Below are 57,671 nucleotides of genomic sequence, written 5' to 3'. Positions count from 1 at the left end.
AGCACGCCACCAACAAGGGTTTGCGTTGTCGAGATAGGTAGACCTGAACCTGATGCAATAACAACAGTCGTTGCTGTTGCTAACTGAGCAGCAAAACCGCGACTTGGTGTTAATTCAGTAATGCCGGTACCAACAGTAGACATTACTTTGTGTCCCATTGTCGCTAGACCAATAACAATACCTAAACCACCCAGTGGTAAAATCCACCATGTCAGTTCTGCTTTCTCGGCAATTTCGCCACCGTGTTCAACAATCGATACAACCGCAGCTAGTGGACCGATCGCATTTGCTACGTCGTTCGAACCATGGGCAAATGCCATTGCACACGCTGTGATGATCATTAAGATACCGAATACTTTCTCTACGTTAGAGAAATGCATATCTTTGTCATCACTTGGGCTGTAGTTTTGTTTGCTGATATAAATTGAACCAATAATCGCAACAAGTAAGCTGATTGCAGCAGAAGCGATTAAACCTTCTGTTGTTGTAAGGTGTAAACCAACGTGTTTTAGACCTTTCTTAATTGTAACCATTGCGATAACAAACGTTGTTAAAGCCATATAGAAAGGCACATAACGTTTTGCATTAGACAGAGGATCTTTGGTGTCAAATATGAGTTTTTGAATACTCATAAAGGTGACATAGGCGATGAGTCCGGAGAGTATTGGGGTTACCACCCAGCTACCTACGATACCACCTGCTTTACCCCACTGAACAGCTTCAGGGCCTACACTAACAAGTGCAAAACCAACGATAGCACCAACAATAGAGTGCGTTGTTGATACTGGCCAGCCAAATATAGAGGCGATCATTAACCAAGTACCTGCAGCAAGCAATGCTGAGATCATACCAAATGCTAAGGCATCTGGACGGTTAGTTTCTTTAAAGACCGCAAGATCAACAATACCTTTACGTACTGTATCAGTCACTTCACCGCCAGCTAAGTAAGCCCCGGCAAATTCAAAAACCATCGCAATAAGAATTGCTTGTTTCACTGTTAATGATTTGGTACCAACTGATGTGCCCATTGCATTTGCAACGTCATTTGCACCAATACCCCATGCCATATAAAGGCCAAAGGCTGCCGCCATCATCAATAGATAAGGACCGTATGCTTGAATGATTTCCATTATTTATATACCTGTAGTGATCTTAATTACGCGCTAGCATTAGTTCGAGACGAGCGCCAACAGTTTCAGCTTGGTCAGCTAATCCGCCCACCCACTCTAAGATTTTGTAAAGGAACATAACATCAATTGGATTGTAGTTATTTTCAATTTTACGTAATTTCTGGCGTAGTACTATTTGCATTGCATCCGTATCATCTTCGATGCAATCCAGTTCGTTGATCATGTTTTCAACAAGATCTACTTCACGACCTTTAAAGCCAGTTTCAAGCAATTCATCTAGTTCATTAATGGCTTTCTTAGCCTGCGCCGTTGCGTCAATGCAACGTTTTAGATAAAGCGTGAAATCATCAGCAATTTCGACCGGGAGTTGCAGATTGCGACCGATTACTCGACCGGCAATATCTTTCGCACGATTGGCGATTTTATCTTGTTGCGTCAGTAGATCTAACATATCGGTACGATCGACAGGCATAAAGATACCGCGTGGTAGCTTTAGGCGAATTTCACGTTTTAATACATCAGCGTCTCTCTCACATTGTGAGATCTGCTGGCGGATAGTTTCCGCCTTATTCCAATCTTGCTGCGTTGTAGCAGCAAAAAATGGCACAAGTAATTCACAAGTCTCATGCACTTTCGTGATGTGTTCTTGTAGCGGGGTGATCGGAGACTTAGCAAAAAGTCCTAAAATAGTATTTACTGGCATAGCCATAATCCATGTATGTGACAATATGATGACACTTTTGAAGATGTCGGGAATGTTAAACAACTCTCAGGAGTTTGCAATATAAAAATTGCGTTATTAGTGATTGAATTAGACCAAAATCAATATATTTTTATTTTTAGTTGGTGATCTTATTCTTTAATTAAGTATTTAACCTTAGACAGCTTTTAAAATAATTGGTAAATTTTGTCTCTGAAAGTGCTGGGTATTTTGTTTTATCACAGCATTATTTTTATCGTTGATGAGTCTAGCGAGGCCAGATGAGTACGGAAGTTGAAATAAAATTTGTTGTTAAACCAGAGGTTAAACCACAATTAGCCATGCTATTAGCTGACTATGTGATAATCGAACAGGCTATTAAGCCTTTATCTAATACTTATTTTGATACAACGACATCCCAATTTCGTCAGTTTGATTTTGGTTTACGCACGCGCAAAAGTTTAAATTTTGCAGAGCAAACGATAAAAACAGCAGGTATTGTGCGAGGAGGCTTACATTCACGCCCTGAGTATAATTTACCGTTAGAGGGAGATTTACCTACATTAGCAGATTTCCCGGCTGAGATCTGGCCTGAAAATACCGATGTGGCACAGTTACAGTCTGATCTGGTGGATTTATTTACGACTGATTTTGAACGTACCATGTGGCAACTTAAGCTGGCGAACAATGCTGAAATTGAAGTGGTTTTTGATTTTGGTATGGCACGCAGCGGTGAGCACAGTTATCCAATTTGTGAAATTGAATTAGAGTTGGTTCACGGTGATGTGGATGACCTCTTTACTTTAGCGCAGAAAATTACGCAGTTAGGTAATGTGCGTTTAGGTAATGTCAGTAAAGCTAAACGTGGGTATCAACTTGCAGGTTTGTACACGCCAAAAATTAAACCGCTTACGTTAAAAATGCCTAAAGTAGAAACTGAAAGTTTGGGTGACATCTTTTTAGCGACATTAACGCAGAGCTATACGCATTGGCAGCACCATGAGCAATTTTATCTTGAAACAAAGGACATTAACGCGTTAGTTGAAGTTGTTTCAGCGGTAGAGCTTATTCAGCAAACATTGAAGGGGTATACCAATATACTGCCTGAGATCGAATTAAAACAAACAGAATTGGCGTGGTTGTTGGCGGAGTTATCTGCAGTTACTCAAGCATCACAATTGCAGCAAGTGATGACCGATAATAGTCAGTTTATTCGTAAATTTCCTGAACATAAGCGTATAACCAAAGAGTTGCAGGATCTACAAGCGAGTTATGTGGACTTTGCAGCAATCGACACCCTGTTTAATACACCGCGTTATGCCAGCCTGATGCTGTCTGTGAGTAAATTCTTAAGCCAAGGCCTGAGCAGTGTTAAGCTTGATAGTGTTAATGTCGCTTCATTTGCTAACATGCGTTTAGAGTCGAGTTGGCAGAGTGTGCTTGATTCTGCGTTGTCAGCTTCGACGCTTAATGCGGATGATTATTTAGCATTACATGAAAAATTAAAGCAAAACTTATTAATTGGCCGTTGTTTTAGTCATTACTATTCATCAGAAAAGCGAGATAAATTTCGTTTACCTTGGCAGGATATTTTGCAGGGGATTGATGACTTAACTGTATTGCAGGTACTAATGGCTGTTGCAAAGCAGCAACCAGATACAATTGCAGTGCAAATTGAGAAGGTATTAATGCGTAAGCAGCGATCATTACTGGATGCATTAGAGCAAACCCGTCATCAAGCGTTAACGATGCAGCCATATTGGTTAGCTGATTAAGCGTACGGTATATGAGTAGGGTATAGCAATCAGTGACATGAGTGTGTCACTGATTGTTCATTAGCGGTTTCTATTCTGAAAATCGAACAAGATCTTCAATTACTAATTTTTTAATTTCGAGTTGCTGTTCTGGCTGTAACCCGTATTTTTCAGCTAATTCAATATAGTCTTGGTTATTCAGTGATACCGTTAAACGTGGCCTTTTTGGTCGTTTGTTAACAGTTAAACCTAGAATATCCCGGATCTGCTCTGATGGGCTTAGGTTATGATCTAATGCTGCTTTTCGGATCTTGTATTGGATTTTTTCATCCATATCAAACGCTACCTGAACAGCCTTCATCGCTTTTTGTGATGATTGCCATTTTTCTGGTAATTCACGTGATTTAACCATCTTCAATCTGCCTTGTACTGTGTTTATGCTATTGGCCAGTATCCTGTAATACTGTCATTACCAAGCTGTACGGTCAAGTACACGTCAGTATCGCCATTATTAAGTACCATTATATCGATTAATTTGTTTTCTTTAGCATCATGTAAATGGTAAAAATCAAATTGTTGACCTGGGTTATCATCTGCATATTTTGAAGGCGCTGATGTTCTAAAATCAGTTCTGTGATGATAACCGACAGTCGCGATATCTTGTTGGAAATAGCGTTCTGCGTGCCAATCACCGAGTGAGACTGGTAGTTGACTTGGTAACTCTGTGAAGCCTTCTTCAAATACATCGCTGAATTGGTCTAAATCAAATAGCTGGGATACTTCTTCGCGGGTTATCTCAAGGCTAAGCTGGAAATTATTGTGGTCGTGACCGGGTAACGATAACCACACGTAGGTTTGTTGAGTACCTTGCAGTTTAAAACGTGGGTAATGTTGATGCTCAAATTCTAATGTCTCAACCGAAATCACTTCGAACTTTTGTTGGCGAATCTCACTTGGTAAAGTGAAGCTATCGCTAAATTCGATAATATCACCAAGAATCAATTTACTGACATGATTGAGGTCACGGACTGGCGTTGTTGGTTCTGATTTTTTAAATAAATTTTTGAAGAAGCTCATCATGGATCCTAAAGTATTAAGCTATTAGAACATTAGGGTATAGCAGAATGACAAATAGGAACAGTACGTGTTATCACGTATGCTGCTCCTATTGAATATTAACAGGCTTTTAATGGCGCTGTTAACCTTGTAGTTGTGTTGTCATCAGTTTGTACGATTAAGCTTAGCTATTTTGCTTGGCTTTTAAACGCTCTAGTACTGAGTTCGCATTACTTTGTTGCTGACCAATACCAGCTTCTGCTAGTTTTGCTTTTAACGACTGGTCGCTACCTTCAGCTTGTAGTTCATCAGCAGCAAGCATACGATCATCAAAATCTTGTTGTTTTTGCTTAATACGCTCTAATGAATCTTTTGCGCTAAGTAGTTTTGAGTTACTTGCACTGAAGTTATCTGTGATTGCTGATGTTGCTTTTTGAACACTATCAGTGGTTTTCACCATTGTTAATTGACGTTGGTGTTCAGCCAATTGACGTTCACTTTTCTTCACTAAATCTTTTAGCTTCGTTGCGCTATTAGTGAAATTATCTAGGTTTTGCTGTTGGTCGATAACTTCTTTCTCTAGCTGTGCAATTTTTTCTGCAACTTCAAGTGCAAGCGCTTCGTTACCTGCGTTTAATGCTTGTACTGCATAGCCTTCATGTTCGGTTAAATTAGCTTTAACACGTTCAAGTTCACGGCTTGATTGCATTTGCTTTGCCATTACGTCAGTTAAGTTACGTTTAGCATTGGTTAAGTGTGTTTCTGCGTCGCGAATTTCTTGTTCGAAAATACGCATTGAGTTTGCATCAACAATACCTTCACCTACTTCACGGGCGCCACCGCGGATAGCGGTCATAATCTTTTTAAAAATACTCATAAACTTCTCCTTAGAAGTAGGGACTAAATTAAATAATCTGATAATTCAGAGATAACTTCTAGGCTGTTATCGCTTAATACAACTAATTCATGCTCTACATCAGTGATTGCTGATTGCACTGATAATGCACCGTAAACTACATACATATCATCAATTTTTGCGAATGATGATAGCGGCATTGGGATGTTAAGCTCTAACATTGCTTCTAGCATCTCAACACGTTTTTCGGTTTTAACTTCGTTTTCGCCCCATAGATAAGCGATACATAGTATTTGCTCATCGGTGACAGAAACAAAAATTGGAATTTCTTCACGACCTTCAACGTCAACACGTAATACATCAACGTCACCTGAAATTGGTGTACAGTCAAATTTATAACCAGTGTCAGACTTGTCGCCAAGATCATTAAGATAATTTGCAATTTTATGAATGTTCATCTTGTTCCTTTTTTGACATATTATGTCTAAGTGAGATTAACTTTAAGCCTCGAGACATAATATGTCAAGCGACTTGCAACTTATTTATTATATTTTATATATTAGCGCTGTTTTATTTGTCCGGTAAATGAGACTAAAGTTCATTGTCGATAATAACTCAGTGTAGCTATAAAACTGGACATATTAAGTATCATCGATAACCTAAAGTAACACCCTTGCGGCAGCTTTAATGCATTAAATTAATAATGCAGAGAGGATGAGTGCAATCGATAGATTGATTGCCACATCCATTGTTGCCACACCAACGTTGTTCTGTAGGTCGACTTCTTTATTAATATTGACACCGTTAAGAATTATTTTTTTAGCGATGATGGCAAGCACTGTAAATGTCGTCAACATGATAAAACTAAATAGCATCCACGAACCTAATGTTGTCATCAGACTGTCGGTATCATAGTAAACATAGTTACTGCCCACTGTGACTGAGATCGCGACAGCAATAAGGTAACCACCATGGCGAACGGCAGCGGCAATATTATTATCTCTAAAGGCCTGCTGCATTGTAGTGCCAAGGTTACCACGTGAATAACGGTGTTCACGATAACGCATCATCAGTAGCATGATTGTTTGATAAATTAAGAAAGCGCTAAAAATAGCGACAAAGGTGATGACTTCTAGTCCGTCAGCCCAAATTAAGGTTGAACGAATAATAATGGCTGTCGCAATCGCAGCACTGGCATCGACAATCGCCACGGCGACATTACGCTGGGCTATTTCAATATTTTTGTCTAGATGGTTGAGGGATACATGGTCATGGATCCAGCGACCAAATTTGATTAATACCAATCCAGTTACACCATAGAGAGTGATGCTTAGTATCTCAAGTGGCAAGGTTGCCGCTTTTTCACCTGTAATTGCGCCAGATAATACGAGTCCTAAGCCAAAGATTGCACCGGCTAAACTGATACCAAAAGCAAAATTGTCTCGTTTGGCTAATTCATCGGTGGTATCTATGTTATCTACAGCACCAGTGAAAAAACGCATTGCGGAGAGCAGGATAAGTGCAATGACGAGATCGATAATTAAAAAAAGTAATAGATCCGAGGATAAGAGCGATTCAAAAACAGACATTAAAGGTGACCTTCTTTTACGATTTTAACTGCCATAATTTCCCTACTAATGATAAGTTTACTAGGTTAATTAATATCGGTAAGTAATAGCATGTAAGAGATAGTGTGTCTATATGTGCATTGTTGATATAAATTGTTGAATTAATTGGATCACAAGCTTTAATTATATGGATGTCGTTTATGAGTACAGAAAATAAAATTGTTGATGTATTAGCTGAGACTGGTGGTATTTATTGGCAGCGTTGGTGTGAACGTCACGAGAGCGATTTAGCGTTGTTGTCCGTAGAGCAAATTACCCAGAGCCAGCGCGTATTTTCGTTAAGTGATTTTATTGCTGAAAGCTGTATTAATAATATTGGCCTACTCACGGCTATTTGGCAGTCAGGCTTACTTTCTCAATCATCTCGAACAGCCCAAGTTGAAACGCAATTAGCCACTAAACTTGCCGCGTGTGATTCTGAGACGGCATTACTACGTACAGTGCGTCAGTTCCGCCGCTTTCATATGTGCATTATTGCTTGGCGTGAGTTACTTCAACAGGCTGACCTAAAAGAAAGTTTAACCCATACTTCACACCTTGCAGACAGTTTGATTGAAGGTGCATTGGAATGGTTATATCAATTGCAATGCAAAGAGCAAGGCACCCCGGTAAATGAAGCGGGGGTTAAACAGCAACTTGTTATCTTGGCAATGGGTAAATTGGGTGGTGGTGAACTTAATTTCTCTTCTGATATCGATCTTATATTTACGTATCCAGAAACAGGTGAAACTGTTGGTGCTGGGCGCACTGTATCAAATCAAAAGTTCTTCCAACGTCTTGGCCAACGTTTAATTGCGGCATTGCATCAACTTACTATGGATGGGTTTGCTTATCGTGTAGACATGCGTTTACGCCCATTTGGCGATTCAGGTCCATTGGTCATGAGCTTCAATGCTTTTGAAGAATATTACCAAAATCAAGGACGAGATTGGGAACGTTATGCCATGGTTAAGGCCCGAGCATTAGGTGGTAATGCTGAAACCAGAATTGAACTAGAAAAAATGCTACGCCCATTTATCTATCGTCGTTATGTTGATTTTAGTGCGATTGATGCTCTGCGTAATATGAAAGCCATGATTAAAGCAGAAGTTCGCCGTAAAGGATTAAAAGATAATATTAAATTGGGTAGCGGTGGTATTCGTGAAGTAGAGTTTGTCGCACAAACCTTCCAACTTATACGTGGTGGTCGCGAGCCCGTATTACAAATCAAGTCATTGTTAGTGACATTAAAAGAACTCGCGTCACTTGGCGAAATCTCGCCTGAAAGCTACACCGTATTAACTGAGAGTTACTGCTTTTTACGCCAAGTTGAAAATATTCTCCAGCAGATTAATGATTGCCAAACTCAGACATTACCGCAGTCAGAACTTGATCGCAGCCGTTTAATTAGCGTATTGGGTTTTGCTGATTGGGATAGCTTCTATGTTTATGTTAATCAAGTGATGGCAAACATCCACACCGAATTTAGTCATGTAATTGGTGGCGATGATGACGATCATGAAGAATCATTACCCGCGTTAGATTTATGGCATTTGGAGCTTTCAACCGACGAAGCGGTCACCTTGCTGGCTGAATATGGTTTAGCCGAACAAGAGGCACAAACTTTTGCTCGTGATTTAAATCATTTTAAAACGGATTACGCGCGTAAAACAGTTGGGCCTAGAGGTCGACAGACAATAGAAAAGTTATTACCTAAACTGTTATTTTCAGTCCTCAAAGCAGATGATCCAGTGGCTTTATTACCACGTATCATCGCCTTGTTATTAAAGATCTTAAATCGTACTGCTTATCTAGAATTGTTGGCTGAGAATGACCTTGCGCTAACCCAGTTATTGCGTTTATGCAGTGCCAGTTCGATGGTCGCGAAACAATTGTCGAGCCACCCAATTCTATTAGATGAACTACTTGTGCCATCGCACTTGTATCACCCGACGCCCTTGCATGAATATCGCAGTGAATTACGTCAGTTTATGTTACGTATACCTGAAGAAGACCAAGAGCAGCAACTAGAAGCTTTACGTCAATATAAACAGACTCAATTACTGCGTATTGCAGCCGCTGACATTGGCGGTGAATTAGCGTTAATGAAAGTGAGCGATCATCTTACTTGGTTAGCGGAAGCTGTGATTGATAATGTCGTGAATCTTGCTTGGCAACAATTAACAGAGAAACATGGCATACCTCACAATGTTGTTGAAAGTGGTGAAAAAGGCTTTGCTGTTGTCGCCTACGGTAAACTCGGCGGTATCGAATTAGGTTATGGTTCGGATCTCGATCTCGTGTTTATTCATAATTGTGAAACGGCAGGCATGACCAATGGCGATAAAGTGATTGATAGCCGTCAATTCTATCTGCGTTTAGCGCAACGTATTATTCATATATTTAGTACCCGAACGAGTACCGGTATTTTGTATGAGGTCGATATGCGTTTACGTCCATCGGGCAACTCGGGGGTTCTGGCATGTCCGGTATCAAGGTTCTTGGATTATCAATCTAAGGAAGCTTGGACTTGGGAGCATCAATCGCTGGTTCGCACGCGTTTAGTGTATGGCGATAAGCTTATTCAAGCGCGCTTTACAGACGTGAAACGCACTATTATTGCCAAACCTCGCGATACAGCAGAGTTAAAAAAGCAAGTTGTAGAAATGCGTTTGAAAATGCGTGGGCATCTGTTGAAAGCCCCCGCAGATAAATTTGATATTAAGCAATCTGCTGGTGGTATTACTGATATAGAGTTTATGATGCAGTTCATGGTATTAAGTTATGCTGCACAGATTCCTAAAATGCAGTTATGGCCTGATAACGTACGCATTATTAGTCGCTGTGTAGCAGAGGGATTAATTTCTGAAGCGTTAGGATTAAGCTTAACAAACAGTTATTGCCAAATGCGTGATGAGATCCATCGACTTAATTTATTAGGTAAAAAGGGGATTGTTGCGGACAGTGAATTTGTAGAACAGCGTAAGGTTGTTACAGACTACTGGCAGCAGCTTTTTGCCGTGTAGTTTTATAGAACCTATTGAAGAGTTTATTTAAGTACTTAAATAAGTTTAAGTACTGCTTAAACTAAAAATCCTATTGATGCGCACATGATTGTGTTTTATCAATAGGATTTTTTATTTTATGACTTATCGATAATGAGATTAGTCATTTAAACCGATTACTTATATAAGCTCGCTTCACCTTCTGGACGTGTTTTAAATCGACGATGTAACCACATATATTGTGGGATTTGCTCTAAAACAGATTTTTCGCATTCTTGATTACAGATAGTGGCATCTTCCACTTCACTACCTGTTGGGAAGTTTTCTAATGGTGCTCTAATTGTGAGTTTATAACGACCATCTGGTAGGCGACAAGAAGACGCTGGATAAGTTTTGGTGTTTTTACCTGAAGCAAACAGTGTTGTGCCTGTGATAGTACAAGCTTTTTCAACGGCGAAAAAGGGAACGAACACACTGCGGCGACGGCCGTAATCATGATCCGGTGCATACCATAATGGCTCACCCTCATCGAGTATACGTAACATACCTTTGATATCTCGGCGGTCAAACAAGCCTTTATTTGAAAGAGTACGTCCACGGCATTGCAGGTATTCCATCAATGGGTTTTTGTTGGGACGATAAATTGCATGGGCAGGTCGTAGTAAACCGAAAATACGTGCCGACATTTCTAGAGACAAAAAGTGGCCCCCTAGTATTAACATGCCATTACCATCAGCTTTTGCTTGTTCAATGTGTTCTTGGCCTTCGATAACCATATTTTTCTTGATGCGCCAATCAGGCCAAAACCAAGCGTTTGCAGTATCAATAACGGCTAAACCTGTATATTCAAAGTTCTCTTTTGCTAGCGCTTTAATTTCTGCATCCGATTTATCTGGAAAGCTTAAGGCTAGATTTTGTTGCGCTGTTTTTAAACGACCGGGTAATATTTTTCCCACTAAATGGCCTAAAGAGCGACCTATTACGTTTTGTACTGTATTAGGTAGTAAAGATATAAACCATAAGAAGCTTGCTGCAAGCAGTAGCAGGCAATTTTTAGGGTGTAGAAAACTGAGCTTAAATGTGGTGTTTTCTTGGGTAACCATGGGCTTATCAGCTTTAATATTGTTTGTCATGAAAATCTCATTAATACGAATCACTGTTTATTGTAGCTGTAAGTGACTGATAATCATATTTTAAATGGAAGTTTATTTAACTGGTAATGTTACTTTAGATATAAAAAAAGCGACACTGAAGGTCGCTTTTTATTCTGAATTACGCTTAGTCTAGTTAGTTGCTTTCTAATCCTGCATTAACTAAATTAATATCTTCAGCGTTCAAGGTACCAGCGGCTTGTTTTAACTGTAACATACTAATGATGTAGTTATAACGCGATGCTGATAATGATTGCTTAGATTGGTATAAGCTTTTCGTTGCATTCAACACGTCAATAATTGTACGTGTACCAACACCAAAACCAGCTTGTGTTGCTTCTAATGCACTTTCAGATGACTTAACCGTTTGTTCGTAAGCTTTGATAGAACTTAATGCTGCCGTTACGTTGTTATAATAAGTACGAATTTGTGTTTGTACTTCACGGCTTGCTCTTGTTAATTGCTCTTGGCTTGCAGTTACTTGGTAAACAGCTTGTTTCTCTACTGATGTTACCGCGCCACCTGTATAAAGCGGCATGCTAAATTCGATACCAACATTAGCTGAAGAAACAGTACTCTCGATACCATCGCCACCATTATTATAATTATCGCCATAACCAGTATACTGAGCGCCTGCATTTGCCACTAAATTTAGTGACATGTTATCAGCAGAACCTGCTAATTCCACATTACCTTCTGCGACTTGCTTAGCAATACGTTGGATTTGAATCGATAAATTTTGGTTGTTTGCTGTATCTAACCAGTTATCACGTTGGCCATTTGGCGCTGAAGGGCTAAAGCGAGCTGTATTCAATGGTGAAATATCGGTATGGATCAAACCAGTAATTTCAGTTAATGACTCGTAGCTATTTGCAAGCGTATTTTCAGCGTTAATCACTTCAGCAACAGATAGATCGAAGCTTGATTGCGCTTCTAGCACATCCGTTTTGTCGGTTAGACCTACATTATAACGTTGTGTTGTTTGTTCTAGTTGACGCTCTACCGCTTCTTTATTACGGTTAGAGAATTCTAGAGTATCGTTAGCACTTAGCACATTAAAGTAAGCGTTTGATACACGTAAGATTAGGCCTTGTAGTTCTGCTTGAACTGCAAGTTCACTTTGTTCAGCTTGTTTCGCTGCTTGGCTAACATTAATGAAATTACTTTCTTCATATAATGATTGCGTTAGACCAATACCAACGGTACCTGTAAGGGCATTACGGTTAGAGGTTGTATCTGCTGTTGTGGTGTCACTTGTAATGCCGTAACCCAAATCAGCACTTAAACCAATTTGTGGTAAGTTTGCTGCTTCTTGTTCAGTAATTTTCTCTAGTGCTGCGTCACGATTTGCTTGTGCTTCTAAATATTGTGGATCTTTGGTGAGGGCCTGTTCAAATATTTGTTGTAAATTGTCTGCACTTGCAGAGCTTGCAAAAAATGCTAAGCCGCAGGCTAGTAGAATTTTATTAAACTTCATTGGTGGTTACCTTAAGTGTAAATAGTTGCCGTTATGAATTCGCATAACAATAAGTAATGATAACTGCTTAGTCAAACTAATAATTATCCAAAAGGGATAGTTAGGAAGATAAGATTATTTTAATCTTATTCTAGGCGTTATCTCATAGCTCGAGTTTGAACCTTGAATCAATGTTGATATGGAATTATTAGTATATTTACTAGTTATTATCCCTAAACCCTAGCAGTCAACATGGTATTCACTGTAACTCGTTATTATCAGTATATTTTGAGAGATGTAAATGAAAAGTCGAAAGTTAGAAATACAATCAGAGTATGATATTACTGATATTGAGATCATAAACAAAGAACAAGTTTTTAATGGTTTCTTTAAAATTAATACATATACCTTTAAACATAGGTTGTTCTCGGGTGATTGGAGCAATGAAATTACCCGTGAAGTGTTTGAGCGTGGCCATGCCGCTGCGGTTATTCCTTATGACGCCGTAAGGGATGAGGTTGTTCTGATTGAACAGATCCGGATTCCTGCCATTGAGTCGAGCTCGCAACCTTGGCTATTAGAATTAGTTGCAGGCATGATCGATAAAAAGGGTGAGGATTCTGCCGAAGTAGTAAAACGAGAAGCGGTAGAAGAAGCCGGTTTAACGATTGGTCGTTGTGACTTTATTATGCAGTTTCTTGCGAGTCCTGGTGGTACGAGTGAGGCCATTGATTTGTATGTCGGCGAGGTAGATAGTAGTAAAGCAGAAGGGGTTCATGGTTTAGCGTGTGAAGGTGAAGATATTCGCGTACATGTGGTGAGTCGAGAAACTGCTTATAATATGGTGCAAACAGGGCGAATAAATAACGCTTCGACTATTATTGGTATCCAGTGGTTACAATTGAATTTTGAAATATTGCAAAAGTCTTGGCTCTAAGGATACAATGCTTTATACATTTTCAGGTTAAGTTGTTTGAATATTTAACGATGTTAGCGGTTTCTTATTCTAGGTTGTGGAATTGTGTGCTGGACAACAGATTTCTCAAGCGCTATTCGGTATGCTTATAATAGTCTTAAAGATCTTTTAATCAGGCTCGTTGATTTACTGTTACAATCAGTGTAGTTATTTATTATTCGGCATTAACTAGGCAACATATAAGGATAAGGGTTAAAGATTATTGTGGGCGCGGACATTTCTAAATCAACAGCAAAGCATAACGTCATTAATTTATTGCAGGTGACGGATACTCATTTGTTTGCAACTGCTGAGAAGGATCTTCTTGGTGTTAAAACACAATTGAGCTATCGACATGTCATCGATGCTATTCTACAGAATCAACAACCGTTTGATGCTGTACTTGCTACGGGCGACATTTCTCAAGATAATACCCTTGCTTCTTATCAATACTTTGCTCAGCATATTAAACGCTTAGACAAGCCGTGTTATTGGTTACCTGGTAATCATGACAATATTCCCTTAATGGTTGATGCATTAAAAGCCGAAGGCGTACTATCAGATAAACATAAAGTCGTTGGTGACTGGCAAATCATTCTGTTAGATTCACAATTATCCGGTTCTCCTTCAGGTTATTTATCGCCAGAACAGCTTGCGCTACTTGATAAGCAACTCAGTTTACACCCAGACAAGCATGCGTTAGTGGTATTGCATCACAATACGTATCCGGTTGGTTGTAAATGGTTAGATCAACATATCTTACGTAACCCTGATGCTTTTTTAGCGATATTAGCAAAGCACCCGCAAGCGAAACATGTATTATTTGGCCATGTTCACCAACAGGTGGATGAGGTGCATGATGGTATTCATTTTATGGCATCTCCATCGACGTGTTTCCAATTTAAACCTCATTGTGATGAGTTTACGCTAGACTCGCGCGCGCCGGGCTGGCGTTATTTACAGCTGCACAGTGACGGTAGTATTAACAGTCAGGTCTGGCGTTTGTCTAATAATGACTTTAATCCTGATCTCGAGTCTAAAGGCTACTAGCCATCACGCGAGTTACTCCTATATCTTCGGAGTAAAGCGTATTTAGGCTCTCAATAATTGAGGTAAATGAATAAATGGCTCCTATGCTACTGCTCTATTTACACGGTTTTAATAGCTCACCAAAATCGATTAAAGCACAACAAATGGCAGATTATATTGCCTTACACCATCCTGATATTACTATCGAAATCCCTAATTTATCTCCTTATCCTCATCAGGCGTGGCTACAGATAGAACAGCTTATCGCATGTTATCCAGAGCATCAGTTAGGCGTAGTAGGCAGTTCGCTTGGTGGCTATTATGCAACGAAGGTAAACCAACAGTTTAACTGTCCTGCTGTGATCATTAATCCTGCTGTAAAACCTTATGAGTTATTAGTTGATTACTTAGGTGAGAATACGAATCCTTATACGCAGGTTAAGTTTAATCTTGCAGAACAGCATATTGATGAGCTACGCGCTTTGGACTGTTTGTCTCTTGTGCATCCAGAAAAAATCTGGGCGCTGTTACAGACAGCCGATGAAGTGTTAGACTATAGACAAGCAACAACCAAATATGAAATGGCGAGATTGACGGTAGAGCAGGGCGGTAATCATGCCTTTATCGAATTTGAACGTTATCTTAGCGATATTTTAACCTTTCTTGCATTCAAATAGATGTAACGAACAGCATAAAGAAACTCATGACTCAAGAATATAATGCGGGCTCGATTGAAGTCCTAAATGGTCTCGAACCAGTACGCCGCAGACCCGGTATGTATACCGACACAGTACGCCCTAATCACCTTGGCCAAGAAGTTATCGATAACAGTGTCGATGAAGCGCTAGCTGGTCATGCACAAAATATCACGGTTACCTTACATGCCGACCAGTCGCTAGAAGTGACGGATGATGGTCGTGGTATGCCGGTAGATATTCACCCTGTTGAAGGTGTGAGTGGTGTTGAGCTTATTTTATGTAAGTTACATGCGGGTGGTAAATTCTCGAACGATAACTATCAGTTCTCGGGTGGTTTACACGGTGTAGGTATTTCAGTTGTAAATGCATTATCTAAACGCGTTGAAATTACGATTCGACGTGGTGGTCAAATTTATCAAATCGCGTTTGAAAATGGCGAGAAGGTGTCTGAGTTAGAAGTCATTGGTACGATCGGTATCCGTAATACCGGTACTAAAGTACATTTCTGGCCTGATGCGAGCTATTTTGATTCGGGTAATTTCTCGTCTAAACGTTTGATGCACAATTTACGCGCGAAAGCGGTACTTTGCCCAGGTTTAAGCATCAAGTTTGACGATAAAGTGAATAAAGAAAAACATGTTTGGTGCTTCGAAAAAGGCCTACAAGATTACTTAATGGAGTCATTGCAGGGGTGGACTACATTACCTGAAACACCTTTTGTTGGTAGTTTTTCTGCAAACAACGAAGCGGCTGATTGGGCGGTTATCTGGTTGCCAGAAGGTGGAGAGTCGGTTACTGAAAGCTATGTTAACTTGATCCCAACTGCACTTGGCGGTACCCATGTGAATGGTTTACGCCAAGGTTTGCTAGATGCCATGCGTGAGTTCTGTGAATTCCGTAATCTGCTGCCACGCGGTGTTAAATTAACGCCTGATGATATTTGGGACCGTTGCTCATATATTCTGTCCGTTAAGATGCAAGACCCGCAATTTGCAGGACAAACCAAAGAACGTTTATCATCACGCCAATGTGCCGCTTTTGTTTCTGGTGTGGTTAAAGATTCGTTCTCATTATGGTTAAACTCAAATACAGACCTTGCTGAACTGCTTGCTGATTTATGTATTAACAATGCGCAGAAACGTTTAAGAGCGAGTAAAAAAGTTGCACGTAAACGTATTACCAGTGGTCCAGCATTACCCGGCAAGCTAACGGATTGTTCTGGTCAAGATCCAATGCGTTCAGAATTATTTTTAGTGGAAGGTGATTCTGCTGGTGGTTCTGCAAAGCAAGCCCGTGACCGTGAATTCCAAGCGGTAATGCCACTGCGTGGTAAAATTTTGAATACATGGGAAGTTGATTCAACCCAAGTCTTAGCTTCACAAGAAGTGCATGATATTTCAGTAGCGCTGGGCATTGATCCTGATTCTGACGATATTTCGGGATTACGTTACGGTAAAATCTGTATCTTAGCCGACGCCGATTCGGATGGTTTGCATATCGCGACGTTACTTTGCGCACTATTTTATAAACACTTTAGAACCATGGTTGAAGCAGGACATGCGTTTGTTGCTATGCCACCGTTATATCGCATCGATATCGGTAAAGAAGTATTCTATGCATTAGATGAAGCCGAGAAAAATGGCATTATCGACCGTATTGAAGCGGAGAAAAAACGCGGTAAGATTAACGTACAGCGCTTCAAAGGACTGGGTGAAATGAACCCGTTACAACTACGTGAAACAACGATGGATCCAAACACCCGTCGCTTAGTCCGTCTAACTGTCGATAACGTAGAAGAAACATTAGCAATGATGGATATGTTACTTGCTAAGAAACGTTCTGCAGATCGACGAGCTTGGTTAGAAGACAAAGGTAATATGCTGAGCGATAGTTAATTACTGTCTCGCTGCTAACGCCCCACATAATAAAATTATAATCTAGATAATGGCTGCAGTTTTTGCGGCCATTTTTATTTTATAACGTCATATCAATAAATATACCCTCAGCTTGTTCATCTTTAATTCATATATACTTTTGTATGCTGTCAGTAATGAGCAAATAAAGTTTTTAATTTGCTCGACCAACTCTTTATTTATATGGATGTTCGAGGCAGACATGACAACTCATAACTTAGTTAAATATTTTACACTCTTGATGCTATCAGTAACGGTAACGAGCGTATTCGCTGAAAGCGCAATTCAACCTACACCTTTATCTGAACCATCAAGTTCTAAATTAGAGAATAACTATGTAACAGGGCAACTTGTTGCAGTTCGTCGTGTTCTCATTAGCAATGAAATAACGGGGATCGTTGATGAATTTAATAAAGATATTGGCGATAAAGTGAGTGCAGGTGAAGCGTTAGCTAAATTATCCATTGCAGATAATTTATTGAATGTACAACTGGCGGAAGCTGAGTTGGCGGTAAGCCTCAATGAACTCAAGATACAAGAAAAACAATTACAACGTTACCAAGCGTTATATAAAACCAAGGGTATTTCTGCGAGTGAGTTTGATGAGCAACGCCGCAAAACCAATACCAATAAAGCACAAGTCGAAGTCGATAAGATCAAACTTGCCATGGCTAAGCGTCAGCAAGATAAATCGGAAGTCAAAGCCCCATTCTCAGGTGTTATTTTGACGCGAAATTTAGAGTTGGGTCAGTTCATACCGACGGGTGAACCACTTTATACCTTGGTTGATATGAGCCAAGTGAAGGTACGTTTTTATCTACTTGAGTCAGATATCATCACTATTCATGTTGGTGATATTGTCAATGTCACTATTCCTGCTTTAGGCAATAAAACATTAACAGGTAGTGTTGTGATCCTCGCACCTGCTTTTCAGAGTAATGAACCCGGTTTTTTAGCGGAAGTATTACTAGACAATAGCCAAGGGAATTTAAAGCCAGGTATGCAAGCACGTGTTGAATTAGCTGAAGAAGGAGCATGATCATGCAATCTTTATTAACGTTGCTAAATCAACGCCGATTAGCGGCCAAAATACTCACTCTCGCACTCATCGTACTGGGATTATTTGCGTTAATGAAATTACCATTAGCCGAAAAACCGCGATTTGATATGGGTGATGGTTCGATTACGACAGTTTATCCTGGCGCATCGGCCTCTGATATTGAGAGTAATGTTACAAGTAAATTAGAAAAAGAGTTGTTATCTATTTCTGGGATTAAAGAATTCAACTCAACGTCTGAAGTGGGTGTGTCGACGATTGAATTTGCGTTAAACAGTGGCGTTGCAGATCCTAACATTGTTTATCAAGATATTCGTGATGCTATCTCTAGGGTATCGGATTTGCCGAGTGGCGTGACTGATGCACCGACTTTAGAGATTAAAAAATCTTACAGTTTGGATTTCATGGTTGTTGGTATTAGCAGTGACTTACCTTATGACCTATTAAGAGAGCGTGCAAAGACATTAGAACTTGCATTGCGTCGTGTGGACGGGATTGGTCAAGTTCATCCGATTGATTTACGCGATCCTGAATTTTTAATTGCACTAGAGCCTGCACAACTACAGCGTTATGGGCTAACCGTTGGAGAAATAGCCCAACTGATTGCCGAGCGAAATGTGTTGATCAGTGGTGGCCGTTTAGAATTATTAAAAGATAATCCAGAGCTTATTACCATTGCAGAACTCGATGATATTAATAAATTGGGTGATATGTTTATTGGCTTCATGCCGAATATTCAATTAAAAGATATTGCAGGTGATATCACTAATACCTTTAAGAAATCAGAAGCCTTTGGTTCACTGAATGGCCAAAAAAGTATTCTTTTTGATTTACGTACCGATGAAAGTGCGGATGTACTTGCCACTTCAGCACAAGTTCGTGATTTATTATCAATGATGGAACTGCAGTTTGGTGATGATTATAAGTTGGATGTTGGTTTTGATTTAGCGAATGAGATTGGTGCTAAATCAGAGATTGTACGCAACAATGGTTTGGTTGGTTTAGTGCTAGTGCTGGTGGTATTGGCATTATTTTTAGATAAGCGCATTGCGTTTTGGGTCGCTGTTTCAATCCCTGTTTGTTTATTAGGGACGCTGGCGGTATTACCTGCGTTAGGACAAATTTTAGATGCTTATACCTTATCTGCGCTGATTTTGATTATCGGTATTATTGTTGATGATGCCGTTGTTGTCAGTGATAAGATTATTTCCCTTGTTGAAGAAGGACAGCCAATTAAAAAGGCTGTCAGTAATGGTGTTAAAGCGGTATTACCGGCGATTACAGCCAGTATTTTAAGTACTATGATTGCTTTTATTCCTTTACTGTTCTTGCCGGGAAATAGCGGTCAAATGATGTATGTGATCCCGTTGACTGTGATCGTCGCATTATGTTTCTCCTTTATTGATGCACTGTTTTTTATTCCTGCGCATTTACAAAGTGTCTTAGAAAAACGCAAGTCATTAAAGCAAACGAATACCGAAGGCTTTCGCCACATCAATAATGTCATCGCTTGGGCATTAACAAAACGTAAATGGGTATTAAGCCTATCGTTAGTTATCTGCATTGGCCTCGGTAGTTTTTCTTATAAACAATTGAGCTTTTTATTCTTTCCTACTGACGGCGCATATTTAATTGAAGTGGGTGTCGAAACTGACCCTGAATTATCACTTGATGAAGTGTGGTTACGTACACAAAAACTAGAAGCATTATTTGAAAATACCGCTGAAGTGGCTTCTTGGTATGGTGAAATTGGTACGCCGAGTAGTTATTGGGTTATTTCACTAACGCCCGTCAATAGTCGAGAGCGAAATGCCGAGGCTATCGTTGCTGAATGGGAAGAAGCGGGTGAAAAAATTGCAGGGTTAGCACAAATTGAATTTGATATAGATGGTGGTGGCCCACCTGTCGGTCGTCCTGTCGATATTAAAGTGGTGGGTGGTAGTGACCTTGGACGTGACAAGTTAGCCAATGATTTAGTGTCATTTTTGGAACAGTTAGATGGCACCAGTCGTGTTAGCCGTGACTTGCATGATAGTCAGCCTCGTATTGAAGCGCAATTGCAGTATCAATGGCTTAATTATTACGGAATTAGTGCCCAGACGGTGGGTGATTTAATTAAATATGCGGTAGAAGGTGAGCGTATTTCACGTATCTTTAATGGTGAGGAAGAAGTATTTTTCCGTATTAGTTTAGAAGAAAATGATAAAACCCTCGCAGAGTTAAATAATCTGAATGTCAGAGCAAACGACGGTAGTTTAATTCCATTAAGCAAGCTGATTCGTTGGGTCGATACGACCTCTGCATCGCAGATTAGTCACTATAATGGGGAGCGAGTGATCCGTGTTTCATCAGGGGTAGATCCAAAAGTAACAGACCCTATTGCAGTGTTTGATGATGTAACATCTGCGTTTGCTGGTCAGGATTATGAGGGCGCGCGGTTAGTCGCAGCAGGACAAATATTAGAAACTGCTGAAGCGCAGAAAGGTTTTAGTGTTGCGATATTAATGGCGTTTGCTGGGATTAGTCTTTTGTTATTACTCTTGTTTGATCGTGCGACAGAAGCGGTGATGGTATTGACCGTAATTCCGTTTGGTGTCGCGGGTGCATTGTTTATTTTGTTTATTCATAATCAAGTGCTTAGTTTCTTTTCTATTATCGGGATCATCGCTTTAATCGGGATCATGGTAAACAATAGCCTTGTATTGATTTGGCATTTCCGCGCAAAGATGACAGACCTTGACCGCGATAATGTAATGGCATTTATTATTGCCGGAACCCAAAGCCGTGTTAGACCTATTTTGCTGACCACGATAACAACGGTGGTTGGTTTAGTGCCTTTGGCTTATGGTTTAGGTGGGTATGATAATTACATGTCGCCAATGGCTTTGGTTGTCGGTTGGGGTTGTATTATTTCGATGCTCGTTACATTAATCATTATTCCGGCATTATATGGGTATGTTTTAGAATGGAAAATACGCCATAACCGAGAACTGTAATCGCTATAGTAATCGTCATTTTCGTCATAACAGTCCGGTTTTTATTAGCACATAAAAACCGGACTTGCTTCTTGATCTAGATTAAATCTTTGTGATAATTGTTATCATTTAGACTTGTACTAGTTGCGTGATTCTTATAAACTCCATTCCATAATGTAAACAATTCGTATTTAGAGGTAAGGATGAAAAAGGGAATATTTGGTTTATCTGCTTTGGCATTAACAACGTCACTAATGAGCACAACTGCTTTTGCTGGTGAAGAAGTTAATATTTATTCAAATCGCCAAGCAAATCTGCTTAATCCGATCCTTGAACAATACACTAAAGATACTGGTGTGAAGGTGAACATTGTATTTGCGAAGAAAGGACTTGCAGATAGAATGGAACGTGAAGGTCGCTTATCAAAAGCTGATCTATTATTAACAACTGATATCAGCCGTTTAGTTGAAGCTGTTGATAGCGGTGTTACTCAACCTGTATCAAGCGACGTATTAGAAGATAACATTCCAGCGCAATACCGTGACCCAGATGGCGAATGGTTTGCACTAACAACACGTGTACGTAATATCTATACTTCACGTGAAGTTTATGGCGACGTTGCTAACATCACTTACGAAGAACTTGCAGACCCTAAATATAAAGGTCAAATCTGTACACGTTCAGGTAAACACCCATACAACGTAGCACTTATCTCATCAATGATCTCGCATCACGGTGAAGCTGAAGCTAAAGAATGGTTAGAAGGTGTTAAATCTAACCTAGCACGTAAGCCACAAGGTAACGATCGTGCACAAGTTAAAGCGATTAAAGAAGGTGTTTGTACTGTTGCACTAGGTAACAGCTACTACTTAGGTAAAATGTTAAAAGATCCAAAACAAGTTGCTTGGGCTGAATCAGTTAACATTAACTTCCCTAACCAAGAAAACCACGGCGCACACGTAAACGTGTCAGGTATGGTATTAGCTAAATATGCACCGAACAAAGGTAATGCAGTTAAGTTAATGGAATACCTTTCAGGCGCGAAAGCACAAGAAATGTATGCTGAAGTTAACATGGAATACCCAGTTAAAGCGGGTATCAAAGCATCTAAGTTAGTTTCATCTTGGGGTGAGTTCAATGCTGACTACATGCCTGTAGCTGAAATTGCAAAACATCGTAAAGCAGCACTTAGACTACTTGATGAAGTTAAATTCGACTTGTAGAATAGTGTATGCCCCTAAAATACTTAGGGTTAACAGTTGAAGTTGCAACTTAATTGAGTTGTTAACAGACTGCTTTAAAGGTTGGTATAGTTACTTTGTAACTAGCCAACCTTTTCGCGTATCTAGACAGGAGTTGTTTTTCCGTTCATGAATCATAAGTTAGCCTTTTCTTGGCATTCTAGTAGTTGGTTTATTGCGATCATGTTAGCGCTACCTATTGCCGCGTTGTTTTATCAGGCAATTGGCCCCAGTGCAGATGTATTTCAACACCTTGTTGATACCGTTCTTCTCGACTACGTTCAAAATACCCTTATCCTTGTTTTCCTTGTTTGTTTAATCTGTAGTGTTATCGCTTTACCAGCCGCTTGGTTGATAGCCATGTGTGACTTCCCCGGACGAAAAAGCTTACAATGGGCATTAATGTTACCTATGGCAATGCCTGCTTATATCGTTGCTTATATTTATACTGACATGTTTGATTATGCAGGACCTGTTCAAATCGCCTTACGTGGACTGTTTGGGTGGGAGAGTGCGAGTGACTATTGGTTCTTTGATATCCGCACCATTCCGGGTGCTGCCACAGTACTAGCCTTGGTGTTATACCCTTATCTTTACTTGCTAGCACGAACATCATTTCTTGAACAATCAACCAGCCTTATTCAAGCAAGCCGTATGCTAGGTAGCTCTGCATTGTCTAGCTGCATTCGAGTGTCTTTACCTTTGGCTCGTCCTGCTATTGCAGTGGGTTTATCATTAATTGCCATGGAAACGGTTGCAGACTTTGCGACGGTTAATTATTTTGCGGTAAATACCTTAACCACGGCTGTTTATGATACGTGGATTGGTCATGGCAGTTTAACTGCTGCGGCACAATTATCGGTCATGACGTTATCGGTAATTTTGTTATTTGTTGGTTTAGAACGCTTTGCACGTCGTAAGCAGCAAGTATTCCAAAAAAGCATGCTGCACGAGCAAGAAGTGCGTTACCAATTAACGGGTTGCGCTAAGTTGTTTGCAATGGCTTGGTGCTGGGCATTGGTATTTGCTGGTTTCTTATTACCGTTTGTTGTTCTCGTTAATTATGCATGGCATTACTTTGCTGAATCTTGGACTGAAGAGTTTTTTCAATACAGTGCAAATAGCTTAATTCTTGCGGTTGTTGTTGCTGGTTTAGCTGTGGTTTGTGCTGTATTACTCGGGTTATACCGTCGTTTAGTGGGTTCGAAGTACGCGACGATTCCATCGCGTATCAGTACCATGGGTTACGCATTACCTGGTACCGTATTGGCGATTGGTATTATTATTCCACTGACTTCGGCAGACTTTCTCTTAAATGACTTAACTGAATTGCTTTGGGATTGGACTCCTGGTCTTGTCTTTACTGGCACCACATTTGCACTTATTTTTGCTTATCTTATTCGTTTTTCAGCCATTGCAGTCGGCTCTGTTGAAAGCAGTATTGATAAAATATCACCGTCATTAGACATGGTTACTCGTACCTTAGGGCACAGTCCGAACAGTATGATCCGCAAAGTGCATATTCCGTTAATACGTAAAGGTATCTTAGCAGCGTTTTTGTTGGTATTTATTGAGTCAATGAAAGAGTTACCTACGGCCTTGTTGCTCCGTCCATTTAACTATGAAACATTGGCGACGTATGTATTTCAATTTGCCTCTGATGAAATGTTAGAACAAGCCGCATTAGCCGCCATTGTTATTGTATTAGTTGGGTTAATTCCACTTATTTTCTTGAACCGTTCTTTGGAGCAACAGCACTGATGACTACACTTTCTTCTTCTGCATTAACCATTTCAGATCTGCATTGTAGTTATGCTGGTGTCGATATTCTTACTGGACTTGATCTGACATTAGGCAAAAATGAAATACTTTGCTTATTAGGTCCGAGTGGTTGTGGTAAAACGACGACGTTAAAGTTGATTGCTGGGTTGTTACCACCAACACAAGGTAGCATCGAAATTAATGGCAATGTGGTTGATAATGCTAAGTTAAACCTTGCACCAGAAAAGCGTAATGTCGGTATGATCTTTCAGGATTACGCGTTATTTCCTCATTTAACTGTGACTGACAATATCTTGTTTAGCCTGCATAAACAGAGTCAATCTAAGCAAAAAGAAAAGCTCGATTATGTACTTAATTTGGTTAATTTAACCGAGTTTGCTGGTCGTTATCCGCATCAACTATCAGGTGGTCAGCAACAGCGTGTCGCGATTGCACGTGCCTTAGCATGTTCTCCTGAATTGTTATTACTTGATGAACCTTTCTCTAATATTGATAGCCAAGTGCGTCATCATTTGATTGAAGAGATGAGAGGCTTACTTAAGTCACATAACATGAGTGCTATTTTTGTTACGCACAGTAAGGAAGAGGCGTTTGCATTTGCTGATCGTTTGGCTGTCTTCCATCAAGGTAAGATTGAGCAATTAGGGACACCAACGGAGTTATATAATCAACCTGCAACACGCTTTGTGGCTGATTTCTTGGGTAAGGTTAATTATCTAGATGCAGTCGTTGTTGATGAATACAGTGTGGAAACGGCATTAGGTATCATCACTAGCAGTCAGGTGTTATCGCTTACTGTCGGTGAAGAGAAGTTATTAGCATTGCGACCACAGCAACTCAAACTAGCAGCTGTAGAGCAGGGAATTGCAACGATAACGCAACAACAATTCTTAGGCATGACAACCAATGCGACGATTACGTTGACCGATAGCAATACGCTATTATCGGTATCAATGCAGCAGCCGATGACAGTGGGTGATGCTGTGAGTGTGAGGGTTGAAGACCACGCACTTATTTTGTTTGATCGTGACTAATACCGGTCGTTTGTATTAACCGGTATTCTGTTTATATGTTTGGTGACATGAATGATGTCGCCAAACATATTGAATTTATTGCGTCGCTACTCGTTTCTGAACGCGATTAGATATATTCAAATAACTCTTTTACTGCACGATCTACGTCAGTAATTATCGTGGTACTTGTCGGTGTGATAAAGATAGTATCATCACCTGCAATCGTTCCGAGAATACCTTCTGTACGACCTAATGAATCTAATAAACGGGCAATTAACTGTGCCGAGCCTGGGCTGGTTTGGATCACAATCAAACTTTCGTTATGCGTAATATCTAAGACTAATGTTTTTAATTGGCTACTAATCGTCGGTACACCCAACTCTGCTGGCAAGCAATAAACCATTTCATCCTTGGCATTGCGTGTACGTACTGCACCAAATTTACTTAGCATTCGAGATACTTTAGATTGATTCACGCTGTCAAAACCTTGGTCTTTTAGCGCGTCGACAATATCACCTTGTGAGCCAAGGCGTTCTTCTTTCAATAATCCTTTAAATGCTTTTACTAACTGATCTTGTTTTTCGCTCATACTTTTTACCATGTCAGTTGATTCATCTATAATTCAAGCAGCTAATCTTAAATTCAATGTAACTTTATAATGAAACTGTAAGTAATTTTATAGCTTTTTTATAAAGTAAGTCACTAAGTCATTAATGCAATTAGTAAATGAATTAGGTTAGCAGTGAACTGAATAATTATTCATATGATACCAGCAGGGTATAAATTATCTAGCTAATTTGGTTAATTCGGAGTTTTTGCATAAAAACCGAATTAAAGTGAATATTTATGTTGATTTTGAAGTTTATTCGGTTATTATACTCGCATCTAGTGCAATTATATTCAGTTATCGTTATGAGCATCGAACTAAAAAACATCTGTAAATCTTGGGGTCAACTTGATGTATTACAAAACATCGACCTTAAATGTGCAAAAGGCGAGACCTTAGTACTGCTTGGTCCAAGTGGTGCAGGTAAGAGTTCGCTACTGCGTGTACTTAACTTACTTGATACACCTGATAATGGTTCTATCAATATCGCAGGTGAAACATTTGATTTTTCTGCCACACTTAGTGATAAAAAATTAGCTAAGCGTAGTCAGATGCTAAGACAGAAAGTAGGTATGGTATTTCAACAATACAACCTATGGCCACACATGTCTGTGATGGATAACTTAATTGAAGCACCAGTTAAAATTTTAAAGCAAACAAAACAACAAGCTCGTGAAGAGGCCATGAAGATCCTTGAGCAATTACAGCTAGCTGATAAAGCCGATGTATTTCCATTAGCGTTATCAGGTGGTCAGCAACAACGGGTAGCAATTGCACGTGCTTTAATGATGAAACCTGAAGTGTTGTTATTTGATGAACCGACTGCGGCGTTAGATCCAGAGGTAACCAATCAAGTAGCTGAGATTATTAAATCACTCTCAATGACAGGTATCACTCAAGTTGTTGTGACGCACGAAGTGGACTTCGCGCGTAAAGTCGCTAGTCAAGTTTGCTATCTTGAACGCGGTGAAATTGTTGAATTTGGTGGTGCTGAGCACTTCCTGCAGCCACAAACGCCACAATTTACAAATTACTTAAAGCATTAATTTACAAATAGTTTAAAACATTAAATTATTAAAAATATTAGGAATAGGACGACCCAAATGAAAAAATTACTCACTGCATTAATTCTAACTTCAGCTACGGCACAAGTAACAGCCGCAGAACAAATCAAATTTGTAACTGAAGCAACGTACCCTCCATTTGAAATGATGGATGAAAACAATGAATTCCAAGGCTTTGATATTGATATTGCCCGCGCGGTTTGTACTGAATTAAAAGCGGAATGTAGTTTTGCTAACCAATCATTTGATAGTTTGATCCCAAGTTTAAAATTCCGTCGCTATGATGCAGCTATTGCAGCGATGGACGTAACACCAGCACGTAAGAAACAAGTTGATTTCTCTGATATTTATTATGAGAATTCTGCAGTGCTAGTGGCTAAAAAAGGTAAGTATAACGTTGTTTCTGATTTATCAGGTAAAGCGGTTGGTGTACAAAATGGTACGTCTCACCAAGCTTATATGACAGATAACTATGCGGATGAAAAAGTATTATTACTTAACTTCCCATCATACCAAAAAGCGTTTTTAGACCTTAAAAATGGTCGTATTAACGGTGTATTTGCTGACTCAGCTGTTGCTCATGATTGGTTAACTAAACACAGCGGTGGTAACTACGAAACTGTGGGTAAAGCAGTAACGGATGAAAAATACTTTGGTAGTGGCTTTGCAATCGCAGTACGTAAAGATAATGCTGAGTTATTAACTAAATTGAACAAAGGTTTGCAAACGATTAAAGCAAACGGTACTTACGATAAGATTTACGCAAAATACTTTGCTAAATAAGAGATAACAGTGTTTAATCTCGACCTGATTTGTTCCGCTGTATCAGGGCTCAATAGCCAAGTTATTGTGGTCTCGAGATAATTCATTTAAAAGTGCCTCTTGGGGCACTTTTTGTTTTTACGTCCGGAGTTTTTATGGATCTTTTGCAGCTTCAATTATTATTGGATGCAACAAAAATCACCTTAGGCCTTGCACTGACTTCACTATTGGTTGGCTTGGTTCTCGCTATTTTGTTCTGTGTTGCTGAAATGCAAAAGAACCCACTGATTGCTAAACCGATTAGCTTGTTTGTCACGGTATTACGTGGCTTACCTGAGATCTTGATTGTTTTCTTCATCTTTTTCGGTGGCACCCATATTCTGTTTTTATTAACAGATGAGTTTTATGACATCAGTCCTTTCTGGAGTGGTGTTGTCGCACTGTCATTGATTTTTGCCTCTTATGCTTCGCAAACATTGCGTGCGGCAATTCAATCTGTGCCAAAAGGTCAGCAGCAAGCAGCACAAGCGCTTGGAATGGGGCCGGTTCGTTGCTTTATACGTGTAACCTTACCGCAAGCATGGCGTTTGGCTTTGCCGGGTTTAGGTAATCAATGGATGGTGTTATTAAAAGACACTGCATTAGTCTCGCTAATTGGTGTGACAGACTTAATGAAGCAAGCGGATTTATTATCTGGCAGTACTTATAAGCCCTTTACCTTCTTAGTGGCGGCTGCCGTGATTTATCTTATTATTACTTTGATTAGTCAATGGTTGCTAAAGTACCTTGATAATCACATTAACCGTTTTGATACCGGAGCAGAAAAATGACATTAGATCACTTCTGGTTATTATTTAACGGTTTGAGCACCACGCTTGAAATTACCTTCTTTAGCTTATTCTTTGGTTCTATCATTGCGGTGTTTTTAACGCTTGCGATGATAAATAAAATTCCAGGATTAAACTTATTATCACGCGGTATTATTTTAATTTTTACTGGTACGCCTTTATTAATACAAATATTTTTGGTTTACAGCGGACCGTCGCAGTTTGAAGTGATTAAAAATAGCTTCTTATGGGACTACCTTAGCCAAGCTAAAATTTGTGCCATTATTGCGTTAGCGTTTAATACTGCAGCTTATTCATCACTGTTATTTAAAGGTGCGATTGAATCAGTACCTCGTGGTGAATGGGATGCGTGTAAAGCCTTGGGGATGAGCCGAGGGCAAACGTTATCGGTTATCGTGCCACATGCGATACGTCGCGTATTACCCTCTTATTCTAATGAAGTGATTTTGGTACTTAAAGGCACATCATTAGCAAGCTCAATCACGATTATGGATGTGATGGGTTATGCAAATCAGATCAATGGCCAAACATATGATGCATTAATGGCATTTTCTGCCGCGGGCATTATCTACTTGGGTATGAACGGTATCTTGGTATTAATCTTTAAGCAATTAGAGAAGAAAGCGCTCGCGTTCCAGTCTTAATCTTAAGTACGCTCTCTACGTTATTTTAACGCATACGACTTATTCACTTATTCTCATGCTGCTAGCTTTAATGACGGCAATCCTGAGAATCAGTGGATAAATTAAATCATTTCATCTGAAAGCAAATATCTTCTAGATAGAACGCTACGTCATTAAAACTTATGTGTAATTCATTATTTACTCTGCATATCCGTGTTGTTAATTGTTTTTCAGTCAATGTTGCAGTAAGGTAGCAGTGATTAAAGGAATTTGTGAATATTGTATTCTACATAAACAATTAAGATAATGGAGACGTCTATGAAAGTTGCTGTATTAGGTGCTGCTGGTGGTATCGGTCAAGCTTTAGCCCTACTTTTGAAAACTCAACTACCTGCGGGTTCTGATCTGTCGCTATATGATATCGCGCCAGTTACACCGGGTGTTGCTGTTGATTTAAGCCATATCCCTACAGACGTTACTATTGCTGGTTTTGCTGGTACAGATCCGACTGATGCACTTGTTGGTGCTGACGTGGTACTTATCTCTGCGGGTGTTGCTCGTAAGCCAGGTATGGACCGTTCAGATTTATTCAATATCAATGCTGGAATCATCAAGAATCTAGCTGGTAAATGTGCTGAAGTATGCCCAAATGCATGTATCGGTATTATTACTAACCCAGTAAACACAACTGTGCCAATCGCTGCTGAAGTACTTAAGCAAGCGGGCGTTTACGACAAACGTAAACTATTCGGTATTACAACGCTGGATGTTATCCGTTCAGAAACTTTTGTTAGTGAGCTTAAAGGCATTTCACTTGCAGACGTTGAAGTACCAGTTATCGGTGGTCACTCAGGCGTAACAATTTTACCGCTACTTTCTCAAGTTAAAGGCGTTGAATTTACTGCTGAAGAAATCGCGACACTAACACCACGTATTCAAAACGCGGGTACTGAAGTTGTTGAAGCTAAAGCGGGTGGCGGTTCTGCGACACTTTCTATGGGTCAAGCAGCTGCACGTTTCGGTCTATCTCTTGTTCGCGCACTACAAGGTGAAGAAGGTATCGTTGAGTGTACTTATGTTGATGGCGGTTCTGAACACGCTACATTCTTCGCACAACCTGTATTACTAGGTAAAAACGGCGTTGAAGAAGTACTAGCATACGGTGAGTTAAGCGAGTTTGAAACAAACGCGCGCGATGCTATGTTAGAAGAACTAAAAGCGAACATCACGTTAGGTGAAGAGTTCGTTGCTGGTTAATCATGGCGCTTAACCTATTTGGTTAATCATGATGACAATCGAAACCCAAGTTATTTTAACTTGGGTTTTTTTATTTAAGAAAACGATATATTGGTCGATATAATAACTATTACGGCAGTAGTTATTATCAGAATAGTTATTATTACAGTAAATTTTCTCTTAGGTTGATTGATATGCGTATAACACCGACAGCTAAGTTAACGACAATTTGTCATTACGTGAAAGCCGCAACTTTTTATTATGTAAAAATGACCGTGTTAGTCACGATAACGAGTGCGTCTTTAGTTATTGTGAACAGTGCAAGTGCTGAGACAAATGATAATAAAACTATCTCAAGTAAGCCTGTGGGTGAAAAAGAGCAACGTATTACCGACAGTGGTAAACGTGCCGTCGCAGCAGAAAATGCAGGTAAGTCAGCATTAAGCTTTGGTGATTTTCCCAGTGCCATTGAGCTGTATACGGATGATGAACTGAATCAATTGATTGCAAAAAATACGCATTTAAAACGCGTTCGAGCAGATGCATGCCAGCTTGTCGCTGATATTAAAGCCCGTGCAGAATTAGTGAAACTACCGAGCTATCAATTCCTCTGGGGAGATATGCTTGCATGGGGGGTTTGTGTCGATAAGAACGCAGAGCTAGGCATTTATTTTATGCGAGCAGCTGCAAGACAAGGGCAACCTCGCGCGCTAGAGCAGCTTGGTCGTTATTACGTACAAGGTAAGTTTGTACAACAAGATACTGAGCGTGCATTACCGTTATTTGAACAGTCGGCTAAACTAGGTTTTCTGCCAGCAAAAATACAATGGGCGGAGTTATTAGTGCAAGGTTACGGTAGTCCTTATGATTATCAAACAGCTTACAGCTACCTGTATAGCACGGTAACGGATGATGCAAAGACACATGATCAGCTTGCCTTATTATTAGCACAATTAGAAAATTTAATGCCAGAGCGTGTTGTGACAGCTGCAAAAAATGCTGCTAAGTATCAATAGGCACAACCACTAAAAAGTCCATCAAGGCTAACTGAATAGTCAATTAGAGTTAGTTTTGATTCGATTCCCCGTACATTTAACACTATCCTTCTAGTATACCGAGTTAGTTATGGCACAAAACTGTATCCTGACGAAGTTTGGGTATATAATCCGAGCGATATTCCTACCAATTTGGACCTTCTATGAGTAAAGACCCTTTCCATACGCGTGAGCAGGAAAAATACAGCAATCCTATTCCTAGTCGAGAATTTATTCTTGATTATCTTCGTAGCCTAGAAAATGCGATTAATCGTGAGCAAATATTTGCAGGATTAAAATTAGCAGGTGATGAACACGAAGAAGCTTTACGTCGTCGCTTACGTGCGATGGAACGTGATGGGCAGTTGATTTTCGCTCGTAACAGAACTTATGAACTACCTGAACGCTTAGATCTGTTGGAAGGTCTGGTATTAGGTCATCGCGATGGTTTTGGCTTTTTCCGTCCAGACGATGGTGGTAAAGATTTATTTATCTCAATTCGTCAAATGTCGACGCTATTTCACGGTGATCGTATTCTTGCACAACCTGTTAAAGAAGAATTTAAAGGTCGTAAAGAAGCACGTTTCGTTCGTGTATTAGATGCTGAACCATTACAACTTGTTGGTCGTGTTTATCTGGATAAAGGCGTTGCTTTTGTACGTCCAGATGATAGCCGAATTAAGCAAGAGATCCGCATTAGTGACGAAGAACGTCTTGGTGCTCGCGCTGGCCAAATGGTTGTGACTGAAATTTTAAAACGTCCAACTTATAATTTACCAGCGTTAGGTAAAGTCGTTGAAATACTGGGCGAGAATATGGCGCCGGGTATGGAAATTCAAGTTGCTATCCGCACACATGATATCCCGCATGTATGGCCGGAACATATTCTTGATGACATGGCAAAACTGTCACCAGAAGTACCTGAAGAGTCAAAATTAGACCGTGTTGATTTACGTTATTTACCTTTACTAACTATTGATGGTGAAGATGCACGTGATTTCGATGATGCAGTATTCTGTGAACGTAAAAAAAGCGGTGGCTGGCGTTTATGGGTAGCGATTGCAGACGTAAGTTCATACGTTAAAACAAATTCAGATTTAGATTTAGAAGCACAAAGCCGTGGTAACTCTGTTTACTTCCCTGAGCAAGTTGTTCCTATGTTGCCTGAAGTATTATCTAACGGCCTGTGTTCATTGAACCCACACGTAGATCGTCTTTGTATGGTCTGTGAAATGACTATCTCTGATGCTGGTCGCTTATCTGGGTATAAGTTTTATGAAGCGGTGATGAATTCACATGCGCGTTTAACGTATACCAAGGTTGCCAATATTCTTGATGGTGATGCAGAACTACGTAATGAATACGACGCGGTAGTACCACATCTTCACGAACTACATAACATGTACAAAGTGTTGAAAACAGCACGTTCTGAACGTGGTGCGATTGAATTTGAAACACTAGAAACACGCTTTGTATTTAATGAACATCGTAAAATCGACAAGATTGTTCCTGTTGTTCGTAACGATGCACATAAGCTGATTGAAGAGTGCATGATCTTAGCGAACGTAGCATCTGCACGTTTCGTGAGTAAGCATAAAGCTGCTGCATTATTACGTGTGCATGATACTCCGGGTGAAGAAAAACTCGTTAACTTTAGAAATTTCTTAAGTGAAACTGGTCTAGAACTTGGCGGTGGTTTAAAACCTACACCACTCGATTACGCTGATTTGATTAGTCGTATTCAAGATCGTCCAGACAAAGAACTGATTCAGACAATGCTATTACGCTCGATGAAACAAGCGGTGTATCAAGCAGAAAACAACGGTCACTTTGGTTTAGCATTAACGGCATATGGTCACTTTACGTCACCAATTCGCCGTTATCCTGATCTTGTATTGCATCGTGCAATTAAGTTTGAACTAGCAAACCAAGCTGCTGTTAAAGCAGAAAAACCGTTAACAAAACGTTGGACTAGTACTGGCGGCTATTGCTACCTTGTTGAAGACGTTGAGAAATTAGGTGAGCATTGCTCATTAACAGAACGTCGTGCTGATGATGCAACACGTGATGTATCTGATTTCTTGAAATGTGAATACATGCAAGATCACTTAGGCGATACATTCGAAGGTGTTATTGCTGCGGTCACTAATTTTGGTTTCTTTGTTCGCATCAAAAATTTAAACATCGATGGCTTGGTACATGTATCTAGCTTACGCGGTGATTACTATAATTTTGATGGTGCGCGTCAAACATTACGTGGCGAGAAAAGCGGCGTTGAATATCGTATTGGCGATCAAGTTGAAGTTAAAGTATTAGCAATCAACATGAACGACAAGAAGATTGATCTTGAGATCGCAGGTGCAGTACAACACAGCCGTCGTAGCAAGCGTAAGCCAGCTGAATTTTCTGGGAAGCGCAAAGTAGCCAGTGCAGCGAAAGAAACAAGTGCAGATGGCAAAGCGAAAAAAAGAAATAAAGTAAAGCTAAAGGCCAATGATGATGTTGTCGTTAGCGCTGCTGATAAAGCGCGTGTGGCTGCAAAGTTGAAGCCTCAGACGGGCGATGCTGTTGAAAAAGGCACATCACCAGTGGATGCGGTTAAACCGAAAGGTAAAACCAAACCGGCGAAGAAAAAAGTAAAAGCGAAATCTAAATCGCGCCCGGGCAGAGCTGAACGTTCAAAGCAAAAAGCAAAAGCAAATAAATAGTAATAAGGTAGAGAGATACAATGAGCAGTGAACTAATTTTCGGTATTCATGCAGTTAAATCATTATTGGAGCATGAACCAGAACGCTTCATTGAAGTATATGCATTAAAAGGACGTGAAGATGATCGTCTAACACCATTAATCGCTGAATTAAATGATATTGGTATTTCAGTGCAATTGGTTAACCGTAACACACTGGACAAGAAGTGCGACGGCGGCCGTCATAACGGTGTATTAGCACGCGTTAAAGAAGGTAAGAAGTTAAACGAATCTGATCTAGATACGTTACTAAACCGTATTGAAGAAAAAGAAGAACATCCATTATTACTTATTCTTGATGGTGTTACTGATCCGCACAACCTAGGTGCTTGTTTACGTAGTGCTGATGCGGCTGGTGTTCACGCTGTTATCGTACCAAAAGATAAGTCAGTACAACTTACTTCAGTTGTACGTAAAGTTGCATGTGGTGCAGCTGAAACAGTACCACTGATCGCTGTTACAAATCTTGCGCGCACTATGCGTGAATTACAAGAACGTCGTATCTGGATCGTAGGTACTGCGGGCGAAGCAACACAAGACTTATACCAACCTAAACTAACGGGTCCATTAGCAATTGCGATGGGTGCGGAAGAAAAAGGTTTACGCCGTCTAACACGTGAACATTGTGATGAGCTAATTAGCATCCCAATGGCGGGTAGTGTTTCAAGCTTGAATGTATCAGTAGCTACTGGTATTTGCTTGTTTGAAGTTGTACGTCAACGCCAAGTTAAATAATCTTACGTTGTTGTTTAGCCAATCGGTTTAACTTATTGGCTTACAACAATACGTAGATATAAAAAAGCGTCCATCATGGACGCTTTTTTATTAACTTTATTTTATGCTCGAGCCATTCTTAGTTGCGGTTAAGCATCCATTACATCAGAGGCTTCGCTTTTACCTTCGCTATCGACATGCGCTTCGCTGCTGGCAATACGACGACCTTTCGGCATTTTCACGACTAGCGTTTTTGCTAAATCATCGTGTAAACAACGACGTTTATCACCTCTGAAAATAGCTAAAAAGTTACTGATCGTAATAACAAAACCAAAGATTGGTAAGTAAGCTGCTGCCCAAAATGGTAAATAACGCTTAAGAATGATTTCTTGTAAGCTTAAGCGTTGGCCATTCTCGCCAACGACTGCAATGCCGACAATACGTTTACCTAGGGTTTGCCCATATTCTTTTAGTAGGTAGCTGTTTAGGGCCATAAATAGCACGATTTCAAGTAAGGATACTTTTACTTGGGTAGCAAATGAAATGGTAAAGTTTTCATCGATACCTGCATTTAAATTAAGTAAATCAAAACCGAGAATAAACGGGACTAACATAACAGTCGGAAAAATGACTTTATCTAATATTGCGGCTTGAAAACGTTGAGCTAACGTAGCAAGTTCAACGTATTGACGAGATGATGACGGTTCAGGTTGCATATGACTTCTATAAATTAGTTAGTTAACAGGAGTTCAGACATAGATAATAATCAATCCTTAACATAACAATCAAGATTTACTCGCACTTAATTTGATTGAATCGAAGTTTTGATTCACAGAGTAAAGATTGTTGTTATTATGCTAGGTGATTTTAATTTTAGTATATGGGATTAATTATGACTTGGATGTGTTGTCGGTTTAGTGAGTTGTCGAGTGTACAACTCTATGATGTATTACAATTACGTAGTGCGATTTTTGTTGTCGAACAGAATTGTCCTTATCAAGACATTGATGGCTTAGACCTGCATCCTGAAACTCGCCATTTATTGCATTATAGTGCGACAGGAGAGTTACTTGCTTACCTGCGTATTTTAGCTGCAGGTGTCAGCTATCCTGATGTCGCGATTGGTCGTGTTGTTACCGCTGCATCTGCACGCGGGCAGGGGCTTGGTCATCAATTATTAGAGCGCGGTGTACAGGCTGCAAAATCAGCATGGCCCGGCCAAGATTTATATCTTTCTGCGCAAGCGCATTTACAGCATTATTATCAGCGCTATGAGTTTGTTACTGCGACGACAGAATACTTGGAAGATGGAATTCCCCACGTTGGTATGCGCTGGCAAGCGACTGGTTAGTATTTGAAAAGCTCATAACAAATAATACTAATAACAAGCACGATAGCATATAAGGTGATAGCGTTTTGATCATAACAACTCCTTAGGTTCGTCGATGTGCTTTAGTCACACAACATTGTTTACAGATATATGTCTTATTCAATATGGCACATAATATTCTCAATTCTTTACAGCTTGATGATAAGAATAAAAAACAGCATTTGTTATTAATACTTTGATTTGTTGACAGTTAAAAGATGATTTTGCACTCATACTTTTGAATTAATACTTTGGTTGTATTCGTAATCTTATAAATATTTACGATTATCTTCGTTGTCGAGTTGTATTGTTGAGGGTGACACTATATAATTCGCGGTCTCAAAATTAGTCAATTTTCTATACGTTCCTTGCCTCGATGGACCGACTAAGCCAGAGCCGAGGCTGATTAAACCCGTGAGGAGCTTACGATGCGTCATTACGAAATCGTATTTATGGTTCACCCAGATCAAAGTGAACAAGTTTCAGGCATGATTGAGCGTTACAGCGCTGTAATCACTGAAGCAAATGGTACTATCCACCGTCTAGAAGACTGGGGTCGTCGCCAATTAGCATACCCAATCAACAAACTTCATAAAGCTCACTATGTTCTTATGAACATTGAAGCTGGCCAAGATGTTATTGATGAGCTAGAAAATAACTTCCGCTTTAACGACGCAGTGATCCGCAACATGATCCTACGTACTAAAGGTGTAGTTACTGAAGCTTCTCCAATGGCTAAAGCTAAAGAAGAACGCCGTGAAGCGCCTGCTGCTACTGAAGCACCAGCTGCTTAATAATAGCGTTTTAGCTATAGGTATTTGTTTTGTTGGATAGCATTTAGTTATCCAATTTTTGAGAAGATTTTAGGAGATTTTAATTATGGCACGTTTTTTCCGTCGTCGTAAATTCTGTCGTTTCACTTCTGAAGGTGTTACGGAGATTGATTATAAAGATATCGCTACGTTAAAAAACTACGTAACTGAAAGCGGTAAAATTGTACCAAGTCGTATTACTGGCACACGTGCTAAGTACCAACGTCAACTTGGTCGTGCGATTAAACGCGCACGTTACTTGTCTCTACTTCCATACACTGACTTACATAAGTAAGCTATTGTTTGGTCGTCAAGACTAACTCTACATTTCTGAGGAAAGGTAATGCAAGTAATTTTATTAGACAAGATCGCTAAGTTAGGTAACTTAGGCGAGACTGTTAACGTTAAAGCTGGTTATGCTCGTAACTTCCTTTTACCAAAAGGTAAAGCGGTTCTAGCAACTAAATCTAACGTTGAATCTTTCGAAGCACGTCGTGCTGAACTAGAAGCTAACGTAGCTGCTGTTAAAGCAACTGCTGAAGCTAAAGCTGCAACAATCAACGCTCTAGAAGCTGTTGTAATTGCAACTAAAGCTGGTGACGAAGGTAAGATTTTCGGTTCTATTGGTACTCGTGACATCGCTGATGCGATCGTTGCTGCTGGTGTTGAAGTTGCTAAAAGTGAAGTTCGTCTTCCTGAAGGCGCTCTACGTACTCTTGGTGAGTTCGAAGTTAGCATCCAAGTACACAGCGAAGTATTCGCTACAGTAAACTTAGAAATCGTAGCTGACGCTTAATTTAAAGTTTAACTTTAAATTAATTTCAGTATAAAGCCATGGTGTATGCCATGGCTTTTTTTATACCTGAAATTTGGCATGACGATTACTGCGCAGTTAGGAACCGTTCACTATTTTGGATAACCGGTAATCTCCCGAATAGATTTATAAAGCGGCTGTAATTGCTTATACATTTTCAAATAGACTTGGTTATAGAGAGCATCATAAGTCTCGACGACCTCTGGCTGTGGTTGAAATACGGTACTGACTCGTGTCATTGCTGCAATCGCCTGATCAAAATCAGTATAAATTCCCAAACCTACCGCTGTCACAATGGCTGCGCCTAATCCTGACGTTTCAAACGTATGTGGTCGTTCTGCTGGCATATTAAAAATATTTGCCGTTAGCTGCATTGCAACGTCACTTTGCGAACCCCCTCCTGATACGCGTAATGTGGTTATCTTGACCTTGTTCCGTTTACTGATCCGTTCTTTGCCTTCTCGTAATGCATAAGCCAACCCTTCTAATATTGCGCGATAAATATGGGTACGGGTATGCACATCACCAAAACCAATAATGCCGCCTTTAGCTTCTGGACCGGGATCCCGAGCGCCGGGTGTCCAATAGGGTTGTAGCATCAGACCCATTGAACCGGGTGGTATTTTTGCGACTAAGCGATCAAATAATACTTCAGGTGCAATGCCTTCTGCATCTGCAATATGTTGTTCACGTAAACCAAACTCTTTTTTAAACCAACTGATTAACCAGAAACCACGGTAAATCATGATTTCAGACGAGTAGTGTCTCGGAATTGCAGAAGGAAAAGGCGGGAGGTGTGGTGTCGCCTCGACGTATTTGTCTGTGGTGATATTAATCGTCGCCGTTGTACCATAACTTAAACAAGCAATATGTGGCCGATTACCACCGGAACCTATAATTTCACAGGCTTTGTCTGAAGCGGAGGCGATGACAGGTAATCCTGCTGGAATACCTGTATAAGCTGCAGCGTCGTCAGTGACATAACCGACAAGCTCACCGGGTTCAATTAATTTGGGTAGCATCTTCGGATCAATAGCTAGCATATCCCAACGCCAATCTGATTTTTTTAACCAGGTTAGTTTTTTGTAATCAAAGGGAATATAACCAACTTGGCTACCGATAGAATCAGTCATTTTATTGGTGAACTTATAATTTAGAAAACCTGATAGCAGTAAGTATTTAGCTGTATCACGCCATATTTCAGGTTGATTCTGACGGATCCAAATGGCTTGTGATTTTTCTTGAAAGCGTTGAATAATATCTTCTACGCGAGCGATTTTAAATAACCAGTTCCAAGGCCACTTTATTTCTTCTTGTTCGGCGTGGCGTTGATCTAACCAGATGATCGCAGGACGCAATGGTTCACCTGCACTGTCTAGGTTGATCACCGTGCCGCGCTGAGTGGTGATCGACATACCGGCAATATGCTGCTTTTCGATCGCAGGGTAGTGTTCAAGATCTTGCCAAAGTAAATCACAGGCTTTCTTTACTGCTAGCCAATAGTAGTCAGGATCTTGTTCGGCCCAGCCGGGATGTGCTGAAAAATAAGGACTGATCACATGCTGCCCTTTGGCGATCAAGTTACCTTCGGTATCATAAAGCAGTGCGCGTACGCTTTGAGTGCCATTATCAATGCTCAACAAATAGCGCTTTTGCGCAGAGGCTGGCGTTGATACTGTTGGAGTTCGACTATCCATGTTAATTGTCTCCGCCTTGATTAGTTTACAAGCTCGTTAGGTAAACCATTGCTCTCTTTGAGTAAGTTGCTATGGTTTGTAGATAAACGGTCCGTTTGTTTTGGCAAGCTATAATACTGCTGGATAATCGTTTGATAGCGGTTAACCTCTTGCTGCCATTGAGCGTCATCCCAGGCTAATGCTGTTTGGCACAGGGAGCGTAGTTGCGGCAATAAAGACTCTCCGCCATTTTCGAGTAATAGGCCAATACGCGTTCGACGTAGTAATAGATCATCAAGGTGTACGATCATCTCGTGTTGTAGTATCCACTTCAGTTCACCAAATAAGGTATTCGTTGTACCAATTTGCTTGAGCTCATTGTCTTTCATATCATTAATCAGATGTATGTAATGTTTACCATACTGACTTTTTAAACGCTGTATTTTCTGCGGATGTAACTGTGTATCTGCTGGTTTGTCGGTGACAGGTTTAAATAAAAGTGCGTTTTTTAATTGCTTGAGTTTGATATCGGATAAATAAGGTTGCGCAGCTTTTAAAACGTCGAGCGCAATTAACCGAAAGGTCGTTAGTTTTCCTCCGGCAACACTGATCATGCCTTGTTCATCCCAGATCGAATGTTCCCGCTTCTCATCCGATGGTTTGGTACTTTTTAAATTATCACTGTTACTCACCACGGGGCGGATCCCCGCATAGGTCGAAATGACATCTGCTTCGGTGATATCGGCTTGTGGAAATTGTTTATTGATCCCCGTAAGCAAGTAATCAACTTCGGCTTGGCTAATGCTGGGTTGTTGATCTAAATCGCAGTCATGATCAAGATCCGTGGTACCAATGACGCTGCTATTTTCCCAAGGAAAAGCAAAAATAGGGCGCTTATCTTGTGGATGAAAATAACTGACGGAATAGGCGAGGGGTAAGCGCCAGTTCGGTACAATTAAATGGCTACCACGTAAGGGCCTAATGGCTTTTTTAGCTTGCAGTTGCTGGCGTAATTTATCTGTCCATGGGCCTGTTGCATTAATCACTACTTTTGCAGTTAAGTTAAATTGCTGACCTAGCACCTGATCAGATACCTTGATGCCAGTGACTTTATCCGCGGTTTTAATGACTTGTTCTGCGCTAAGGTAATTAATGATACTGCCACCGAGTTCTTGCGCTTCTTGTAATACTCGCATGACTAATCGAGCATCGTCAGTGACCGCGTCTGCAAACTGAGTCGCACCTTGTAATTTACTTTGTTCAATACCCGGTACATGAAAATCACCAATAGCATGATTGATATAACGATGATTACGTTTACCGCCAATCCAGTCATATATGGTCAACAAACTATTAAATATAAAAGGCCCTGGAAATTGAAATTTATAATGACCCATCAAAAATTGTAGAGGACTGACTAAACCGGGTAACTCATTCAGCAGTTTTTCACGTTCGGTGACAGCGTCTTTCGTCATATTATATTGACCGCTACCCAAATAACGTAATCCACCGTGTACCATTTTTGATGACTTACTTGATGCTCCCCACGCAAAATCTTGTTGCTCGATTAATAATACCTTTAACCCTGCCTGACAAGCGGTGAGTAGTATGCCTGCACCAGTGATCCCGCCGCCAATGACGATCATATCCCACGTTGTCTTAGCGTTATTTTGTTGCAGCTGAGAAAGTTGTTGTGCACGACTTAAACTGGTTAATATATTGCTCATTCGCCCCCCCTAACTGATGACCTGTTCTTGGTTTGAGTCTTTATCTGCATTGCCGCTTGGTAATATATTAAGCGTAGCTACAGACGCTGGTTTAGATTCAATCAAGCAATGTGGGTTCATGATCTGTTGTGGATCAAATGTATCGCATAAAGACTGAATCGTTTTTATCGTCAAGTCGCCTTTTTCTGTAGGTAAGTAAGGTTGATGATCTTTACCTACACCATGTTGATGACTGATCGTGCCTTGGTTATTAACAATGATCTCTGATGTTGTGTGTTTTAATTTAGCCCATTGTGCGAGTGTCTGTTGGTAATTTTCACCGGCTTTAAAAATATAGGTCGTGTAAATACTAGAGCCTTGTTGATAAAAATGAGACAGGTGAGTAAATACATGTAATTGCGGCGAACCGTCTGTTGGATCTTGCGCGAGTATGGTGCGTAGATTGGTTTCTATTTTAGCTAATAGGTTATCGACATTGTGCCAGTCTGTTGCTGTTTCAAGCGTATCCACGACATAACCTTTTTGCCATAATGCTTCGCGGAAGTACGGCATGGTAAAGCGTTTTTCAGCCCACTTATTCCCCATGAATGAACCCGTATATAACCCTTGATACGCTTTGGTGATTTTCTTTAATTGCTTTAATGCACTACGGCATTGGAATTTTGTGCCTGTTAAGCCAAAGGTCATCATGCATTTACCGTCTTTTGCACCAAATACAGCGAGTGCTTTTTCGAGTAATGCGATCTGTTTTTCATGTCCTGCTAAGGCTAATTGTGTTTCGGTTTCAATGGCATTGCTTAAACGTAACATCGAAAGTTGAATATCAGATTGGACTAACGTTTTCGCTGCTTCTTTGGCTTGCTGCCAGCTTGGGAAGAAAGTGACATAGAAATTTTCTTGTGGTGCTAATTTACGTACGCGTACTTTTACTTCGGATAAGATGCCAATACGCCCTTCAGAACCCATTAATAGCGCTTTCATGTCGGGCCCTGCAGCGGATGCAGGAAAAGTGGGAATAGTTAAAGGCCCTACAGGGGTAATGACCTCACCTCCGGCAAACAGTTCTTCTATTCGTCCATAACGCAGCGATTGCTGGCCGCTAGAGCGAGTAACAACCCAACCACCAATCGTCGATAGTTCGAAAGATTGTGGGAAGTGACCGAGGGTGTAACCTTGTGCGCGTAATTGTGATTCGACTTGTGGTCCCGGTGTACCAGCGCCAAAAGTAGCGAGCTGGCTTTCTGTATCCAGCGCAATAAGGCGGTTCATACGCCCCATATCAACGGTTAAAATCGCTTGTTCAGAAGCAAAAGGATTGATGTGTCCTGCAACGCTGGTACCGCCACCATAAGGAATAACGAGAATATGCTGTTGCTTACAGATGCTGAGGATCTCGGTTAATTCGTCACTGTTTTGTGGAAAGGCGACGCCATCAGGAAAGAACTTAAAGTCCCCGCTACGCATTGCTAACCAGTCCGGTAAACTTTGGCCACGCGCATGACGAACTCGCACTTCAGGATCGAGGTTAAATAATCGGTGATGAGGTAACCGTGAGATAGGTACTTGTTTTATGACATCATCGAGTTGTGCATCGACAAGGGGAATTGTAGTGCCGACCTTCTTGAGCAGAAAGCTATCTGCAGTATCCGGTAAATCTAATTTATTGGCTTCATCGCCCCAACCATTCCAACGTTTCATACTCTCATCTCCATTTATAGTATTACGGTGTATCAAATAAGTTTAAGGGAGAATGTGGGTTGATAGCATTGTCGTATTAAGCCAACATAAGTATCAAATTAGGACTAACTCACAATACCTTAGGGTAAAGCTCGTTATACTCATTAATATATATTGGATAAGGATGATTCAGTGATGGTGGGATTAGGTTCGGTATCGGTACCAGTCGTAAAACAGTATCTACGCTATGTTGAAACGCTTAATCTTGACGTGCCAGCGTTATTGTCGAGTAGTAGTATCTCTGTTGCGACATTGGCTCAAGAAAATGAGCGTATTACAGGTGAAGAATTACAGGCATTTTTAGCTAATCTTATCATTGCGACGGATGATCCTTTGTTTGGATTGAAGAGTGGGGCGTTTGTTGAACCCGCATCGTACAGTGTACTCGGCTATATTTCGATGACGTGTGCAACCCTTGAAGAAGTGCTTGAGCGCATTCAGCCTTATGAGAAGCTAGTGGGTGATATGGGCGTGACATCCATTAACTACCAATCAGATCAATTATGTATTAATTGGCATTGTGCTTATACGTTTGAAGATGTGCGCGATCAGATGGTTGATAATGTGTTTGCGTCTTGGCTTGCTTATGCGCGTTGGTTGTCAGGGCAAGATTTAGGCCCGCTTGAGGTTCATCTACAGCGTGCAGAACCAATGCCAGAACTGATACATTATTATCAACAGGTTTTTGCTTGTCCGGTGTTATTTTCTCAGCCAAATAATAGCCTTATTTTACCGCGTAAATACCTTCGCATTCCATTACGACAACCCGATCATTGCTTATTACAAACGCTTGAATTACATGCTGCAGGACAAGTTTCAGCCCTTGGTGAGGCGCATAATTTTAGTGTTCAAGTTAAAGATATTATCCGTATTCTGCTATCAAAAGGGATCACGCGTAAAGATATGGTCGCTGCACAACTTAATATGAGTGAGAGAACATTACAGCGAAAGTTACAGCAAGAGCAAACCAGTTATCAGAAATTACTGGATGACGCGAGGCTCTCGTTAGCGCAACAATATTTAACGGAAACTCAAGTATCCGTTGATGATATAGCAATGCAATTAGGATTTAGTGAAACTCGCTCTTTCTTTCGTAGTTTTAAACGCTGGACAGGAAAAACACCGAGTGTGTACAGGGAATGTAGCTCACAAAAAATAAGTTAAATAAGCGGTTTATCATACTCAAACCTTTCATTTTTGGAGTATGAGGTCTAAAATTTGGCAAAAATAATAAGTTAATCCCTATACTGCTTCACAGCAGGATGCAATTAGTGAGTATATGATGAAAAAAATTACAACAACGATCGTTGCGTTAGCATGTTTAGTTCCTTCTTTAGCAATGGCTGCTGGTGGCGATGCCGCTGCTGGTAAAGCAAAAGCGGCTGTGTGTGCAGCTTGTCATGGTGCTGCAGGTATTTCTGCTATTCCTATGTACCCAAATCTAGCGGGCCAAAAAGAAATGTATTTAGTTAATGCATTAAAAGCATATAAAGCGGGTCAACGTACTGGTGGTATGGCACCTGTGATGGCTGGTCAAGCGATGGCTTTATCTGATGCTGACATTAACAATGTAGCTGCATACTTTTCAAGTTTGAAATAAGGTTGAGCGAGTCTCAACGTTGAAAGCAGCTAAAGCCTCATGATGAGGCTTTTTTATTAACCAAAAAACCAGCAAACGATTCCCCCATATAAATTTTTCTCACTTCTCAGGTTATTTCATTTCCCCTACAGGGATATTTTTAGGATAATGGTCAATCACACTAAATTTCGTGAGTGCTAGCATGGCCGACAAACGTCAAAACCAGTTTCAAAATCAGTTTTCAAAAGACAGAAATAAAAAAGACAGTGCCGTTGATGCACTAAAAGTGCCGCCGCATTCGTTTGAGGCTGAGCAATCAGTTTTAGGTGGCTTATTACTTGATAATGAAGCCTGGGATCGTGTCACCGAATTTATTGTAGCAAAGGACTTTTATAGTCGTCCGCATCAACTTGTCTTCGAAGCAATGGCAAAGTTGGTGGATCAACATATCCCACTCGATATTATTACTGTTTCAGAATGGTTAGATAACGAAGAACTGCTTGATGATGCGGGTGGTTTTGCCTATTTGGGTGAGATCGCAAAAAATACGCCAAGTGCGTCGAATATTACTGCTTATGCCAACATTGTGCGTGAGCGTGCCGTTGTTCGTGAGCTCATTGCAGTTGCGAGTGATATCAGTGAATCAGGTTATGAGCCGCAAGGGCGTAAAAGTACAGACCTGCTTGATTTAGCTGAAAGTAAAGTATTCCAAATTGCAGAGTCGAGACAGAGTGAAGGCCAAGGCCCTAAAAATCTTGAAAGTGTACTGCAAGAAACTGTCGATAAAATTGAAGAACTTTATCAAACACCCCATGATGGTGTCACTGGTGTTGCCTCGGGTTATAACGACCTTGATGGTATGACAACGGGTTTCCAACCGTCTGATTTAATTATTGTTGCGGCGCGTCCGTCGATGGGTAAAACAACGTTCGCGATGAACTTGTGTGAGCACGCAGCACTAAACGAAGATAAACCTGCGGTTATTTTCTCGCTGGAGATGCCTGCAGAACAGATTATGATGCGTATGCTGGCATCGCTCGGTAAAATTAACCAAACTAAAGTACGTACAGGCCAATTAGATGATGACGATTGGGCGCGTTTATCGGCAACGATGAAGAGCATGCTTGAACAAGGTAAAATGTACATCGATGATAGCTCTGGTTTGACGCCTACCGAGGTTCGTTCGCGTTCACGTCGTATTGCACGTGATCACGGCGGTATCAGTATGATCATGATTGACTACTTGCAGTTAATGCGTGTACCAGCATTAAGCGAAAACAGAACCTTAGAGATTGCAGAAATCTCGCGCTCATTGAAGTCCCTTGCAAAGGAACTTAAATGTCCTGTAATTGCCTTATCTCAGTTGAACCGATCGTTGGAGCAACGTGCAGATAAGCGTCCTGTTAACTCGGATCTGCGTGAATCAGGTTCTATTGAGCAGGATGCCGATTTAATTATGTTTATTTATCGTGATGAAGTTTATAACGATGACTCACCAGATAAAGGCACAGCCGAAATCATTATCGGTAAACAACGTAACGGCCCGATTGGTAAAGTAAGATTGACCTTTAATGGTGAATTCTCACGTTTTGATAACTTTACTGGTCCTGCTTATGATGATGATTATTAAGGAATAGCTATGCGTTCAGCAACGGCTGAAATATGCTTGCAGTCATTGCAGCATAACGTTAATCAAATAAAAAGCATTGCGCCAAACAGTAAAATAATGGCTGTCGTGAAAGCAAATGCGTATGGCCATGGCCTACTTGCAGTGGCAAGAGCGCTTAAAGCGGTCGATGCATTTGCGGTGGCGCGTGTTGAAGAAGCATTAACACTGCGCAGTGGCGGAATTGTAAAGCCTATCTTGTTACTTGAAGGCTTTTTCTCGACAGATGAACTGCCTATTTTAGTTGCTAACAACATCCAAACCTCGGTACACATTGAACAACAGCTAGATGAATTAGAGCAAGCTGATTTAGAGGCACCTATTCATGTCTGGCTGAAGATGGACACGGGTATGCACCGTTTAGGTATACGCCCTGACAATTGTAAACGTGCTATCGAGCGACTTAAAAATAATTCTAATGTTGTGCAACCTGCACGACTTATGACGCACTTTAGCTGCGCCGATGAAGCGGACCCAAGTATCACTCAGCGCCAAATCAATTTATTTGATGAACTGGTCGCTGGTGAAGAAGGCGAACATTCAATTGCTAATTCCGCAGGTGTACTGGCTTGGCCGAGTGCGCGTCGAGAGTGGATCCGCCCTGGTATTATGCTGTATGGCGTATCTCCGATGATTGGCGCAACCGCTATCGAGCATGATTTGAAACCTGTCATGACATTAACCACGGATCTGATTGCTGTTCATGATATTAAAAAAGGTGAAACGACAGGTTATGGTGGTATTTGGAGTGCACCAGAAAATACACGATTAGGTGTTGTTGCGGTTGGTTATGGTGATGGTTATCCACGCATGGCACCAGAAGGTACACCCGTGCTAATTAATGGTCGTATTGTCCCGATTGTTGGACGTGTATCTATGGACATGCTCACGGTTGATTTAGGTGCTGAATGCCAAGATCAAGTGGGTGACAAAGTGATTATGTGGGGAGCCGGTTTACCAGCAGAATTGGTTGCTGAACACATAGGTACCATTGCTTATGAGTTGGTCACTAAACTCACACAACGAGTTAGGCTTAAATACCTATAAAAATACAGTAGTATCTATTAAATAAGTTGTTGACTGTAATGCCTTCATACTAATGTACAAAGAGAATGAAAATCAAGTTATATCAAGGCATTATATGCATAGATAACACTGAGTCATGAATTTAAATGCAATATGCGAGGGAAATATGCATTTTCCATCTGCAATTTGCCAATTAATTACGCTATTATGAGCTAGAGCCAAAGCTCTATGCATTTAATTTCAGACTATTTTGGGCTGATAATTATTGTTTATTACGTTGATATACAATAATTGATGTTGAGCCACCAAAGGTTGCAATTAAGCTTATTTATCTCATTTTTGATCATTTAATTTGTACAGCAGTAGAGGGGCATATGACAGAGAATAATACAGCACAAAGAAATCTTCCTAGACAGGAAAGAAGCCTTGAAAGAGTAAAACAAATTATTGATTCAGCAGCAGCCTTGTTTGATGAAATTGGTATTGCGAATGCAACACCTTCAGATATTGCCAAAGCATCGGGTTTAACCAGAACATCTTTATATCGCTACTTCCCAAATAAAGCATCGATTATTCGTGCGTTAGCTGAACGTCATTTAGACGCGCTACAGCAACGTTTCTCAGCAGTGCCAAGTGACTTACCACTTGAAGAGCGTATTGAGCTTGTTATTGAGACGTATGCTGAGTTTTATCGTAAAGAACCTGGCTATATGGCTGTTTGGTCTGGTGTTGATTCACTGCCTGAACTAAAAAGCATTGATCAGTCTGCGCTTGATTTTCATTCTGCGGTTATTCAAAAGCAAATGGAAAGTATTGTTTCTGATGATATTAGTCGCGAGCAAGTTAAAATGATCTCGGTTGTTTTACCGCGTACTGTCGGCTCTATTTTACGATTAGCTGTTCAAGAACCTGAATCTGCTGATAAGTATGTACGCGAAGCAAAAGTGTTAGCGACAGTATACTTGACTCATTATGCGCACATTGCTGGTTATGACCTTAAGATTAATAACGATCCTACGTAACAATCTTAAGTAACAATATAACGCCGTTTATAGTTGTCATGTGATTACGCTAGATACGAATAGCATTACCGAATAAACTAGCAGTATTGAAGAATATCAACGCTGCTAGCCCTCTAAAATTAGCAGTGGATGCTGACCCCCCAATAATGGAATTGTGATATGCCTATCTCTTATGTTGAACCTGTATTTCGTCCGCCTAGTGAATGGCGTTCATTAATTTTACAGGTCGCAAATGGTTGTTCTTACAATAAATGTAGCTTTTGCAACATGTATACTCAACCACAAAAAAAGTTTCGCGCGAAGAAAATAGAAGACATTGAATCTGAGATTTTAAGTGTTGTTGCTACTGGTCAGAAGCATCAACGTATCTTTCTTGCCGATGGTGATGCAATGACATTACCGTTTAAGCGTTTAAAGGAAATCTTATTATTGATTCGCAAACACATGCCTGATGTGCAAAGAGTCAGTGCGTATTGCCTACCGCGAAATATTAAGAGTAAATCATTAGCTGAACTCTATGAATTACGTACTTTGGGCCTTGGCATTGTATATGTAGGCTGTGAAAGTGGTGATGATGAAGTACTAGCATTGGTTGAAAAAGGTGAAACTTATGATTCCCAGCTTGATGCCTTGTATAAACTGAAAGGTGCGGGCATTAAAACTTCTGTAATGATATTAAATGGTTTGGGTGGCACAGAGTTTAGTGAACAGCATGCATTAAATTCAGCTCGTTTGATGAATGAAGCACAACCTGATTATCTATCGACGTTAGTGGTGTCATTTCCATTAGGTCAAGCCAAGTTTGCTAAAAACTTTAAGAATGGTTTCCAATTACCCGATCAGCAAGGGTTATTCTTAGAAATGCAGATGTTATTAGAAAATTTGGAACTGAATAATACGGTGTTCAGGTCTGACCATGCGTCCAACTACTTGTCTTTGAAAGGAACATTAGGGCAAGATAAAGCACAATTGTTAGCGCAAGTTCGTGGTGCAATAGAAACACCAGAACAAAGCCATTTACGTAAAGAATGGCAACGCGGATTATAATTGTATACCACTGTCATACTTTCAACATTTAGCACTGCTACTATCACAGTAATTTAGAAAAGATTATGCGGTAAGATGACAAGTATAAAACCTAGTGCTATGGTTGATACGCTATGTTTTAATAATGATTACCTTATGATAATTGATAGTTTGATAGCTTTCACCTATTAAGACGATTGAGTCAAACTATTGGTTTAAGATTATGTTTAATGTGAAAATTACGCCGTAAATAAGCGGATATTTAATTAATTTTAGGAGATTAAAATGGTTTTAGTAGGACGTCAAGCACCTGATTTTACAGCTGCAGCAGTACTAGGTAACGGCGAAATCGTTGATAGCTTTAACTTTGCTGAATTCACTAAAGGTAAATCAGCTGTTGTATTTTTCTACCCACTTGATTTCACATTCGTTTGCCCATCAGAGCTAATCGCTTTTGATCACCGTCTAGAAGAATTCCAAAAGCGCGGCGTTGAAGTAATTGGTGTTTCAATCGATTCACAATTCAGCCACAACGCATGGCGTAACACTGCTATCGAAGATGGCGGTATCGGTCCAGTTAAATACCCACTAGTAGCTGACGTTAAGCACGAAATCTGTAAAGCATACGACGTTGAGCATCCAGAAGCTGGTGTTGCTTTCCGTGGTTCTTTCCTAATCGACACAAACGGTGTTGTTCGTCACCAAGTTGTTAACGACCTTCCATTAGGCCGTAACATCGACGAAATGCTACGTATGGTTGATGCATTAAACTTCCACGAGAAAAACGGTGAAGTTTGTCCTGCACAATGGGAAGAAGGTAAAGAAGCAATGGACGCATCTCCAGAAGGCGTTGCTAAATACCTAAGCAAAAATGCTAAAGGCCTATAATTCTTACTTAACTTATTAAGTAAAAATTAAGTCCAATAAAAAAGCCAATCTCATTGAGATTGGCTTTTTAGTATCTGGTATTTATAATTTGATTAGTTATCGAAACATATTTCGATACACGCATTACCGAACTTGCTTGTCAGTGGGAGTAATAACTTAGGCCCTTCTGATTTATGCGTCACAGTATGCCCTTTACCTGATACGACAATAGGTGTCGACATATCAAAATCAAAGCCTTTATCTGCTAAGATACGCTTTGCACCGCCGGTTACCATGTTAGTTATTTCACCTACCATATCAATGACTTCAGCATCAATCTTGGCTGGTTTTTCACCTAACATATTATGCATAATGGCTAAGGCTAATGGTTCATCAAATGTTAATGCAAACGATCCCTTCGCTTGGGTAGACATCATCCCCATTATTCCTGATATATCACCTTTGGCTTTATCATCTTTTTTTAATCTTGGTTTGCCTGGCGCTAATTCGACTTGTGCCATGGTATTTAATACATTTAGTAAAGACGCGATAAATGGATTGATAAACTCAACACGCATAGTTAGTTATTCCTGAAATTAAAGTTATTCGCGACAACCAGCACAGATACCGTGTGCTTCGACAGTCTTAGTCGTAATTGCAAAACCATGCTTATCGGCAAGTGATTGTAGTAACTCTTCTATTTCTGCGTTATGCAATTCAATCACCGCGCCACAGCTCTTACACAAGAGTAGTTGTGAAGGGTGTTTTTCACCAAAGTGCGGGCATAAAATAAACGCGTTACTTGATTCGATTTTATGGATAAAACCTTCTTCGAGGAGAAAATCGAGGGCGCGATAAACAGTAGGGGGTTTTGCGTTTGGCTCTAGCAGTTGTAGCTGAGCAAGTAGATCGTAAGCGCTGATCATGGCGTTGTGCTGTGCCATTAAGAGAAAAATCTGCTGCCTAATTGGGGTGAAGCGAACCGCACGGGTAATACAAAGCTGTTGTGCTCTGTAAAGTAAATTGTTCGCTGAATCTGTCATAGGGATCATTCAAATAGCTGAGAAAGGATAATGCTAACACATTAGAAGCGCTTTTCTCATCACATTACGTTAAAAATAGGCAAGCAGGCACATTTTATAGTGGTTATTGATGTGTTTTATTGGATTGAGCTGTGTATTGATAAATGAGCGATGATAATTTTATAGTTGTGTTGTTTATTAATAGGCGATTATCTCTCGTTATGATGTTGTAACGTTATGTTAATTATATGTAAGTTAGCACTTAAGGGGGATACGACAAATAAATTAGCCGTCATTCAATTAGTTACTGAGTTTGTGTAATCGTTTCATCGTCATTGGCATAACAATATAAGTAATGATAGGAACAATAATGGCGACATCAATGGCTACCTGTAACAGTTTATTCGCGGGTAAATAAGGGTTTACCCATTCAGGAATAAAATATACCAAGGGGACGAGGGTAATATAGTTGATGCATGCGATTAGATGTTTGCTCGGTACGCTCATTTTATGTTCCTTATAGTGATAATAAGTTGAGCACCGTATTCAATATCTGGCTCAATCGGTGCTCACATAATTAATGGTGATTAACCCTGAGGTTGGTTTGCTTGTAAAAAGCTGTTGTATACCCAGCGATATGTGGTGTGCTGACCTAAAATGCCACCTAATTCCATGCCTTTCTCACTACGCCAGTCATCCATCACCTCAGCTAGAACCGATGCCCATGTTGCTACCTTTACACCTGCTTGAGTCATGCGGTGAATCGATGCGTCGGCTACGGATTTGTTCCATGTACCAGAGGCATCAACAACCGCGTATACGTCATACCCTTCGGCTACGGCAGAGATAGCGGGGAACATTAAACACACATCGGTCACAATACCTGCCATGATGATTTTTTTACGGCCTGTTGCTTCGATAGCTTGTTTAAACGCAGGGCTTTTCCAAGCATTAATTTCACCTGCACGTTCTATTATGTCATGCCCTAAAATATCAGTGATCTCAGGCATTATAGGTCCGTTGGGGCCGTCGGGCATACTTGCTGTCGTGACTGTAGGCATCCCTACTGTTTTGGCCATCGCACACAAGCCTTTAATGTTTTCCGTCATCAAGTGTGGGTCTTGGTCTCGACAGCTCACCAGCAGCCCTGTTTGGTGGTCTATCATTGCGAGTACAGCATTATCAATCGTTAATGTTTCTGCAAATTTATTCATCGTAATCTCCATTTACTGTGGTTTTAATTTGTTGGTATGAGTGTTGTTGTACCTGCTATTTACTGACGACAACAATTTCGGCATTACTTGTTGTGGTGATCTCTGTTTTATAACTGCGGATCAAATCGCCATCTTCGGCTGCAAAGGTACTGTTTTCATCTGTAAATTCAGCAGCTCCGTGGCTGACATAGGCTAATGTTTCATTATCAAATGTAATACTGTCACCTGCCGCTAAGCGCACAATATCGATGTATGTTTTACTGTCGAAAGTTGCTGATTGGTTTTTCTTTCCGCCGTAGATACGCGTGCTTCCGTTCGCTTTTATACTGTAATGCTTATATCCAGCAGGTTGACCTGATTCGTCTGGTAGTACCCATAATTGCAGCATGCGGTTTTTGTTATTATCTGGATTAACTTCGTTATGTGTGAAGCCTTCACCACCGGCACGCTGCACTTGTGCTTCACCAGCGTTTAAGCTTTGCCCGTGCTCTAATGAACCTTCGTGGCTAATGCGGCCGTTCATCATGATTGAGATAACATCAATTTCTTTATGTGGGTGCATGTGGGTTTGACCACGCGGATTAAATTGCGCATCAGCGAGATAAACAAAGTTACCTAATCCATTGAATGTGTTTGCTGCTTTATGACTACCAAATACACGTCGGTCTGTGATTAATCGACGTTCAGTTAAACCAGCAAAGCCGCCTAACGGTAATGATTTTTTACTTAGTATTTGCATATTCTTCTCCAGCAGTTGCGTTGTGAGTTGTATTCGCTTTGTTGGTAGTAATAATAGGATGTAGAGCTTGTTTGATAAATGGGCTTTAATTGATATGATAATTTCATATACAACAACAATGGATGGGGCGTTGATATTATGGAACATGATTTAAATGACATGATGGTTTTTTTAGCAGTAGTGGAAACGGGAAGTTTTACCCTTGCAGCGGAGCGACTTGGTATACCCAAAGCGAATGTAAGTCGCAAAGTCTCGCGTTTAGAGCAACAGTTGAATATAACCTTGCTAGAGCGCTCAACGCGGTCACAACATTTAACTGAAGCGGGTTGTCGTTACTTAGTACACTGTAAGCGTGTTCATGAAGAATTAGATTTAGCGACCGCATGTGTATCTGAATTAATGGATAGCTATAAAGGTGAATTGAAAATCGGTGCTTCAATCTCGTCTGGGCAACAGATATTGCGACCGGCCCTCGCGACTTTTATGCATCAATACCCAGAGCTAAATGTACAGCTTAACTTAGTGAACCGACGCGTTGATTTTATCGAAGAGGGCTTTGATGTTGTGATCCGTATTGGTCAATTGGAAGACTCAACATTGATAGCAAAGAAACTGGGTTCTGCGGCTCGACAGTTATTTGCGAGTGCGGCCTATCTTGAAAAGTATGGAAAGCCACAAACGATAGCTGAATTATTAGATCATCAATTATTGGTGATGAACCCAACTAACAACGATCCAAAATTACATTTAGTGTCGACAGCAGGAGAGCGCTTTACTGTAAATTGTAAACCGCGATTATTAGTGGATGACTTTGCCATTCTTAAGCAATCTCTTCTTGATGGTTTAGGCATTGCGGTGTTACCTGATTATATGAGTCGTGAAGAGATCGCGACTGGACAGCTAGTTAATATCCTTCCTGACTGGGGGATGGAGGCTGTTGATATATACGCTTTGTATCCGAGGCATCGTGCCAAAATACCTAAGGTTAAAGCGTTTCTGGACTTTATCGTGGATATTTATGGCCATGCGTTGCAGGCTAAAAATGAGTGATGTATAGCCTTTAATTCATTATTTCTTGCTCCCTTACTGGGATTGCTTTTTTACTTGGTCGTCATTGCTCGATGACCTCAAGATCTTTATTTTTGAAAGTACAGCGCTCAACGTGTATGATCGCCACCTTGTTTTTCGTCGTTGTAACCACACTTCTGCACGAATTTAAAAGCAAGCTAACGACATTTAGCGCAACAGCGCATCCAGATAAGAGATATTCAAGCAATGACTAAGCCAGTTACCACCAGTGTTCATGCCCCTGGGCGTTTTTCGATTGCCCCAATGTTGGATTGGACAGATCGTCATTGCCGTTACTTCCATCGTTTATTAAGCAAAAACACCTTGTTGTATACCGAGATGGTGACAACTGGTGCGATCATTCATGGTCGAGGTGACTACCTTGCTTACAATGAAGAAGAGCATCCCGTTTCTTTGCAGCTAGGTGGTAGTAATCCACTCGATCTTGCGAAGAGTGCTAAGTTAGCGCAAGAGCGTGGCTATGATGAAATTAACCTTAACGTTGGTTGCCCATCAGACCGCGTACAAAGCGGTAAATTTGGTGCTTGTTTAATGGCTGAACCGACGCTGGTGGCTGATTGTGTGAAAGCGATGCAAGATGTTGTCGATATTCCGGTGACAGTTAAAACCCGTATTGGCATTGATGAGCAAGACTCGTATGAGTTTTTACAGGAGTTCATCGAAACAGTTGCAGCAACAGGTTGTAATGACTTTACCTTACATGCGCGTAAAGCATGGTTAAGTGGTTTAAGTCCAAAGGAGAATCGCGAGATCCCTGAGCTTAACTATCAACGTGTTTATGATATTAAAAAAGCGTATCCAGAATTGTTTATTGCGATTAACGGTGGTGTTAAAACGCTAGAAGAGACGCAATTGCATCTAACTCATGTTGATGGCGTGATGATGGGACGTGAAGCTTATCATAACCCTTATTTACTGAGTCAAATTGATGAGCAAGTTTACGGTGGTGAGAAATCAATACATAGTCGCCATGATTATGCGCTGATGATGTTACCGTATATTGAAAATCATATCCGTAACGGTGGCAGTTTAACGCATATTTACCGCCACATGCTGGGTCTATTCCTTGGTCAACCGGGTGCACGTGCATGGAAACGTCACTTAAGTGAGCAAGGGCATAAGAAAGGCGCAGGCGTTGAAGTTGTTGAAGCGGCGCTGTTATTAGTGCCTCAATGTTAACGTATTGATTTAAATTCAAAAAATGATAAAGCTTATTATGATTTATATAATAAGCTTTTTTTTTGTATGAATTGTAAGGGAGTGGTTACTTATTAATTAATGTCTCTCGTTTGGGTCAATCTATTGAGGTAGTATAGATATTCTAATGCTAACGATTTAATAAAATTAATATACACAAAGTAGTCATGATTTTTGTTTTAAGGTCGATAAGGTATTAGAGATTTTAAGGATATTGCCCGATCTATAAGTTAGATCAAAGGGACGTAATTGATATTGTATATGACATCATCAAACTAACTTGTAAACGCTATAGAGGTATTAAATGGGATTATCAACCCAACTAAAAATCAAGCATAAGATCGGTATTCTTTCGGCGGTTGTTGTCGTGAGCTTTTTAACGTTTCTTTTTGCGAACATTCTTGTCGTAAAAGAAAACAAAGATAGCTTGTCAAAACTGTCTGCTATTTATTATCCAGTACTTGAAGCAGCGACGATCAGTAACAGTAAAATCGCAGAGTTAACACAGGCGATCGAAACATCGGTGACGATTGGTGATGAAGATATGCTGTTAAGTGCAGATGATGTTTATGCAGATCTGATTACTCAATTAGATTTAATTAATTCAATTCATCCTGAAAAACGTAATGAGTTACTCTTAATCAAAGCGGAAGCTAAAGAATATTACAACTCAGCTAAATACCTAGCTAATGGTCTGATTAATGGGACTATTTCTATGGATAATTTAGCTGCGTTAGCCGAGAAAAATAGTGTTAAATTAGAAAAGTTATTGGCCGCGCTGGGTAAATTTAAACAAGATAGCCAAACAGATTTTACAGCCTTGATTGATACGTCATTAGAGCGCTCTGATCAAAGTCGTAATAAAGGCGTTATGTTAGGTGTTGGCGTGATTATTTTAGTGCTAGCGGTTTGCTATTGGTTAACGGTATCTATCACTGGCAGTATTCGTAAAGTCTCTGATTCATTAAAAGAGATCGCGCAAGGTGATGGTGATCTGACCGTTCGCATTGACTATGCAAATAACGATGAAGTCGGTGACCTTGTTCATTGGTTTAATCAGTTCTTAAATAAATTACATGGCAGCATCACCGAAACGATTAATTCAATCGACTCGTTATCGCAAGTATCGACACAATTAGCGACATCAAGCTGCACATCTAAATCACGAATCCAAGAGCAAAGCCAATCGATAGATCAAGTTTCTCGCTCAATGAATGAGATGTTTGAGACGGTCAGACATATTGCTGATTATGCATCTAATGCTTCAGCAGAAGCGAGCAGTGCAAACCGAGAAGCAGAGACTGGAACAGTGGTTGTCGAGAAGACGATTGAAGCCATACACGAACTGGCTGCAGAGGTAAAAACAGCATCAAAAGTTATCGATGAATTAGACTCTCATACTAGCAATGTAGGTGTCATCCTAGACACCATCCGTGGTATCGCGGATCAGACCAATCTGTTAGCATTAAATGCAGCCATTGAAGCGGCGCGTGCGGGCGAACAAGGACGAGGTTTTGCTGTAGTTGCCGACGAAGTACGGACTTTAGCATCTCGCACACAAGACTCAACTCAAGAAATTCAACAAGTGTTGGAAGAATTGCAACGTGCTTCACGAGGTGCTGTGGAAGCGATGCAACGTGGGATGAGTAAAGCGGATATGGGCGTAGAGCAATCATCGAGTGCGGGTGATTCTTTAACAAGTATTTCAGGTAAAGTTGAAGCGATTAACGTAGTGAATGAGCAAATTGCATCTGCTACGGAAGAACAAGCGCAAACAACGAAGTTGATACATGGTTATATCGATGAAACTCACTCGATAGCAACACAAGTATCTCAAGATACCGTCGTACTTGATGAGATCACACAAGCGATTGAAGTTGCTACACAACAATTAAGACAAGCAACAAATCAATTTAGTGTGTAGTAAGTAACGACAATTTGCTTGCTACACGAAATTTCTAAGGAGAGAAATTTTATGAGCAAGCAAATTGCTATTGATGGATCAAATTTTGTATCAAGTATTAGATCAACCCTTTCATCAACCCCCACCACCAAACTATCGTTAGCAGCCTGTATT

General features: G+C 40.4%; 53 protein-coding genes (2 of these 53 running past the window's edge). 34 read left to right on the top strand and 19 right to left on the bottom strand.

Features of this window, described 5'->3' with window-relative positions:
• Positions 1-1,130 carry the 5' portion of an inorganic phosphate transporter gene (locus HWV00_RS19020; RefSeq protein ID WP_211683795.1) on the bottom strand. 145 nt of this gene lie to the left of the window's left edge, so 1,130 of the gene's 1,275 nt are visible here — the first part of the coding sequence; the start codon lies at positions 1,128-1,130; its stop codon lies off the left edge, out of view.
• Positions 1,131-1,152: 22 nt separating this feature from the next.
• Positions 1,153-1,833: a TIGR00153 family protein gene (locus HWV00_RS19015; protein ID WP_211683794.1), complete on the bottom strand. Its 681-nt coding sequence runs from the start codon at positions 1,831-1,833 to the stop codon at positions 1,153-1,155.
• A gap of 278 nt (positions 1,834-2,111) precedes the next feature.
• On the opposite strand from HWV00_RS19015, the gene HWV00_RS19010 reads away from it, so the two are divergent.
• Positions 2,112-3,605, top strand: a complete 1,494-nt coding sequence (locus HWV00_RS19010) for an inorganic triphosphatase (protein ID WP_211683793.1) — start codon at positions 2,112-2,114, stop codon at positions 3,603-3,605.
• Between the two features lie 70 nt (positions 3,606-3,675).
• Here the strand turns inward: HWV00_RS19010 and HWV00_RS19005 are convergent, their stop codons facing one another.
• The 5 genes from HWV00_RS19005 to HWV00_RS18985 all read right to left on the bottom strand — a co-directional run bounded on the left by HWV00_RS19005 (position 3,676) and on the right by HWV00_RS18985 (position 7,085).
• Positions 3,676-3,996: a hypothetical protein gene (locus HWV00_RS19005; RefSeq protein ID WP_211683792.1), complete on the bottom strand. Its 321-nt coding sequence runs from the start codon at positions 3,994-3,996 to the stop codon at positions 3,676-3,678.
• 23 nt (positions 3,997-4,019) lie between these two features.
• Positions 4,020-4,664, bottom strand: coding sequence for a hypothetical protein (locus HWV00_RS19000; protein WP_255554823.1), 645 nt, complete (start codon positions 4,662-4,664; stop codon positions 4,020-4,022).
• A 160-nt stretch (positions 4,665-4,824) separates the two neighbouring features.
• On the bottom strand, positions 4,825-5,517 hold the full coding sequence (locus HWV00_RS18995) for a PspA/IM30 family protein (RefSeq protein WP_211683791.1): 693 nt from the start codon (positions 5,515-5,517) through the stop codon (positions 4,825-4,827).
• A gap of 23 nt (positions 5,518-5,540) precedes the next feature.
• A complete protein-coding gene (locus HWV00_RS18990; RefSeq protein ID WP_211683790.1) occupies positions 5,541-5,954 on the bottom strand; it encodes a YjfI family protein in 414 nt (137 codons plus the stop codon).
• Between the two features lie 234 nt (positions 5,955-6,188).
• Positions 6,189-7,085, bottom strand: a complete 897-nt coding sequence (locus HWV00_RS18985) for a DUF350 domain-containing protein (RefSeq protein ID WP_211683789.1) — start codon at positions 7,083-7,085, stop codon at positions 6,189-6,191.
• A gap of 179 nt (positions 7,086-7,264) precedes the next feature.
• Between HWV00_RS18985 and glnE the strand changes: the two genes are divergently transcribed.
• Complete coding sequence (glnE, locus tag HWV00_RS18980; RefSeq protein WP_211683788.1) at positions 7,265-10,129, top strand: bifunctional [glutamate--ammonia ligase]-adenylyl-L-tyrosine phosphorylase/[glutamate--ammonia-ligase] adenylyltransferase; 2,865 nt, start codon at positions 7,265-7,267, stop codon at positions 10,127-10,129.
• 155 nt (positions 10,130-10,284) lie between these two features.
• Here glnE and lpxL read toward each other — a convergent pair whose 3' ends face one another.
• Positions 10,285-11,241 carry an LpxL/LpxP family Kdo(2)-lipid IV(A) lauroyl/palmitoleoyl acyltransferase gene (gene lpxL, locus HWV00_RS18975; RefSeq protein WP_211683787.1) on the bottom strand — a complete coding sequence of 319 codons (957 nt, stop codon included), beginning with the start codon at positions 11,239-11,241 and terminating at the stop codon, positions 10,285-10,287.
• A 154-nt stretch (positions 11,242-11,395) separates the two neighbouring features.
• Positions 11,396-12,736, bottom strand: coding sequence for a TolC family outer membrane protein (locus HWV00_RS18970; protein ID WP_211683786.1), 1,341 nt, complete (start codon positions 12,734-12,736; stop codon positions 11,396-11,398).
• Positions 12,737-13,016: 280 nt separating this feature from the next.
• Between HWV00_RS18970 and nudF the strand changes: the two genes are divergently transcribed.
• From nudF to HWV00_RS18925, 9 genes are all read left to right on the top strand, one after another.
• Positions 13,017-13,652: an ADP-ribose diphosphatase gene (gene nudF, locus HWV00_RS18965; RefSeq protein ID WP_211683785.1), complete on the top strand. Its 636-nt coding sequence runs from the start codon at positions 13,017-13,019 to the stop codon at positions 13,650-13,652.
• Between the two features lie 243 nt (positions 13,653-13,895).
• Positions 13,896-14,720: a 3',5'-cyclic-AMP phosphodiesterase gene (gene cpdA / locus HWV00_RS18960; protein WP_211683784.1), complete on the top strand. Its 825-nt coding sequence runs from the start codon at positions 13,896-13,898 to the stop codon at positions 14,718-14,720.
• Positions 14,721-14,794: 74 nt separating this feature from the next.
• A complete protein-coding gene (gene yqiA, locus HWV00_RS18955) occupies positions 14,795-15,376 on the top strand; it encodes an esterase YqiA (protein ID WP_211683783.1) in 582 nt (193 codons plus the stop codon).
• A 26-nt stretch (positions 15,377-15,402) separates the two neighbouring features.
• Positions 15,403-17,292, top strand: a complete 1,890-nt coding sequence (parE, locus tag HWV00_RS18950) for a DNA topoisomerase IV subunit B (protein ID WP_211683782.1) — start codon at positions 15,403-15,405, stop codon at positions 17,290-17,292.
• Between the two features lie 220 nt (positions 17,293-17,512).
• Entirely contained in the window at positions 17,513-18,349 is an 837-nt protein-coding gene (locus tag HWV00_RS18945) for an efflux RND transporter periplasmic adaptor subunit (RefSeq protein WP_211683781.1), read from the top strand.
• 2 nt (positions 18,350-18,351) lie between these two features.
• Positions 18,352-21,363, top strand: coding sequence for an efflux RND transporter permease subunit (locus HWV00_RS18940; protein ID WP_211683780.1), 3,012 nt, complete (start codon positions 18,352-18,354; stop codon positions 21,361-21,363).
• A 182-nt stretch (positions 21,364-21,545) separates the two neighbouring features.
• Entirely contained in the window at positions 21,546-22,565 is a 1,020-nt protein-coding gene (locus tag HWV00_RS18935; RefSeq protein ID WP_211683779.1) for a Fe(3+) ABC transporter substrate-binding protein, read from the top strand.
• A gap of 147 nt (positions 22,566-22,712) precedes the next feature.
• The gene (locus HWV00_RS18930; RefSeq protein WP_211683778.1) at positions 22,713-24,344 is read left to right on the top strand and encodes an iron ABC transporter permease; all 1,632 of its coding nucleotides are present in this window, start codon (positions 22,713-22,715) and stop codon (positions 24,342-24,344) included.
• Positions 24,344-25,399, top strand: coding sequence for an ABC transporter ATP-binding protein (locus tag HWV00_RS18925; protein WP_211683777.1), 1,056 nt, complete (start codon positions 24,344-24,346; stop codon positions 25,397-25,399). The genes HWV00_RS18930 and HWV00_RS18925 overlap by 1 nt, the downstream gene beginning before the upstream one ends.
• A gap of 106 nt (positions 25,400-25,505) precedes the next feature.
• Here HWV00_RS18925 and argR read toward each other — a convergent pair whose 3' ends face one another.
• Positions 25,506-25,967, bottom strand: a complete 462-nt coding sequence (gene argR / locus HWV00_RS18920; protein ID WP_211683776.1) for a transcriptional regulator ArgR — start codon at positions 25,965-25,967, stop codon at positions 25,506-25,508.
• A 323-nt stretch (positions 25,968-26,290) separates the two neighbouring features.
• Here argR and artP point away from each other — a divergent pair, with 323 nt between their 5' ends.
• The 8 genes from artP to rlmB all read left to right on the top strand — a co-directional run bounded on the left by artP (position 26,291) and on the right by rlmB (position 35,033).
• Positions 26,291-27,031 carry an arginine ABC transporter ATP-binding protein ArtP gene (artP, locus tag HWV00_RS18915; RefSeq protein ID WP_211683775.1) on the top strand — a complete coding sequence of 247 codons (741 nt, stop codon included), beginning with the start codon at positions 26,291-26,293 and terminating at the stop codon, positions 27,029-27,031.
• A 57-nt stretch (positions 27,032-27,088) separates the two neighbouring features.
• A complete protein-coding gene (locus tag HWV00_RS18910) occupies positions 27,089-27,832 on the top strand; it encodes a transporter substrate-binding domain-containing protein (protein WP_211683774.1) in 744 nt (247 codons plus the stop codon).
• 134 nt (positions 27,833-27,966) lie between these two features.
• On the top strand, positions 27,967-28,641 hold the full coding sequence (artQ, locus tag HWV00_RS18905; protein WP_211683773.1) for an arginine ABC transporter permease ArtQ: 675 nt from the start codon (positions 27,967-27,969) through the stop codon (positions 28,639-28,641).
• Positions 28,638-29,303: an arginine ABC transporter permease ArtM gene (artM, locus tag HWV00_RS18900; RefSeq protein ID WP_211683772.1), complete on the top strand. Its 666-nt coding sequence runs from the start codon at positions 28,638-28,640 to the stop codon at positions 29,301-29,303. Before artQ ends, artM begins: the two co-directional genes overlap by 4 nt.
• Positions 29,304-29,600: 297 nt before the next feature.
• On the top strand, positions 29,601-30,539 hold the full coding sequence (mdh, locus tag HWV00_RS18895; RefSeq protein ID WP_211683771.1) for a malate dehydrogenase: 939 nt from the start codon (positions 29,601-29,603) through the stop codon (positions 30,537-30,539).
• A gap of 173 nt (positions 30,540-30,712) precedes the next feature.
• Entirely contained in the window at positions 30,713-31,534 is an 822-nt protein-coding gene (locus HWV00_RS18890) for a tetratricopeptide repeat protein (protein WP_211683770.1), read from the top strand.
• A gap of 182 nt (positions 31,535-31,716) precedes the next feature.
• Positions 31,717-34,260: a ribonuclease R gene (rnr, locus tag HWV00_RS18885; RefSeq protein ID WP_211683769.1), complete on the top strand. Its 2,544-nt coding sequence runs from the start codon at positions 31,717-31,719 to the stop codon at positions 34,258-34,260.
• A 20-nt stretch (positions 34,261-34,280) separates the two neighbouring features.
• Positions 34,281-35,033 carry a 23S rRNA (guanosine(2251)-2'-O)-methyltransferase RlmB gene (gene rlmB, locus HWV00_RS18880; protein ID WP_211683768.1) on the top strand — a complete coding sequence of 251 codons (753 nt, stop codon included), beginning with the start codon at positions 34,281-34,283 and terminating at the stop codon, positions 35,031-35,033.
• A gap of 128 nt (positions 35,034-35,161) precedes the next feature.
• Here rlmB and HWV00_RS18875 read toward each other — a convergent pair whose 3' ends face one another.
• Positions 35,162-35,728 carry an RDD family protein gene (locus HWV00_RS18875; protein WP_211683767.1) on the bottom strand — a complete coding sequence of 189 codons (567 nt, stop codon included), beginning with the start codon at positions 35,726-35,728 and terminating at the stop codon, positions 35,162-35,164.
• A gap of 176 nt (positions 35,729-35,904) precedes the next feature.
• Between HWV00_RS18875 and HWV00_RS18870 the strand changes: the two genes are divergently transcribed.
• The 4 genes from HWV00_RS18870 (at position 35,905) to rplI (ending at position 37,989) form a co-directional block, all read left to right on the top strand.
• Complete coding sequence (locus HWV00_RS18870; RefSeq protein ID WP_211683766.1) at positions 35,905-36,363, top strand: GNAT family N-acetyltransferase; 459 nt, start codon at positions 35,905-35,907, stop codon at positions 36,361-36,363.
• A 446-nt stretch (positions 36,364-36,809) separates the two neighbouring features.
• The gene (gene rpsF / locus HWV00_RS18865) at positions 36,810-37,175 is read left to right on the top strand and encodes a 30S ribosomal protein S6 (RefSeq protein WP_211683765.1); all 366 of its coding nucleotides are present in this window, start codon (positions 36,810-36,812) and stop codon (positions 37,173-37,175) included.
• Between the two features lie 85 nt (positions 37,176-37,260).
• Complete coding sequence (gene rpsR, locus HWV00_RS18860; RefSeq protein WP_006030173.1) at positions 37,261-37,488, top strand: 30S ribosomal protein S18; 228 nt, start codon at positions 37,261-37,263, stop codon at positions 37,486-37,488.
• A gap of 48 nt (positions 37,489-37,536) precedes the next feature.
• Positions 37,537-37,989: a 50S ribosomal protein L9 gene (gene rplI / locus HWV00_RS18855; RefSeq protein ID WP_211683764.1), complete on the top strand. Its 453-nt coding sequence runs from the start codon at positions 37,537-37,539 to the stop codon at positions 37,987-37,989.
• Between the two features lie 110 nt (positions 37,990-38,099).
• Here rplI and HWV00_RS18850 read toward each other — a convergent pair whose 3' ends face one another.
• The 3 genes from HWV00_RS18850 to HWV00_RS18840 are packed head-to-tail and all read right to left on the bottom strand — an operon-like array spanning position 38,100 to position 43,108.
• Complete coding sequence (locus tag HWV00_RS18850; protein WP_211683763.1) at positions 38,100-39,704, bottom strand: FGGY-family carbohydrate kinase; 1,605 nt, start codon at positions 39,702-39,704, stop codon at positions 38,100-38,102.
• 20 nt (positions 39,705-39,724) lie between these two features.
• Positions 39,725-41,410, bottom strand: a complete 1,686-nt coding sequence (locus tag HWV00_RS18845) for a glycerol-3-phosphate dehydrogenase/oxidase (RefSeq protein WP_211683762.1) — start codon at positions 41,408-41,410, stop codon at positions 39,725-39,727.
• 9 nt (positions 41,411-41,419) lie between these two features.
• The gene (locus HWV00_RS18840; protein ID WP_211683761.1) at positions 41,420-43,108 is read right to left on the bottom strand and encodes an FAD-binding oxidoreductase; all 1,689 of its coding nucleotides are present in this window, start codon (positions 43,106-43,108) and stop codon (positions 41,420-41,422) included.
• A gap of 174 nt (positions 43,109-43,282) precedes the next feature.
• Between HWV00_RS18840 and HWV00_RS18835 the strand changes: the two genes are divergently transcribed.
• The 7 genes from HWV00_RS18835 to HWV00_RS18805 all read left to right on the top strand — a co-directional run bounded on the left by HWV00_RS18835 (position 43,283) and on the right by HWV00_RS18805 (position 50,354).
• Positions 43,283-44,311, top strand: a complete 1,029-nt coding sequence (locus HWV00_RS18835; protein ID WP_211686707.1) for an AraC family transcriptional regulator — start codon at positions 43,283-43,285, stop codon at positions 44,309-44,311.
• 118 nt (positions 44,312-44,429) lie between these two features.
• On the top strand, positions 44,430-44,747 hold the full coding sequence (locus tag HWV00_RS18830) for a cytochrome c (RefSeq protein ID WP_211686705.1): 318 nt from the start codon (positions 44,430-44,432) through the stop codon (positions 44,745-44,747).
• Between the two features lie 181 nt (positions 44,748-44,928).
• Positions 44,929-46,356, top strand: coding sequence for a replicative DNA helicase (gene dnaB / locus HWV00_RS18825; RefSeq protein ID WP_211683760.1), 1,428 nt, complete (start codon positions 44,929-44,931; stop codon positions 46,354-46,356).
• A gap of 9 nt (positions 46,357-46,365) precedes the next feature.
• On the top strand, positions 46,366-47,439 hold the full coding sequence (gene alr, locus HWV00_RS18820; RefSeq protein ID WP_211683759.1) for an alanine racemase: 1,074 nt from the start codon (positions 46,366-46,368) through the stop codon (positions 47,437-47,439).
• A gap of 353 nt (positions 47,440-47,792) precedes the next feature.
• The gene (locus tag HWV00_RS18815) at positions 47,793-48,440 is read left to right on the top strand and encodes a TetR/AcrR family transcriptional regulator (RefSeq protein ID WP_211683758.1); all 648 of its coding nucleotides are present in this window, start codon (positions 47,793-47,795) and stop codon (positions 48,438-48,440) included.
• Positions 48,441-48,599: 159 nt separating this feature from the next.
• The gene (locus HWV00_RS18810; protein WP_211683757.1) at positions 48,600-49,487 is read left to right on the top strand and encodes a radical SAM protein; all 888 of its coding nucleotides are present in this window, start codon (positions 48,600-48,602) and stop codon (positions 49,485-49,487) included.
• Between the two features lie 264 nt (positions 49,488-49,751).
• Positions 49,752-50,354 (top strand): peroxiredoxin C, encoded by a 603-nt coding sequence (locus tag HWV00_RS18805; RefSeq protein WP_211683756.1) that lies wholly within the window; start codon positions 49,752-49,754, stop codon positions 50,352-50,354.
• Positions 50,355-50,446: 92 nt separating this feature from the next.
• On the opposite strand, the gene HWV00_RS18800 is transcribed toward HWV00_RS18805, so the two are convergent.
• From HWV00_RS18800 to HWV00_RS18780, 5 genes are all read right to left on the bottom strand, one after another.
• Complete coding sequence (locus HWV00_RS18800) at positions 50,447-50,911, bottom strand: chemotaxis protein CheX (RefSeq protein WP_211683755.1); 465 nt, start codon at positions 50,909-50,911, stop codon at positions 50,447-50,449.
• A 24-nt stretch (positions 50,912-50,935) separates the two neighbouring features.
• Complete coding sequence (zur, locus tag HWV00_RS18795; protein ID WP_255554822.1) at positions 50,936-51,376, bottom strand: zinc uptake transcriptional repressor Zur; 441 nt, start codon at positions 51,374-51,376, stop codon at positions 50,936-50,938.
• A gap of 279 nt (positions 51,377-51,655) precedes the next feature.
• Entirely contained in the window at positions 51,656-51,862 is a 207-nt protein-coding gene (locus tag HWV00_RS18790) for a hypothetical protein (protein WP_211683753.1), read from the bottom strand.
• Between the two features lie 80 nt (positions 51,863-51,942).
• Positions 51,943-52,569, bottom strand: coding sequence for an isochorismatase family protein (locus HWV00_RS18785; RefSeq protein ID WP_211683752.1), 627 nt, complete (start codon positions 52,567-52,569; stop codon positions 51,943-51,945).
• A gap of 55 nt (positions 52,570-52,624) precedes the next feature.
• Positions 52,625-53,308 (bottom strand): pirin family protein, encoded by a 684-nt coding sequence (locus HWV00_RS18780; RefSeq protein ID WP_211683751.1) that lies wholly within the window; start codon positions 53,306-53,308, stop codon positions 52,625-52,627.
• 138 nt (positions 53,309-53,446) lie between these two features.
• On the opposite strand from HWV00_RS18780, the gene HWV00_RS18775 reads away from it, so the two are divergent.
• From HWV00_RS18775 to HWV00_RS18760, 4 genes are all read left to right on the top strand, one after another.
• A complete protein-coding gene (locus HWV00_RS18775) occupies positions 53,447-54,358 on the top strand; it encodes a LysR family transcriptional regulator (protein ID WP_211683750.1) in 912 nt (303 codons plus the stop codon).
• Positions 54,359-54,583: 225 nt separating this feature from the next.
• The gene (dusA, locus tag HWV00_RS18770) at positions 54,584-55,576 is read left to right on the top strand and encodes a tRNA dihydrouridine(20/20a) synthase DusA (RefSeq protein ID WP_211683749.1); all 993 of its coding nucleotides are present in this window, start codon (positions 54,584-54,586) and stop codon (positions 55,574-55,576) included.
• A 322-nt stretch (positions 55,577-55,898) separates the two neighbouring features.
• The gene (locus tag HWV00_RS18765; protein ID WP_211683748.1) at positions 55,899-57,518 is read left to right on the top strand and encodes a methyl-accepting chemotaxis protein; all 1,620 of its coding nucleotides are present in this window, start codon (positions 55,899-55,901) and stop codon (positions 57,516-57,518) included.
• Positions 57,519-57,569: 51 nt separating this feature from the next.
• Positions 57,570-57,671, top strand: the beginning of a protein-coding gene (locus tag HWV00_RS18760; protein WP_211683747.1) for a hypothetical protein. Its footprint extends 1,218 nt past the window's final position; 102 of the gene's 1,320 nt are visible here — the first part of the coding sequence; its start codon is at positions 57,570-57,572; the stop codon falls past the right edge of the window.

It is taken from the genome of Moritella sp. 24 (assembly GCF_018219155.1).
In the GTDB taxonomy this organism is placed as follows: Bacteria; Pseudomonadota; Gammaproteobacteria; order Enterobacterales; family Moritellaceae; genus Moritella.
This window is presented reverse-complemented; position numbering and strand designations above follow the sequence as displayed.

Bases quoted from the DNA above. Each gene is read 5' to 3' on its own strand.
- HWV00_RS19015 (WP_211683794.1), bottom strand. From the start codon at position 1,833: ATGCCAGTAAATACTATTTTAGGACTTTTTGCTAAGTCTCCGATCACC.
- HWV00_RS19010 (WP_211683793.1), top strand. From the start codon at position 2,112: ATGAGTACGGAAGTTGAAATAAAATTTGTTGTTAAACCAGAGGTTAAA.
- HWV00_RS19005 (WP_211683792.1), bottom strand. From the start codon at position 3,996: ATGGTTAAATCACGTGAATTACCAGAAAAATGGCAATCATCACAAAAA.
- HWV00_RS19000 (WP_255554823.1), bottom strand. From the start codon at position 4,664: ATGATGAGCTTCTTCAAAAATTTATTTAAAAAATCAGAACCAACAACG.
- HWV00_RS18995 (WP_211683791.1), bottom strand. From the start codon at position 5,517: ATGAGTATTTTTAAAAAGATTATGACCGCTATCCGCGGTGGCGCCCGT.
- HWV00_RS18990 (WP_211683790.1), bottom strand. From the start codon at position 5,954: ATGAACATTCATAAAATTGCAAATTATCTTAATGATCTTGGCGACAAG.
- HWV00_RS18985 (WP_211683789.1), bottom strand. From the start codon at position 7,085: ATGTCTGTTTTTGAATCGCTCTTATCCTCGGATCTATTACTTTTTTTA.
- glnE (WP_211683788.1), top strand. From the start codon at position 7,265: ATGAGTACAGAAAATAAAATTGTTGATGTATTAGCTGAGACTGGTGGT.
- lpxL (WP_211683787.1), bottom strand. From the start codon at position 11,241: ATGACAAACAATATTAAAGCTGATAAGCCCATGGTTACCCAAGAAAAC.
- HWV00_RS18970 (WP_211683786.1), bottom strand. From the start codon at position 12,736: ATGAAGTTTAATAAAATTCTACTAGCCTGCGGCTTAGCATTTTTTGCA.
- nudF (WP_211683785.1), top strand. From the start codon at position 13,017: ATGAAAAGTCGAAAGTTAGAAATACAATCAGAGTATGATATTACTGAT.
- yqiA (WP_211683783.1), top strand. From the start codon at position 14,795: ATGGCTCCTATGCTACTGCTCTATTTACACGGTTTTAATAGCTCACCA.
- parE (WP_211683782.1), top strand. From the start codon at position 15,403: ATGACTCAAGAATATAATGCGGGCTCGATTGAAGTCCTAAATGGTCTC.
- HWV00_RS18945 (WP_211683781.1), top strand. From the start codon at position 17,513: ATGACAACTCATAACTTAGTTAAATATTTTACACTCTTGATGCTATCA.
- HWV00_RS18940 (WP_211683780.1), top strand. From the start codon at position 18,352: ATGCAATCTTTATTAACGTTGCTAAATCAACGCCGATTAGCGGCCAAA.
- HWV00_RS18935 (WP_211683779.1), top strand. From the start codon at position 21,546: ATGAAAAAGGGAATATTTGGTTTATCTGCTTTGGCATTAACAACGTCA.
- HWV00_RS18930 (WP_211683778.1), top strand. From the start codon at position 22,713: ATGAATCATAAGTTAGCCTTTTCTTGGCATTCTAGTAGTTGGTTTATT.
- HWV00_RS18925 (WP_211683777.1), top strand. From the start codon at position 24,344: ATGACTACACTTTCTTCTTCTGCATTAACCATTTCAGATCTGCATTGT.
- argR (WP_211683776.1), bottom strand. From the start codon at position 25,967: ATGAGCGAAAAACAAGATCAGTTAGTAAAAGCATTTAAAGGATTATTG.
- artP (WP_211683775.1), top strand. From the start codon at position 26,291: ATGAGCATCGAACTAAAAAACATCTGTAAATCTTGGGGTCAACTTGAT.
- HWV00_RS18910 (WP_211683774.1), top strand. From the start codon at position 27,089: ATGAAAAAATTACTCACTGCATTAATTCTAACTTCAGCTACGGCACAA.
- artQ (WP_211683773.1), top strand. From the start codon at position 27,967: ATGGATCTTTTGCAGCTTCAATTATTATTGGATGCAACAAAAATCACC.
- artM (WP_211683772.1), top strand. From the start codon at position 28,638: ATGACATTAGATCACTTCTGGTTATTATTTAACGGTTTGAGCACCACG.
- mdh (WP_211683771.1), top strand. From the start codon at position 29,601: ATGAAAGTTGCTGTATTAGGTGCTGCTGGTGGTATCGGTCAAGCTTTA.
- HWV00_RS18890 (WP_211683770.1), top strand. From the start codon at position 30,713: ATGCGTATAACACCGACAGCTAAGTTAACGACAATTTGTCATTACGTG.
- rnr (WP_211683769.1), top strand. From the start codon at position 31,717: ATGAGTAAAGACCCTTTCCATACGCGTGAGCAGGAAAAATACAGCAAT.
- rlmB (WP_211683768.1), top strand. From the start codon at position 34,281: ATGAGCAGTGAACTAATTTTCGGTATTCATGCAGTTAAATCATTATTG.
- HWV00_RS18875 (WP_211683767.1), bottom strand. From the start codon at position 35,728: ATGCAACCTGAACCGTCATCATCTCGTCAATACGTTGAACTTGCTACG.
- HWV00_RS18870 (WP_211683766.1), top strand. From the start codon at position 35,905: ATGACTTGGATGTGTTGTCGGTTTAGTGAGTTGTCGAGTGTACAACTC.
- rpsF (WP_211683765.1), top strand. From the start codon at position 36,810: ATGCGTCATTACGAAATCGTATTTATGGTTCACCCAGATCAAAGTGAA.
- rpsR (WP_006030173.1), top strand. From the start codon at position 37,261: ATGGCACGTTTTTTCCGTCGTCGTAAATTCTGTCGTTTCACTTCTGAA.
- rplI (WP_211683764.1), top strand. From the start codon at position 37,537: ATGCAAGTAATTTTATTAGACAAGATCGCTAAGTTAGGTAACTTAGGC.
- HWV00_RS18850 (WP_211683763.1), bottom strand. From the start codon at position 39,704: ATGGATAGTCGAACTCCAACAGTATCAACGCCAGCCTCTGCGCAAAAG.
- HWV00_RS18845 (WP_211683762.1), bottom strand. From the start codon at position 41,410: ATGAGCAATATATTAACCAGTTTAAGTCGTGCACAACAACTTTCTCAG.
- HWV00_RS18840 (WP_211683761.1), bottom strand. From the start codon at position 43,108: ATGAAACGTTGGAATGGTTGGGGCGATGAAGCCAATAAATTAGATTTA.
- HWV00_RS18835 (WP_211686707.1), top strand. From the start codon at position 43,283: ATGGTGGGATTAGGTTCGGTATCGGTACCAGTCGTAAAACAGTATCTA.
- HWV00_RS18830 (WP_211686705.1), top strand. From the start codon at position 44,430: ATGAAAAAAATTACAACAACGATCGTTGCGTTAGCATGTTTAGTTCCT.
- dnaB (WP_211683760.1), top strand. From the start codon at position 44,929: ATGGCCGACAAACGTCAAAACCAGTTTCAAAATCAGTTTTCAAAAGAC.
- alr (WP_211683759.1), top strand. From the start codon at position 46,366: ATGCGTTCAGCAACGGCTGAAATATGCTTGCAGTCATTGCAGCATAAC.
- HWV00_RS18815 (WP_211683758.1), top strand. From the start codon at position 47,793: ATGACAGAGAATAATACAGCACAAAGAAATCTTCCTAGACAGGAAAGA.
- HWV00_RS18810 (WP_211683757.1), top strand. From the start codon at position 48,600: ATGCCTATCTCTTATGTTGAACCTGTATTTCGTCCGCCTAGTGAATGG.
- HWV00_RS18805 (WP_211683756.1), top strand. From the start codon at position 49,752: ATGGTTTTAGTAGGACGTCAAGCACCTGATTTTACAGCTGCAGCAGTA.
- HWV00_RS18800 (WP_211683755.1), bottom strand. From the start codon at position 50,911: ATGCGTGTTGAGTTTATCAATCCATTTATCGCGTCTTTACTAAATGTA.
- zur (WP_255554822.1), bottom strand. From the start codon at position 51,376: ATGACAGATTCAGCGAACAATTTACTTTACAGAGCACAACAGCTTTGT.
- HWV00_RS18790 (WP_211683753.1), bottom strand. From the start codon at position 51,862: ATGAGCGTACCGAGCAAACATCTAATCGCATGCATCAACTATATTACC.
- HWV00_RS18785 (WP_211683752.1), bottom strand. From the start codon at position 52,569: ATGAATAAATTTGCAGAAACATTAACGATTGATAATGCTGTACTCGCA.
- HWV00_RS18780 (WP_211683751.1), bottom strand. From the start codon at position 53,308: ATGCAAATACTAAGTAAAAAATCATTACCGTTAGGCGGCTTTGCTGGT.
- HWV00_RS18775 (WP_211683750.1), top strand. From the start codon at position 53,447: ATGGAACATGATTTAAATGACATGATGGTTTTTTTAGCAGTAGTGGAA.
- dusA (WP_211683749.1), top strand. From the start codon at position 54,584: ATGACTAAGCCAGTTACCACCAGTGTTCATGCCCCTGGGCGTTTTTCG.
- HWV00_RS18765 (WP_211683748.1), top strand. From the start codon at position 55,899: ATGGGATTATCAACCCAACTAAAAATCAAGCATAAGATCGGTATTCTT.